This window comes from Haloarcula sediminis (genome assembly GCF_035656455.1).
Taxonomy (GTDB): domain Archaea; phylum Halobacteriota; class Halobacteria; order Halobacteriales; family Haloarculaceae; genus Haloarcula; species Haloarcula sediminis.
Window position 1 is genome coordinate 1 of sequence record NZ_JAYMGA010000003.1, and the last position, 54,905, is coordinate 54,905.

58 protein-coding genes and 1 tRNA gene (1 of these 59 running past the window's edge) are annotated in these 54,905 nt (G+C 67.9%); 26 read left to right on the forward strand and 33 right to left on the reverse strand.

All coding sequences use genetic code 11. The features are described from left to right. Window positions 1-311: 311 nt before the first annotated feature. From VJ162_RS06640 to VJ162_RS06680, 9 genes are all read right to left on the reverse strand, one after another. On the reverse strand, window positions 312-1,148 hold the full coding sequence (locus VJ162_RS06640; RefSeq protein WP_324663225.1) for a bacteriorhodopsin: 837 nt from the start codon (window positions 1,146-1,148) through the stop codon (window positions 312-314). A gap of 177 nt (window positions 1,149-1,325) precedes the next feature. Then, complete coding sequence (locus tag VJ162_RS06645) at window positions 1,326-1,730, reverse strand: DUF7344 domain-containing protein (RefSeq protein WP_324663226.1); 405 nt, start codon at window positions 1,728-1,730, stop codon at window positions 1,326-1,328. Between the two features lie 98 nt (window positions 1,731-1,828). Beyond that, complete coding sequence (locus VJ162_RS06650) at window positions 1,829-5,326, reverse strand: PAS domain S-box protein (RefSeq protein WP_324663227.1); 3,498 nt, start codon at window positions 5,324-5,326, stop codon at window positions 1,829-1,831. A gap of 58 nt (window positions 5,327-5,384) precedes the next feature. After that, window positions 5,385-5,630, reverse strand: coding sequence for a KEOPS complex subunit Pcc1 (locus tag VJ162_RS06655; RefSeq protein ID WP_324663228.1), 246 nt, complete (start codon window positions 5,628-5,630; stop codon window positions 5,385-5,387). A 70-nt stretch (window positions 5,631-5,700) separates the two neighbouring features. Next, window positions 5,701-5,835 (reverse strand): DNA-directed RNA polymerase subunit P, encoded by a 135-nt coding sequence (locus VJ162_RS06660; protein WP_166968497.1) that lies wholly within the window; start codon window positions 5,833-5,835, stop codon window positions 5,701-5,703. 20 nt (window positions 5,836-5,855) lie between these two features. Further along, window positions 5,856-6,167 (reverse strand): 50S ribosomal protein L37ae, encoded by a 312-nt coding sequence (locus VJ162_RS06665; protein ID WP_324663229.1) that lies wholly within the window; start codon window positions 6,165-6,167, stop codon window positions 5,856-5,858. Window positions 6,168-6,320: 153 nt separating this feature from the next. Beyond that, window positions 6,321-7,052: a DUF2103 domain-containing protein gene (locus VJ162_RS06670; RefSeq protein WP_324663230.1), complete on the reverse strand. Its 732-nt coding sequence runs from the start codon at window positions 7,050-7,052 to the stop codon at window positions 6,321-6,323. Window positions 7,053-7,341: 289 nt separating this feature from the next. Beyond that, window positions 7,342-8,709, reverse strand: a complete 1,368-nt coding sequence (gene truD, locus VJ162_RS06675; protein ID WP_324663231.1) for a tRNA pseudouridine(13) synthase TruD — start codon at window positions 8,707-8,709, stop codon at window positions 7,342-7,344. A gap of 333 nt (window positions 8,710-9,042) precedes the next feature. Further along, entirely contained in the window at window positions 9,043-10,389 is a 1,347-nt protein-coding gene (locus VJ162_RS06680) for an MFS transporter (protein ID WP_324663232.1), read from the reverse strand. Window positions 10,390-10,546: 157 nt separating this feature from the next. On the opposite strand from VJ162_RS06680, the gene VJ162_RS06685 reads away from it, so the two are divergent. Next, complete coding sequence (locus VJ162_RS06685; protein ID WP_324663233.1) at window positions 10,547-10,705, forward strand: hypothetical protein; 159 nt, start codon at window positions 10,547-10,549, stop codon at window positions 10,703-10,705. Window positions 10,706-10,727: 22 nt separating this feature from the next. Here VJ162_RS06685 and psmB read toward each other — a convergent pair whose 3' ends face one another. From psmB to pth2, 3 genes are all read right to left on the reverse strand, one after another. Continuing rightward, the gene (gene psmB, locus VJ162_RS06690; RefSeq protein ID WP_324663235.1) at window positions 10,728-11,420 is read right to left on the reverse strand and encodes an archaeal proteasome endopeptidase complex subunit beta; all 693 of its coding nucleotides are present in this window, start codon (window positions 11,418-11,420) and stop codon (window positions 10,728-10,730) included. Beyond that, window positions 11,420-12,154, reverse strand: a complete 735-nt coding sequence (psmA, locus tag VJ162_RS06695) for an archaeal proteasome endopeptidase complex subunit alpha (RefSeq protein ID WP_324663237.1) — start codon at window positions 12,152-12,154, stop codon at window positions 11,420-11,422. Before psmA ends, psmB begins: the two co-directional genes overlap by 1 nt. Window positions 12,155-12,223: 69 nt before the next feature. Further along, the gene (gene pth2, locus VJ162_RS06700) at window positions 12,224-12,562 is read right to left on the reverse strand and encodes a peptidyl-tRNA hydrolase Pth2 (RefSeq protein ID WP_324663238.1); all 339 of its coding nucleotides are present in this window, start codon (window positions 12,560-12,562) and stop codon (window positions 12,224-12,226) included. A gap of 152 nt (window positions 12,563-12,714) precedes the next feature. Between pth2 and dcd the strand changes: the two genes are divergently transcribed. Genes dcd through VJ162_RS06720 form a run of 4 tightly spaced genes read left to right on the forward strand, consistent with a single transcriptional unit; the run spans window position 12,715 to window position 16,096 of the window. Then, window positions 12,715-13,302: a dCTP deaminase gene (dcd, locus tag VJ162_RS06705; RefSeq protein WP_324663239.1), complete on the forward strand. Its 588-nt coding sequence runs from the start codon at window positions 12,715-12,717 to the stop codon at window positions 13,300-13,302. 15 nt (window positions 13,303-13,317) lie between these two features. After that, window positions 13,318-14,214: a thiamine-phosphate synthase family protein gene (locus VJ162_RS06710; protein WP_324663240.1), complete on the forward strand. Its 897-nt coding sequence runs from the start codon at window positions 13,318-13,320 to the stop codon at window positions 14,212-14,214. Beyond that, entirely contained in the window at window positions 14,211-14,858 is a 648-nt protein-coding gene (locus VJ162_RS06715; RefSeq protein WP_324663241.1) for a class I SAM-dependent methyltransferase, read from the forward strand. Before VJ162_RS06710 ends, VJ162_RS06715 begins: the two co-directional genes overlap by 4 nt. A 32-nt stretch (window positions 14,859-14,890) precedes the next feature. Continuing rightward, on the forward strand, window positions 14,891-16,096 hold the full coding sequence (locus VJ162_RS06720) for a hypothetical protein (protein ID WP_324663242.1): 1,206 nt from the start codon (window positions 14,891-14,893) through the stop codon (window positions 16,094-16,096). Between the two features lie 11 nt (window positions 16,097-16,107). Here the strand turns inward: VJ162_RS06720 and VJ162_RS06725 are convergent, their stop codons facing one another. Together VJ162_RS06725 and VJ162_RS06730 are read right to left on the reverse strand one after the other, a co-directional pair. Beyond that, complete coding sequence (locus VJ162_RS06725; protein WP_324663243.1) at window positions 16,108-16,623, reverse strand: HTH domain-containing protein; 516 nt, start codon at window positions 16,621-16,623, stop codon at window positions 16,108-16,110. A gap of 195 nt (window positions 16,624-16,818) precedes the next feature. Beyond that, window positions 16,819-17,742 (reverse strand): sulfide-dependent adenosine diphosphate thiazole synthase, encoded by a 924-nt coding sequence (locus tag VJ162_RS06730; protein WP_324663245.1) that lies wholly within the window; start codon window positions 17,740-17,742, stop codon window positions 16,819-16,821. A 141-nt stretch (window positions 17,743-17,883) separates the two neighbouring features. On the opposite strand from VJ162_RS06730, the gene VJ162_RS06735 reads away from it, so the two are divergent. Then, the gene (locus VJ162_RS06735) at window positions 17,884-21,786 is read left to right on the forward strand and encodes a PAS domain-containing protein (protein ID WP_324663246.1); all 3,903 of its coding nucleotides are present in this window, start codon (window positions 17,884-17,886) and stop codon (window positions 21,784-21,786) included. A 117-nt stretch (window positions 21,787-21,903) separates the two neighbouring features. Here the strand turns inward: VJ162_RS06735 and VJ162_RS06740 are convergent, their stop codons facing one another. After that, on the reverse strand, window positions 21,904-22,698 hold the full coding sequence (locus VJ162_RS06740; protein ID WP_324663247.1) for a hypothetical protein: 795 nt from the start codon (window positions 22,696-22,698) through the stop codon (window positions 21,904-21,906). A gap of 84 nt (window positions 22,699-22,782) precedes the next feature. On the opposite strand from VJ162_RS06740, the gene VJ162_RS06745 reads away from it, so the two are divergent. From VJ162_RS06745 to VJ162_RS06760, 4 genes are read left to right on the forward strand one after another with little or no spacing between them, the layout of a single operon-like run. Continuing rightward, entirely contained in the window at window positions 22,783-23,094 is a 312-nt protein-coding gene (locus VJ162_RS06745; RefSeq protein WP_324663248.1) for a hypothetical protein, read from the forward strand. A 42-nt stretch (window positions 23,095-23,136) separates the two neighbouring features. Then, a complete protein-coding gene (locus VJ162_RS06750; protein WP_324663249.1) occupies window positions 23,137-23,313 on the forward strand; it encodes a hypothetical protein in 177 nt (58 codons plus the stop codon). Between the two features lie 49 nt (window positions 23,314-23,362). Further along, window positions 23,363-24,385, forward strand: a complete 1,023-nt coding sequence (locus VJ162_RS06755; protein ID WP_324663250.1) for an ABC transporter ATP-binding protein — start codon at window positions 23,363-23,365, stop codon at window positions 24,383-24,385. Next, a complete protein-coding gene (locus tag VJ162_RS06760; RefSeq protein WP_324663251.1) occupies window positions 24,382-25,233 on the forward strand; it encodes an ABC transporter permease in 852 nt (283 codons plus the stop codon). Before VJ162_RS06755 ends, VJ162_RS06760 begins: the two co-directional genes overlap by 4 nt. Here VJ162_RS06760 and VJ162_RS06765 read toward each other — a convergent pair. The 3 genes from VJ162_RS06765 to VJ162_RS06775 form a co-directional block, all read right to left on the reverse strand. Further along, a complete protein-coding gene (locus tag VJ162_RS06765; protein WP_324663252.1) occupies window positions 25,227-27,791 on the reverse strand; it encodes an AAA family ATPase in 2,565 nt (854 codons plus the stop codon). The two genes, VJ162_RS06760 and VJ162_RS06765, sit on opposite strands and share 7 nt — an antisense overlap. Window positions 27,792-27,793: 2 nt before the next feature. Continuing rightward, window positions 27,794-28,537 (reverse strand): 4-phosphopantoate--beta-alanine ligase, encoded by a 744-nt coding sequence (locus VJ162_RS06770; protein WP_324663254.1) that lies wholly within the window; start codon window positions 28,535-28,537, stop codon window positions 27,794-27,796. 192 nt (window positions 28,538-28,729) lie between these two features. Next, the gene (locus tag VJ162_RS06775; RefSeq protein WP_324663256.1) at window positions 28,730-29,560 is read right to left on the reverse strand and encodes a pantoate kinase; all 831 of its coding nucleotides are present in this window, start codon (window positions 29,558-29,560) and stop codon (window positions 28,730-28,732) included. A gap of 418 nt (window positions 29,561-29,978) precedes the next feature. On the opposite strand from VJ162_RS06775, the gene VJ162_RS06780 reads away from it, so the two are divergent. The 4 genes from VJ162_RS06780 to VJ162_RS06795 all read left to right on the forward strand — a co-directional run bounded on the left by VJ162_RS06780 (window position 29,979) and on the right by VJ162_RS06795 (window position 31,691). Further along, window positions 29,979-30,281, forward strand: coding sequence for a UPF0175 family protein (locus VJ162_RS06780; RefSeq protein WP_324663257.1), 303 nt, complete (start codon window positions 29,979-29,981; stop codon window positions 30,279-30,281). Further along, on the forward strand, window positions 30,278-30,790 hold the full coding sequence (locus VJ162_RS06785; protein ID WP_324663258.1) for a hypothetical protein: 513 nt from the start codon (window positions 30,278-30,280) through the stop codon (window positions 30,788-30,790). Before VJ162_RS06780 ends, VJ162_RS06785 begins: the two co-directional genes overlap by 4 nt. A gap of 288 nt (window positions 30,791-31,078) precedes the next feature. Next, a complete protein-coding gene (locus VJ162_RS06790) occupies window positions 31,079-31,453 on the forward strand; it encodes a prefoldin subunit beta (RefSeq protein ID WP_324663259.1) in 375 nt (124 codons plus the stop codon). Between the two features lie 4 nt (window positions 31,454-31,457). Then, complete coding sequence (locus tag VJ162_RS06795) at window positions 31,458-31,691, forward strand: DUF3194 domain-containing protein (protein WP_324663260.1); 234 nt, start codon at window positions 31,458-31,460, stop codon at window positions 31,689-31,691. A 67-nt stretch (window positions 31,692-31,758) separates the two neighbouring features. Here the strand turns inward: VJ162_RS06795 and VJ162_RS06800 are convergent, their stop codons facing one another. Continuing rightward, complete coding sequence (locus VJ162_RS06800; RefSeq protein ID WP_324663261.1) at window positions 31,759-32,037, reverse strand: hypothetical protein; 279 nt, start codon at window positions 32,035-32,037, stop codon at window positions 31,759-31,761. Window positions 32,038-32,088: 51 nt separating this feature from the next. After that, a complete protein-coding gene (locus VJ162_RS06805; protein WP_324663262.1) occupies window positions 32,089-32,376 on the reverse strand; it encodes a hypothetical protein in 288 nt (95 codons plus the stop codon). Window positions 32,377-32,450: 74 nt separating this feature from the next. Here VJ162_RS06805 and VJ162_RS06810 point away from each other — a divergent pair, with 74 nt between their 5' ends. The 3 genes from VJ162_RS06810 to VJ162_RS06820 all read left to right on the forward strand — a co-directional run bounded on the left by VJ162_RS06810 (window position 32,451) and on the right by VJ162_RS06820 (window position 35,454). Next, window positions 32,451-32,894, forward strand: coding sequence for a bifunctional nuclease family protein (locus VJ162_RS06810; RefSeq protein WP_324663263.1), 444 nt, complete (start codon window positions 32,451-32,453; stop codon window positions 32,892-32,894). A 115-nt stretch (window positions 32,895-33,009) separates the two neighbouring features. Next, window positions 33,010-35,037, forward strand: a complete 2,028-nt coding sequence (locus VJ162_RS06815) for a bacterio-opsin activator domain-containing protein (RefSeq protein ID WP_324663265.1) — start codon at window positions 33,010-33,012, stop codon at window positions 35,035-35,037. A 126-nt stretch (window positions 35,038-35,163) separates the two neighbouring features. Then, complete coding sequence (locus VJ162_RS06820; protein WP_324663266.1) at window positions 35,164-35,454, forward strand: HalOD1 output domain-containing protein; 291 nt, start codon at window positions 35,164-35,166, stop codon at window positions 35,452-35,454. Between the two features lie 98 nt (window positions 35,455-35,552). Here the strand turns inward: VJ162_RS06820 and VJ162_RS06825 are convergent, their stop codons facing one another. From VJ162_RS06825 to VJ162_RS06835, 3 genes are all read right to left on the reverse strand, one after another. After that, a complete protein-coding gene (locus tag VJ162_RS06825; protein ID WP_407066838.1) occupies window positions 35,553-37,097 on the reverse strand; it encodes a (R)-citramalate synthase in 1,545 nt (514 codons plus the stop codon). Between the two features lie 166 nt (window positions 37,098-37,263). Beyond that, window positions 37,264-37,629 carry a DUF192 domain-containing protein gene (locus tag VJ162_RS06830; protein WP_324663267.1) on the reverse strand — a complete coding sequence of 122 codons (366 nt, stop codon included), beginning with the start codon at window positions 37,627-37,629 and terminating at the stop codon, window positions 37,264-37,266. Between the two features lie 76 nt (window positions 37,630-37,705). Continuing rightward, a complete protein-coding gene (locus VJ162_RS06835; RefSeq protein WP_324663268.1) occupies window positions 37,706-38,104 on the reverse strand; it encodes a hypothetical protein in 399 nt (132 codons plus the stop codon). A 341-nt stretch (window positions 38,105-38,445) separates the two neighbouring features. Here VJ162_RS06835 and VJ162_RS06840 point away from each other — a divergent pair, with 341 nt between their 5' ends. The 4 genes from VJ162_RS06840 to VJ162_RS06855 all read left to right on the forward strand — a co-directional run bounded on the left by VJ162_RS06840 (window position 38,446) and on the right by VJ162_RS06855 (window position 42,515). Continuing rightward, window positions 38,446-38,994, forward strand: coding sequence for a DUF7097 family protein (locus VJ162_RS06840; protein ID WP_324663269.1), 549 nt, complete (start codon window positions 38,446-38,448; stop codon window positions 38,992-38,994). Window positions 38,995-39,142: 148 nt separating this feature from the next. Next, entirely contained in the window at window positions 39,143-39,946 is an 804-nt protein-coding gene (locus VJ162_RS06845; protein WP_407066840.1) for a CBS domain-containing protein, read from the forward strand. A gap of 64 nt (window positions 39,947-40,010) precedes the next feature. Continuing rightward, entirely contained in the window at window positions 40,011-40,580 is a 570-nt protein-coding gene (locus VJ162_RS06850; RefSeq protein WP_324663272.1) for a GMP synthase subunit A, read from the forward strand. Between the two features lie 72 nt (window positions 40,581-40,652). Then, the gene (locus VJ162_RS06855; RefSeq protein WP_324663273.1) at window positions 40,653-42,515 is read left to right on the forward strand and encodes a DUF2070 family protein; all 1,863 of its coding nucleotides are present in this window, start codon (window positions 40,653-40,655) and stop codon (window positions 42,513-42,515) included. Window positions 42,516-42,555: 40 nt separating this feature from the next. On the opposite strand, the gene VJ162_RS06860 is transcribed toward VJ162_RS06855, so the two are convergent. The 6 genes from VJ162_RS06860 to VJ162_RS06885 form a co-directional block, all read right to left on the reverse strand. Beyond that, window positions 42,556-42,640 (reverse strand) — tRNA-Ser (locus VJ162_RS06860). Window positions 42,641-42,817: 177 nt separating this feature from the next. Then, window positions 42,818-43,228 carry a GtrA family protein gene (locus VJ162_RS06865; RefSeq protein WP_324663274.1) on the reverse strand — a complete coding sequence of 137 codons (411 nt, stop codon included), beginning with the start codon at window positions 43,226-43,228 and terminating at the stop codon, window positions 42,818-42,820. Between the two features lie 6 nt (window positions 43,229-43,234). Continuing rightward, a complete protein-coding gene (locus VJ162_RS06870) occupies window positions 43,235-44,650 on the reverse strand; it encodes a sulfatase-like hydrolase/transferase (RefSeq protein WP_324663276.1) in 1,416 nt (471 codons plus the stop codon). 215 nt (window positions 44,651-44,865) lie between these two features. Continuing rightward, window positions 44,866-45,768, reverse strand: coding sequence for a diacylglycerol/lipid kinase family protein (locus tag VJ162_RS06875; protein ID WP_324663277.1), 903 nt, complete (start codon window positions 45,766-45,768; stop codon window positions 44,866-44,868). Window positions 45,769-45,807: 39 nt separating this feature from the next. After that, the gene (locus VJ162_RS06880; RefSeq protein ID WP_324663279.1) at window positions 45,808-46,275 is read right to left on the reverse strand and encodes a ribonuclease H family protein; all 468 of its coding nucleotides are present in this window, start codon (window positions 46,273-46,275) and stop codon (window positions 45,808-45,810) included. A 36-nt stretch (window positions 46,276-46,311) separates the two neighbouring features. Then, window positions 46,312-46,857 carry a PAS domain-containing protein gene (locus VJ162_RS06885; protein ID WP_324663280.1) on the reverse strand — a complete coding sequence of 182 codons (546 nt, stop codon included), beginning with the start codon at window positions 46,855-46,857 and terminating at the stop codon, window positions 46,312-46,314. A 176-nt stretch (window positions 46,858-47,033) separates the two neighbouring features. On the opposite strand from VJ162_RS06885, the gene VJ162_RS06890 reads away from it, so the two are divergent. The 5 genes from VJ162_RS06890 (at window position 47,034) to VJ162_RS06910 (ending at window position 51,649) form a co-directional block, all read left to right on the forward strand. Continuing rightward, on the forward strand, window positions 47,034-48,269 hold the full coding sequence (locus VJ162_RS06890) for an outer membrane protein assembly factor BamB family protein (protein ID WP_324663281.1): 1,236 nt from the start codon (window positions 47,034-47,036) through the stop codon (window positions 48,267-48,269). A gap of 70 nt (window positions 48,270-48,339) precedes the next feature. Beyond that, entirely contained in the window at window positions 48,340-49,365 is a 1,026-nt protein-coding gene (locus VJ162_RS06895; RefSeq protein WP_324663282.1) for an NADP-dependent oxidoreductase, read from the forward strand. A gap of 163 nt (window positions 49,366-49,528) precedes the next feature. Continuing rightward, window positions 49,529-50,404: a sulfurtransferase gene (locus tag VJ162_RS06900; protein ID WP_324663283.1), complete on the forward strand. Its 876-nt coding sequence runs from the start codon at window positions 49,529-49,531 to the stop codon at window positions 50,402-50,404. Then, the gene (locus VJ162_RS06905) at window positions 50,404-50,925 is read left to right on the forward strand and encodes a hypothetical protein (RefSeq protein ID WP_324663284.1); all 522 of its coding nucleotides are present in this window, start codon (window positions 50,404-50,406) and stop codon (window positions 50,923-50,925) included. The genes VJ162_RS06900 and VJ162_RS06905 overlap by 1 nt, the downstream gene beginning before the upstream one ends. 118 nt (window positions 50,926-51,043) lie before the next feature. After that, window positions 51,044-51,649, forward strand: coding sequence for a hypothetical protein (locus VJ162_RS06910; protein WP_324663285.1), 606 nt, complete (start codon window positions 51,044-51,046; stop codon window positions 51,647-51,649). A gap of 1 nt (window position 51,650) precedes the next feature. Here the strand turns inward: VJ162_RS06910 and trpB are convergent, their stop codons facing one another. The 4 genes from trpB to VJ162_RS06930 form a co-directional block, all read right to left on the reverse strand. After that, window positions 51,651-52,820, reverse strand: coding sequence for a tryptophan synthase subunit beta (gene trpB, locus VJ162_RS06915; protein ID WP_324663286.1), 1,170 nt, complete (start codon window positions 52,818-52,820; stop codon window positions 51,651-51,653). Between the two features lie 93 nt (window positions 52,821-52,913). Beyond that, window positions 52,914-53,675: a GTP cyclohydrolase III gene (locus VJ162_RS06920; protein ID WP_324663287.1), complete on the reverse strand. Its 762-nt coding sequence runs from the start codon at window positions 53,673-53,675 to the stop codon at window positions 52,914-52,916. A 60-nt stretch (window positions 53,676-53,735) separates the two neighbouring features. Next, a complete protein-coding gene (locus VJ162_RS06925) occupies window positions 53,736-54,659 on the reverse strand; it encodes a hypothetical protein (RefSeq protein WP_324663288.1) in 924 nt (307 codons plus the stop codon). Continuing rightward, window positions 54,656-54,905 carry the end of a glycosyltransferase family 4 protein gene (locus VJ162_RS06930; RefSeq protein ID WP_324663289.1) on the reverse strand. Its footprint extends 821 nt past the window's final position, so only the last 250 of its 1,071 coding nucleotides appear in the window; its start codon lies off the right edge, out of view; it ends in the stop codon at window positions 54,656-54,658. Before VJ162_RS06930 ends, VJ162_RS06925 begins: the two co-directional genes overlap by 4 nt.

Below are 54,905 nucleotides of genomic sequence, written 5' to 3' on the forward strand. Positions count from 1 at the left end.
CTCCCTGAGACGGCGCTGCCCGACGAGCGGCGCGAGTCGGCCGGCGTTCCCGCGGGCTCCCAACGGCTGAGCCACAGGGTGCGAGGTTCTGACCGAAGAGAAGAACCTCGATGAGGTAAGCGGGGCGGGACGGCCCGCGAGCCCCGAAGGCGTTGGGCCAGCGGCGGGAGCGAAGCGAGTCTTGCACGCCCCTGCGAGACCGTCGGCGTCTGAGCCTGAGGCCCCTTCGGGGCGCGCTGTTTTGGTATCCATCACCAGCAGAATCGTCTCCTCGCCGCGGTAGGCCGGCCCGGCGAAAACAGGGACGACGGTCAGTCGTCGACAGCGGCGGCGCCCGCCTCCGGGTCCGCAGTTACGCCCGACTCGGCGACGACCGCTTCGTTGGCCGCGACCCAGCGCAGGAGCAGGAACGCGAAGACGTACTTCGCGCCGATGTCCAGCGCCGAGTAGCCCCACGAGGTGATACCCACGCTCTGGACAAGTGCGAGTCCCTCGACGCCCAGCGCCCAGATGACCGGGTAGCCGAGCCACAGCACGACGGTCAGGGCCCTGAGAGTGCCGAATATCTCGTCGGTCCCGGCCGCGGCGGCGGAGTCGGGCCACTCGACGAGGACGGCGTACAGCACCACGACGAAAAAGGCACAGCTGATGAGGTAGAACACCCACCGGAGGGCGTACGACGAGGTGACGAGCGCGGCCGCAAGCCCGGTGACACACATCCCGATGTCGGCCGCAATGACGGTAAAGAGATCGGGGGTGTCGACCTTCGCCAGCAGTCCGAGCGCAAGCAGTATCATCGGCGTCGACAGCGTCCAGGTGAGGTAGCGACCCCACTGGCTCATCACTTCCTCGCCGGCCAGCGCGTGACCGGCCGGCATCTCGATGAATCCGACCGTCAGCCCCGAGAGGAGCCCGGTGTAACTGGAGATAGAGACCAGCGGAATCATCAGCGTCGCGGCGAAGATGAACTTCGCCCGGGAGTCGGTCACGTTCCGGCCCATATACACGAACAGGAGCGCGGCGAAGCCGGCGAGCGCGATGTTGATCCAGAGGGACGACGACAGCAACACGTCGCTCTGTATCGCGTCTACGGCCGCCGCCTGGGTGGCCTGAAGCAGTGCTGCCGTTGCCGCCGTTGGTACTAGCATGTACTTGAAGATGACAGCGAGCCCTTAAATTCACCCACCCAAACCCTATAGGTACGGCTGTTGGATGTTCGGTTCGAAAACGCCCAATTCGGAACAGTCTCGCGCCATCGGGCACGATATCGTGACGCCCGTCGGTTCGGTCCGTGCGTGGTGGAGGGCCGGCAGGGACCGGGGTTGTCAGAACTCTCCACACCGGCTGACGGCTTCGGCGTGTTCGGCCCACTTCTCGACGGTGGCCTGCCCCCAGTAGTGGACGGCGCGGCTCCGTTCGTCGAAGTCGAGCAGGCCGATGCGGTCCAGTTCGGGCAGGTGCGTTTCGACCAGGGCCTGCTCGATGGCCTCGACGGTGGCGTCCGAGTCAGCGACTCCGCTCTGTTGGGCCCGCCGGGCGACGGCTGCGGCCAGCGTCCCGACATCGACACCGGTGTCCTCGCACGTCACGAGATACCGACAGACCGCTCGCCGCCGCCAGTCCGACAGCGCCTCGAACACGTCGTCTATCATCGGCGTGTCGAGGCCGCGGTCCTGGGGAGTCATCCCACGCCACTGGTCAGCGCGTGGGCCGTTTTGCTGGTCGCTCATTCTCGCATGTCGTGATAACGGCCCTCAGGGATATCAACAGACCACCTAGACATTTAGGCTAGTGTCGACTGTCCGAATAGACTAGGCAGTGTGGTCCCTCAGCTATCAAGTATCCTGTCCAGCAGGTTGCGCTCGGCCCGCCGGAGATGCTGGTGCAGCGTCGACGAAGCGATATCGAGCGTGTCGGCCAGTTGTTCGGCGTTCGTATCCCGGGGCCACTCGTAGTACCCGGCGAGGTAGGCCGAACGGAGCACCTCCAGTTGTCGGTCAGTCAGCTCCCCCCTGAGAGAGGCGCTGTCGCCGGCGGCTGTCGGCTGTCGGTCCCGGGACTGTTTGACCACCAGCTCGAAGCCGGGCGCGTGCTCCGACAGTGTATCGAGTATCGTTCGGGGTTCGGCGTCGGGCGGTGCCTCGACAGTGATAGTGAGGACCTCGCCGTCCGCCACGATGTCGATCGGTCTGACGCCGACGTCGAGAAGCACGGAGTAGTACGAGTCCGCCACCCTGAGTTCGACGACACCGCTGTCCCCGTCGGCGCGGATAACCCGCCCGTCCGGGACCAGTTCGTGGTCGAGGAGGTCGGCCAGCGTGTCCGCCGGGGGCGCTCCCTCGACGGAGAGATAGGCCAGGACCCCCTCACCGAGGTCGACGCTACCCGAACTGCGGAAGACACAGTCGTGTTTCGCGGCCACGCCCAGCGGGTAGGCGTCGGGCGAGGTCGACTGGAACTCCATCTCGACGACGCGGTCGTGAGCCAGCAGCCGCCGGTTCTGGACGGCCGTGTACGCGAACCCGACCATCTCACCCAGCACGGTGAAGGCCTCGACGGCCCGCTCGCTGAACGCTTCGGGCCGGTTCGCGTACACGGCGAGAACGCCGTGGATGGCCTCGTCGTGGCACAGCGGGACCATAAGCGCCGAGCGGAACTCCCGGGCCAGCGCCGCGTCGCGCCACGCGGCGACGCAGTCGTCGGTCTCGATATCGTGGACGACCTGGGTCTCGCCGGTCCGGATCGCCTCCGCCCCGGGGGTCACGTCGTCGGCCGCGGAGCGCTCTGAGACGATGTCGAGATAGCTGTCGTCGTCCCCGGCGACGGTTGCAGCCCCGAGTTGCGTGCTCGACCCCTCGCGCTCGCCGATCCACGCGAACTGGTAGAGGTCGGACTCGACGAGGTGGTCACACACCGTCTCCTCGATGGCGGACCGGGTCGCCGCCGACCCGAGCGCGCCGATAACGTCGTGGATGAGGCCGTGGACCTGTGCGAGCGTCGCCAGCTCGTCGCGCTGTGTCTCGAGTGCGCGCTGGCGCTCCTTTCGTTCGGTGATGTCCCGGTGGATGCCGACGGCACGCAGGGGCCGCCCGTCGTCGCGCTCGACGACGCGGCCGATGTCGCGTATCCAGCGGTAGTCGCCGGCCCGTGTCCGCATCCGGTATTCGCAGTGGTAGGTGTCCGTCTCGCCCGAGAGGTGGGCGTCGATAGTACCCCAGGCCCGGTCGAAGTCCTCGGGGTGGACCAGCTCCTCCCACGTCTCGAGGCGGTGTTCGATGTCCGCGACGTCGTAGCCCAACATTCCGGCCCAGCGCTCGTCGAAGGTGACGTCGCCGCTCTCGACGTCCCAGTCCCAGACGCCGAGTTCGGCCCCCTGAAGGGCGAGTTCGAGCCGCTCGGTCGTCTGTTCGAGCTCGCGCTGGCGCTCCTTTCGTTCGGTGATGTCCCGATAGAGCCAGATGTTCGCCGGCCCGGCCGGGAGGTCGACCGGGAGGTAACTGCGCTGGACGACGCGCCCGTCGGCCAGTTCGAGGTGTTCGTTGAGCCGGCGCTCGCGACGGTCGGCGAACCGGTCAAACGCCGTCAGGAACCCCGTCCGGTCGGCGAACTGGTCGGCGACGGCCTCGGCAGTGTCGAGACTGTGGGTCCCGACGAGGTCGTCGGGCGACTCTTCGACATCGAACAGGTCGACGAACCGCTGGTTCGCGGCGAGGATGCTCCGCTCGCTGTCCTCGACGAGGATACCGACCGGGAGCGCGTCAAACAGCGTCGACAACAGCGTGTTCGACTGTTCGAGTTCCCGTTCCCGCTGGACGCGCTCGGTGACGTTCTGGGCGAGCGCCATCCCGGAGACGACCGCGCCGTCGCTGTCCCGTATCGGGATGGTCTGAACATCGTAGTGCCGGCCGGCGACAGTAGCGTGGAGGGAACTCGTCTCGCCCGCCAGAGCGTCCCGGTGGGCCTGTTCGAGCCGGTCGGCGTTTTCCGGCGGGAACGCCTCGACGGGCCGCTTCCCGAGCACCTCCGAAGGGTCTACACCCACACGCTCCAGCTCGTCGCCACCGGCCATCGTGTACCGTCTTTCGTCGTCGAACAGGAAGACCGCGCCGTTGGGGAAGTGATCGACCAGCCCGTCGAACAGCTCCTTGCGCCGCTCTAGCTCCCGTTCGCGCTCGATGCGGTCGGTGATGTCGCGGGTGACACCCATCAGGCCGCTGTAGTCGCCGTGTCGGTCGTACAGCAGGGTGTAGTGGATCGATATTTCCCGTTCGGTGCCGTCCTTGCGCTGGAAGGTCAGATCGACTGTGGTGCTGTCCGACTCGGAGGCAAGCAGCTCCGCGATGGTCCGCTGGCCTTTCTCCAGTTCGCCCGGTGCCAGCGTCCGCTCGGCGTGTTCGCCCCGCAGTTCCGACGGCTCGTAGCCGAGGTTCCTCGCGAACGACTCGTTACAGAAGTCGATCACGCCCCGTTCGTCGAGAGTGTACAGCCCGTCCTGTGCCTGCTCGGTCAGCAGTTCCAGCATCGAAAGGCGGGCGTCGCGTCCGGCCGTCTCGGTGACGTCCCTGACCAGAACGAGCGTCGTCGCCCCCGCCATCTCCCGGAGCGGATACCGCTGCAGGAGGAGGTGTCGCTCGTTGGCCGCCGCCCCGGTCCGGATGGTCGCCGGCTCCGGCGGGTCCTGACTGAACTGTTCGACGGTGGTGACGCCGCTGTGGTCCGCACAGAGAGTGGCGAGTTGCTCGTAGATATCGTCGGTCGCCGGGAGGTCGCTGGTGCCGACCAGCGCGACCAGCGACATACTGGACCAGACGATATCGCCGTCATCGACGAGAAACACGGCCTGGCCGGTCTCGGCCTGCCGTCTGACGCCGGCCAGGGCCTGCTGGAGCGCGTACTCGCTCCGTTCGGTCGGGGTATCGACCGTGCTGACGACCTTCTCCGCGAGGAAGGCCCCGCGGTCCGTCGCCCCTTTCTCGACGACCGTCCGCATCGCGTCGGCCAGCGCGTCGGCCAGCGCCGTCGGGTCGCGGTCCGTATAGACGATGACCGGCGCGTCGACGGTCTCCAGTAGCGGTCCGACGTCGTCCAGCCCGGCGGGGTCGACGACCAGACAGGCCGGCGGCGTCACCGCCGCGACCTCCATCGCGGCCTCGACGGTGCCGACACTCGCCACCGAGAGGTCCTCGCGCTGGTCCGCCATCGCGGCCCGCGTCCGCTCGCGGACCGCCGCGTCGGCGTCGACGTACAGTACCTCGGCTGCGTCGCTCGGCGAGGGCATGTCCGTGCCGCCGACTATCAGCTCGCGGCTCGTTGAATCGTTCGTCATCCGTCGTCCGGTGATAGCAGTACCGACAGCGCCGACGAACTATAGCGTATCGGTGGCGTCAACGTTGAGAGCCCGCCTCGGCGACCGACGCCAGCGTCAGCCACGTGTTACACCCGGCCCGCAGGGCGACGAGGTCCTCGGCCGCGACGGTCACCCGCAGCGTTGCGCCCTCGCGAGCCAGTTGCGCGGTCGTGCGGTCCCCGTCGATGTCGCCGACCTCCGGCCGGAGGCTGCGCTCGACGCGACGAGCGACCGACTCGTCCGGATAGTCCAGCGTGAAAACAGTCCGGTGGGATGGCGTCATACGGGTTGTTGCAGTGGTTCGCTGATGTGTGCCGACCACACCAGCTGGAGACGGGCTACAACGGTCCGTATCACTTGACGTCGATTTCTTTGACGTCGGGCGAGCGCTCCTTCAGCAGCACGCGGTGGCCACAGTACGGACAGCGGACGCCACCGTACTCATCGAGTGTTACGTCGCGCTTACAGCGTGAACACTTGTAGCTCATATCAGGGGATACCGGACGCGTTACTCCTCGTCGTCCTCGGCGAGTGCGGCGCGGATGGAGCGACGGACCGTCTTGCCACCGGGGGTCTCGGGCTTGTAGCTCCCGCCGGTGTACTTGTAGTCGCAGTAGCCACACTGCCAGATGCCGGTGCCCTGGCGGTCGACCTTGTCCTCGCCGCAGTTCGGACAGGTGTGGTCCTCGTTCATCTCCGCCTCTATCTCTGCGACGCGCCGCCGGGAGACACGACCGTAGCGAGCGCCGAATCGGCCGGAGCTGCCGGTCTTTCCGCTCTTGCTAGCCATAGTACCCGTTTGTCGGCCCAGCGGCCACATAAGCCCTTCGAGATAGCGGCTCGCCGCGTGGCACAGTCACAGCGATTAACGGGCTCGACGGCGAACGCCCGCGGTGCCATGGACGGCGTACTGCCGCCGAATTCGCCCGAACAGCCGGCGGCCCGGCGTGTGTGGAGGACCCGGCCGCTTGACTCACTCGTCCTGTAGCTCGGCCTCGACAAGCGCCTCGTTGAGGTCCGCCCGGACGTGCTCGCCGAGTTCGCGGTCGCCCGCCGTCGTGACGACGCGGTTCTCCTGGACGCTGGAGCCGTCCCGGATGAGCACGCGGACGTTGCCGTTGGCGTCCGCGCGGGTGGCTTTCGCCCGCACGCCCGTCGGCGAGGAGGCCCCGCCGGCGTCGATTGGCCCCGGGATGACCTTCTTGACGTGTGGATGGCCGGCGACGGTGTAGATGACCCGCTGTCCCGCCCGCCCCCCGATGAGCGTCGAGTGGCTCCCGCCCAGTTTCGACTCGGGCGCCGCGTCGACGACTTCGAGGGCGGGCTCGCCCTGCCGGTCGATGACCCGCTGGACGGGGTCGTCGCCTTTCACCCGGAAGAACTCGTGGTGCAGTTGCCCCCGGACGGCGTTGATGACTGCGCGGTCGCCGGTGACATACACCTCCTCGGGCCGTTTCCGCTGTACCTCGTCGGCCACGAGCCCGGCGAAGTTCCGCAGCTCGACGACCGCGTGCTGGTCGCTGCCCTCGCCCTCCGGTGTCGTCGTCACCGTCCGTGCGCCGACGGCCTCGCCGTCCAGCAGACAGGTGACCGTCGCCCGCTCGCGTTCGAGTTCCAGCACGACCGCGTCGGCGTTGGCAGTGCGACAGACCAGGCAGTAATCGCCCGGGCGGTCGAGTTCGCTCGCACACTGCCGGCAGTCCATGTCGATTTGTAGGGACGCTCCGGTGGATAAGCGAGGCGGTTCTCAGTCGTGCGTCCAGTCAGTCACCGGAGCGCCAGTGTAAACAGCCGGAAAGCCCCGCCCATGCCGGCTGGTCAAACAGTGCTGGGTGGGACTGAAAGGGGCGGCGGGCTGAGCGAAGGCGGGCGACGTAAGCACTGGAACGAGCGCAGCGAGTGAAGGGCACAGCGAGCCCCCCGAGTTCAGCCCGCCGGGGCTTTCTGGCTCTGAGAGATGGGTACAGTGAATCAGTAGGTCGATTAGCCCAAAACTACGTCCCAGGGTCGTTCTTGCGGAACTCCCGCAGCAACACGGTGGCGTAGCTGCCCTTGGGCAGCGCGAACTCGAAGGTGAGAGCGTCGCCGTCCCGACGCACACCCAGGTCCGTCCGGACCTGCACCGCCCGCCGCGTTCCACTACTATCGAACTCGCCGGGCAGGTCGAAATCGCCCGGTTCCAGTCCCACGTCGTCGAGTACCTCGCGCTCTATCTCGCCGGGTTCGCCGTCGGCCAGCTCCGTGTCGGTGCCGACCAGCGGCGCGGTGACGAACGCGCGGCCCCGCTCGCAGTGGCGCTCGACGGTCCGCAGGCGCTTTTCCGTGACGCGCTGAATCCTGTCGGTGTCGGGCAGCGGGAGGTCCTCCGGCGCCTCGCTGTCTTTGAAACACACCACGTCGCCCTCGACCGGCCGGTCGAAGGGCAGGCCCCGCGCCAGCCGCTCCGAGAGAATCCGGTTGAACACGTAGGACTGGGCGGCGTTGACAAAGAGCGTCTGGAGGTTGGTGGGAAGGGTCTCGACGGCCTCGCGGAAGTCCGCCGGCGTCTCGCCGCCGTTGTCTACCAGTTTGTGACACATCGACCGCTCGTAACCCAGCGCCCGGGGCAGTCGCTCCAGAGCCCCCTGCCAGTCCTCGGTCTCGTCGACGTACGCGCGGGCCGCCTGCGTGTCTTCGGGTTCGCGCTCGTGGGGATTACCCACGTAGGCGAGTACGGCCTCTTTCCACGCCTCGCGGACGATAGCCAGGCCGACCTCGTGGGTGACTGGCCGGCGCGAGCCAAAGCGCTGCTGGCCGAAGTAGTTCGGGACAGCAACGGTGACGGCGTCGTCGGGGAGCGCCGCGGTGTCGGCATCGGCGTCGCCCCCGCCGGCAAAGGCCCGCAGGTCCGAGCAGACCGCAGCGGCGTTGTCGGGGGCGTCGGTATCCCGGACCACGATCTCGAAGGCGTTGCCGGCGAGGTCACCAAAGAGGATGGGGCGGCCGGCGCGGCCGACGACCTCGACCTCGGCGCCGTCCAGTTCCGGGAGGTCGTCGGGACCGACGCCCTTCACCGAGAACAGCTGTCGGGTGACCGCGCGCTTGTCCTTCGTCCCGGCCCAGGAAACGCGTTCGCGGGAGATACCGAGCTTGTCCGAGAGGGCGCTGGCGAAGTCGTTTGTGTCCCAGTTGTGAAGTTCAGCCCGGAAGACGAGATGCGGGTAGCCGCCGGTATCGGCGTCGACCGGGGCGGTGTCGAACGACTCCAGTTCCGTGACGCGGAAGTCCTCGGGGCTCGCCCGCAGGTGGCCGCCCACGCCGTCGGCGTCGCTGACGTAGTATGCCATGCCGACGGTCCGCTCTATGGGATGGGCCTCGCGCATTGCCCGAGTGTTCGTCGGACAGCGCTTAGGGTTGGCGTTCTGTGCGTGACACGACTGTCAAAAACGGGCCACGCTGATTCCGCACCGTCGGTGATCTCGACCTGACCGGGAAAGCCCTCGGCCAGTTCCGGTCCCGCGGCTCGCTGCGCGCTTCGGCCCCGCCGCGGCCTGCAGTGCTTACGTCGCCGGGGGTCCCGGAACTGGCCTCGCCCTTTCAGTCCACCAGGTAGTCCACGGGAAGCCTGCCCTCCCCCGGGTCGCTCGTGCGTGGCGGCGCCACGCAGCTCGCTCCCGGCCGATGGCGACTCGTACGGGTCGACCTCCCTGCTGAAATCACTCGTAGGGTTCGAACTCCCGCCCGAAGACGACGAAGTACGCGACCCCGAGGGCGCCGACAGCGGTCGCTACGGCAAACGCCAGCTGCGGGCCGGCCTGCAGGACGAAGCCGCCGAGGTCGACCGCCCAGTCGGCGCCGTAGAGCCACCCGCCCAGGGCGGCGCTGGGGATGACGAGCGTGTTCCGGACGAGGTAGTAGCTCCCGGTGACGCGGCCGCCGGCGTCGGCCTGTGCGGGGCCGACGATGAGCGCCTTGTGGGCCGGGAGGCCGGCGAATCGCAGGCCGGAGTAGGCAAACAGGAGGAGCAGCACCCACTGGTTCGCGGGGGCGAAGATGAGCAAGAGCGGGAACAGGGCATAGACGGAAAAGCCCAGCGCGACGGCTGGCTTGAGCCCGGCGTACTCTGCGAGCTTCGAGACCGGCGCCATCGAGAGGATGGCGACGACCATCTCCACGCCGAGCAACACGCCGAAGAAGGCGTCGGGCCGCAGGTCGAAGCCGAAGCCGGTGAACCCAACCGAGAGGAAGTCGGTGACGACGATGACGAAGAAGACATACACCATCCCGTTGGCGAAGCGGACGAGCGTGTCGGCGACCAGCAGCGGGCGCAGCGTCGCGGGCATCTCCCGGAGGTCCGTGAGGACCTGGGAGACCCCCTCGAAGGACTTCCCGAGCGTGTCCTCGCTGGCGTCATAGAGGAGATGCTGGGCGACGGTGGCGACGGCGCCGAAGCCGATGGCCACGAGCAAGACCAGCTGGAAGCCATCGAGGAAGCCGACTGTCGCGGCGAGCAGGCCCGCGGCAAGCAAGGGGCCGACGAGAAAGCCCAGCCGGCGGAACACCTCCGTGCTGGCAAAGCCCATCGCCAGCCGGTCGGGCGGAACGGACTGCTTGACGATAGCGAACGTCGCACCCAGCCCGAAGGACTTCCAGGCCTGGGCGAGAAAGAGCCCGACGAAGACGAACAGCCAGGCGGGCAGCGAGAGGGGGCCGACGGTGACGCTGCCGACGACGGCGGCGAGATACCAGACGCCAAAGCCCAGCGTCGCAAGCACGCCGAAGGCCGTCAGCGCGAACCGGGAGCCAAGCCGGTCCGAGACCGCGCCGCCGGGGTAGGGGTAGACGGCGCTGATGAGGTTGCCGACGCTGCCATAGAGCCCGATGACGCTCGCGCTCGCACCGAGGACGCGCATGTATTCGGGCAGGTAGCGGCTCGTCATCTGGAAGGCAAGCGAGAAGGCAAGCATCGACAGCGAGAGGACCAGCACGTCCCGCTCCAGGGCGAAGAACTGCCGGAAGGAGTCGAGGGGGTCGACCTCCCCCTCGGTTCGGTCGGTGGCCATTGTCGAACCCAAGTGCCGGCACGTACTTATACCCACCAACGACGGCGCGAGCGGAGCTATCGAGGGCTATAGAGAGCTATGAACCGCTGGACCGGGCCGGTTTAGGTGGGGTATAACGAGGGCGGTCCCGCGGCGACTGTCGGACAGGTGTCGCCACGTGGCCGAACGCGATAGCGCACAACACGGCGAGCGGGAATCGACCGACTGGTGGGAAACGAGCGCCGTCGAGATAGCGGAGTTCGGCGGTGTTACGGTCGCGTATCTCCCGGAGGCCGACGACGCGTGGATCTCCGGCTGGGTCGACGTGCCGCGATAGCGCGAAAACGAACTGCGAGGGCTTACTCCGCCGACGCGTAGTCGTCGAAGCGGTCGATGTCGACGCCCTCGTCAGTGACCTCGGCCAGCACGATACCGTTGCCGGAGCCGGTGTCGCGCTCGGCCGCAGCCTCGACGGCGCGGATGGCCAGCGCGCGGGCCTCCTCGACGCTCATCTCGGGGTCGTAGTTGCCCTCGATGGTCCCGGTGGCGACCATCGTCCCGGAGCCGGTGACGGTGTAGTCGTCCTGCAGGACGCCGCCGGCCGGGTCGACGCTGTAGACGTGGCTGCCCTCCTCGTCGACCCCGCCGATGATGGGGTTGATGGCGAAGAAGGGGCCGCCGCGGGCGAAGTTACCCGCGAGCGTCGCCAGCGCGTGAATCGACAGGGGCTCGTCGCGGCGGACCTCATAGAGGTTCGCCTCCGAGCGCAGCGAGCGGATAAAGGACTGGGCGCCGCCGACGCTGCCGACCAGCGTCATGGCCGCAGTCGGGTGAATCTGCTCGACCTTCTGGACGTTCTTGTTGGAGACGAAGCGGCCACCCAGCGAGGCCCGCCGGTCCGTCGCGATGACGACGCCGTCCTCGGTGGAGATACCGACAGTGGTCGTCCCGGTCTTGGTCACGTTCTCCTCGTCGCGGCCCTCGTCGTCCGAGGGGATGGTGCCCACGTCGGGCTCGTAGGCGTCGGTGAGTCGGTTCTCGGGGTCGTACATTATTCGTCACCTCCGAGTTCGAACTCGGCGAGCCGGTCGGCGATGTCGTCCTCGGCGAGCTTGCTGAACTGCTGGTCCTCGACGTCGATGGTGGCGATGTCGACGCCCGTCGCGTCGAGCCCGTCCTCGTTGACCGAGGCCAGGGCTCGCAGGGCCAGCTCGACGCCGGCCTCGAGGTCCATCTCCTCGGCGTACTCGTCTTCGAGGTACGTCTGGATGTCCTCGCGGGAGCCGCCGATAGCGACGGCCTGCCACTCGTAGGGGGTCCCCGAGGGGTCCGTCTCGAAGAGGCGCGGTTCGCCGTCCTCGATACCGCCGACGAGCAGCGCGACGCCGAAGGGACGCGCGCCGCCGGTCTGGGTGTACTGCTGGATGTAGTCGGTGACCTCCTTGGTCAGCGACTCGACGCTGGCGGGCTCGTCGTAGCGCAGGCGGTTGACCTGGGCCTGACGACGCGCCACGTCGATGAGCTGGCGGGCGTCGGCGACGTGACCGGCGCTTGCGACGCCGACGTGGTCGTCGATCTCGTGGATCTTCTCGATGCTGTCCCGTTCGATGAGCGGCGACCGGGCATGGCGGTCCGCGGCCAGCACCACGCCATCGGCGGTGCGGACGCCGACGCTCGCGGTGCCGCGTTTGACTGCCTCTCGTGCGTACTCGACCTGATAGAGGCGTCCGTCCGGGGAGAAGATGGTTATCCCGCGGTCGTAGGCCTGCTGTTCGTTTCCTTGCATTGTGGTGTACTCTGTTGTTCACCTGAGGTTAGTGTTTCCGGTATATAACCACATCGGCCCTCGCCGCCCTCAGTACAGCGAGAGGTCGCCAGTGATTCGGTCCACCGCGTCTTCCTCGCCTGGCCCCACCGCGAGTGCGGTGACGGTGCCGGGCTCCAGTTGCGTGTGGCCGGCGTCCCTGACGACAGCATGTGGCAGGCCAGCGCGCTCGGCCGCGTCGGCGAGCTCGAACAGCTCGGACTCGCCCGAGGCCTTGAGGACGACTTTCTTCTGACCCGAGCCCTTCCAGGACTTGCGGGCCTGTCGACCAGTGTCCTCGTAGGCCGACAGCGATGCGTGGGCGACCTGGGCGGCGAGTTTCCCCTCACCCATACCGATGTCGGCCCGCGCCACGATGGCCTGCTTCATACCCATACATAGCGACCGGTACATAAACCCCCGTCGGAGTCCCGCCGCGGTTGCACGTACCACAGGGCACTTACCGGTCGGGTGAGCAACGGGGTCGGACAGCCACGACCGAGACGGGGTACTTTAGGTCCCCCACGTCGCTAACACGGACAATGATACTCTCCGATGCGGACATCTTGCGCCGGCTGGAGGCGGGCGACCTCGTCGTCGAACCGCTCGACGACCCCGACATCCAGATTCAGCCCGCCAGCGTCGACCTGCGGCTGGGCCGGGAGTTCCTGGAGTTCCAGCACGCCAACATCCCCTGTATCCACCCCAACGCCGAACAGGAGGTCGACGAGTACGTCGAGCTGACCGAAATAGAGGAGGGCGGCGAGTACATCCTGCATCCCGGCGACTTCGTGCTCGGGACGACCCACGAGCGCGTCGAGATTCCCGACGACCTCATCGCCCACGTCGAGGGGCGGTCGTCGCTTGGCCGACTCGCCATCGTGGTCCACGCGACGGCGGGGCTCTGTGACCCCGGGTACAAGGGCCAGATAACGCTCGAACTGTCGAATCTCGGCACCGCGCCGGTCGCGCTCACGCCCGGAATGCGCATCTCACAGCTCACCTTCACCGAACTGAAGACGCCCGCGGACCGCCCCTACGGCGCCGAACGCGGCTCGAAGTACCAGGACCAGTCCGGGCCACAGGCGAGCAAGATACAGGGTGACAGAGAGTTTGGAGGCGACCAATGAGGGGCGACCGGTAACATGCGTTTCATCGAGGAGGTAGTCGTCGACGAGTTCCTCCCGACGTTTCGCTCGCTGCTCGCCGAGGCGTTGCGCGAGCGCGGCCTCACCCAGTCGGAGGTCGCCGACCTGCTGGGCATCAGCCAGAGCGCCGTCTCGAAGTACGTCCACGGCGAGGTCGAGCGCAACGAGCAGCTGCTCGACCACCGGGGCCTGACCGAACTCGTCGAGCGCATCGCTGAGGGACTGGCAAGCGGGGAAATGAGCTCCGTGCAGGCCCTGGTCGAGGCGGAGGTGTTCGTCCGCGAACTCGAACAGGGCGGCGTGCTCGCCCGGCTCCACGAGGCGGCTGTGCCCGAGCTGGCGGACTACGACGGCGAGTTCGCGGTCCACGACCCCGACTCCCGGCTCCGGGCCGCCGAACGGACGCTGTCGTCGGTCCGGCGGGGGCTCGGCGTCCTGGAGAACACCAGCGGCTTCGCGACGCTCATCCCGGCGGTCGGCTCGAACCTCGTCCAGGCCCTGCCCGACGGGGATGGCATCGACGACGTGGCCGCCGTGCCGGGCCGGATTCTGGACGTGAAGGGGCGGGCGACCATCCCCGCCGAGCCCGAGTTCGGCGTGAGCGAACACGTCGCGTCGGTGGTGCTTGCCGCCCGGGCGGCCGGCAGCCCGGCGCGGGCGGCCCTGAACGTCCGCTACGACGAGTCGGTCGTCGAGTCACTCGTTGCGGCGGGCCACACCGCCGCCGAGTTCGACGCCGAAGCAGCCATCGAGCCGGCCATCGCCGACGCACTCGCGGACGACCCCGAGGTCGACGTGGTCTACCAGACCGGCGGGATGGGCGTCGAGCCCGTGGTCTACCTGCTCGGCCCGGACGCGGTGACGGTGGCCGAGTGGACGCGGGACGTTCTGTGAGCGAGTTCTACAAACGGTGGGCGACCGTCTACGACCGTCTCGCCAGGCTCCCCGGCCTGCGGTCGTGGCGGGCCAGCGCGGTCGACGCGCTGGGCCTGTCGCCGGGCGACACCGTCGCGGAGATGGGCTGTGGCACCGGCGCGAACGTCCCCGAGCTACGCGAGCGGGTCGGCCCCACGGGGCAGGTCGTGGGACTCGACATCACCCGCGAGATGCTCCGGGCGGCGCGGCGACACCCCGACCGCACCGGCCCCAGTGTCGACTACCTGCGCGCCGACGCCACCCGCCCGCCGGTGCGGAACGTCGACGCCGTACTCGGGACTTTCGTGGCCGGGCTCTTTCCGGACCCCGCGGCTGTCGTGGACGCGTGGTGTGACTGTGTCGTCCCGGGCGGGCGGGTCGCGCTGTTGAACTTCCAGCGCAGCGACGCCGTCCCCCTGAACCTCGCCTTCGAGGGGTTTGTCCGACTCTCGGCGCCGGGCGCGCGGCTCTCGACTGACTCGCACGCCGACGCCTTCGAGCGGCGGGTGGCGGCCGCACGCCGACGGCTCACCGAGCGGACGGTCGACCGGCGCTACGAGACCTTCGGCGGCGGCTTCCTCGGGCTGGTCTCGGGGACCGTGCCCGGCGGCGACCGACAGTAACCACTTTATTTCAGGTATCAGTCCACTGTTGTATGGCAGCCGACAACGTCTTGACGACCCTGGCGGTCGCCGCCCTCCTCGTCCTCGCGGGGTGTCCCGGCGGTCCGACCAGCGGACCGGACGGGACAACTGCGAGTCGTCCACAGGCGACCGACACCGGCGAGTCGGTCGGGTCCGGAGTCACCGTCGAGAACGGGACGCTGCCGGTCAACGCGACACGGACGTTCACCCGCGTCCAGGCGCTGACCGACACCGACGCCGACCCCTGGCCCGTGCGCGTGTGGAACCTGAGCGAGCGACACGTCGGGCAGGTGGGCGCGTCGCCGCTGAACCGGGCGCTTGGCTTCCGGAACGTCTCGACGGACCGGAGCGAGCCGACCGGGGTGACCAACGCCGGTGCGGTGTACATCCATCCCGGTGACGGCGCGCCGGCACAGACCGAGCGGGTCCTCGCCCACGAGTACGCCCACCTCGTGCAGTACCGGACGGCGATGCTGCCGTGGCGGGGGCAACTGCGCGAGCCGCGGCTGACTACCGACCGGCTAAAGGCCCGCCGGTCGTTGGTCGAGGGCGGCGCCGTCTTCGTCGCCGACGCCTACACCGAGCGCTATCTCGATATCCGGAGCAACTCCGCGTACGCCCACGCTCTCTACCGCAACGGCTCGGCGACGCACCGCTCCGCGCTGGCGCCGTACGTCTTCGGGAGCCAGTACGTCGACCACCGCATCGACGACCCGGCGAACCTCTCGGCCGCCTACGAGCGCTATCCGCGAACGACCGAGCAGGTCATCCACAACTACTCCCGGGCCGATGAGCCGCCGGCGAGTCTCGACGTGACCGCCGGAGCAGGGAGCGGCGACTGGGCGTATCTCGGGAACAACACGCTCGGCGAGATGACCACCCGGAGCGCCCTCGACACCGAACTCGACCGCGATCGGGCGGCCTCGGCGGCGGCCGGCTGGGGCAACGACCGGCTGACGATCTACCGGCACGCCACCGACGAGGAGCGCGACGGCTGGGCGTGGGTGCTGCGCTGGGACAGCGCGAGCGAGGCCGCCGAACTCGACGCCGCGCTCTCAACCTATGCCGACGCCCGCGACAGTGACAGTCCCCGGACGTTCCGCGTCGAGCCGATCGACGAGGAAACCGTGGCGCTCGTCTTCGGTGACCCCGCGTTCGTCGAGCGGGCCACAGTGAGCGGGACCGACGGGAACGTCAGGGTCGGCGTCGGGGCGTAGTTCCGGCCCACTCAGGTCGTCGTCCCTTCCGTCTGTGCCGAGCCGTCGTCCGTCCCCGGTGACGGGCGCTCCGCGTCGGCCTCCAGCGCATCAAGGAACTCCGGAATCGTCCACGTCTTCGTTCCGTCGGTACAGGGGTAGATACCGACCAGATCACCGTCCTCGCGGGCGGCCGCGAGCAGCATCGGCGTCGTCAGCACGTCCTCGCCCTCGCCGACCAGCAGCGAGGCCGTCCGCGTCTCGAAGGGCGGCCGCAGGCTCAGCCCGCGGTCGGCAGCCCACGCTTCGTAGGACTCGATTATCTCCAGCAACTCCGCCTGCCGGTTGTCCCCGGTCAGGGGGATCTCCTCCGGCCAGGTCGTCACGTCGAAGTCGTCGAGCACACCGGCCCCCCGCAACGTACTCAGCCGGTCGATGACCGTCGTCCGGGGCCCACACACCGGTCGCCTGACCCAGAGGTCGACGACGAGGCCGCCGGTGTCATCGCGCACGTCGTGTTCGTCCGCCTGTTCTCTTTTGTTCGACATAGTGTACTAAACATTCATGTATTGCCGCTATAACCTCAAAAGTGTGCGTATTATCGTGGTATAAGTACTTCAATACGAATAATGTCATCCACGGCGAGCGGGCGAAAGCCGGGGTAGTAGCTGGGAGTTGGTCTCGCGGGTCGTTGCGCTCCCCGCTCGACTTCGCCGAGGCACCTCGCGTTGCTCGGTTCCGCGCTAGTCGTCAGCCGGGGCGGGGCCGCTCGTCGACAGCGACACGTCGGGCGCGTCGACCTGGAGCTCGTCCAGGGCAGCCTGGGCGGCCTTCTTGCCCGAGACGAGCATGGCGCCGAAGGTCGGGCCCATGCGCGGGAGGCCGTGGGTCGTCGCCGTCGCCATGCCGGTCGCGATGAGGCCGTCGTGGACCTTGCCGGTGTGTTCGACGACGGCGTCCTCGCTCTCGCCGACCCACATCGAGTCGTGACCGGGCGAGTCGTGACCCGGGGCGCCGTAGGTGTCACCGCCGGTCTGGTCCATCCCGGTGTCGCCGGCCTCGGGCCCTTCGCCCTCCAGGACGCCCCGCTCGTCGAGTTTCTTGACCGCCATCGCGTCGTGGCCCGTCGCGTCGATGACGATGTCGGACTCGACGGCGATGGGGTCGACGCAGGTTATCTCGCGGGGCAGCGCGTGGACCGGCGTCCAGTTCATCACGATACCGCCGACGCGGTGGTCCTCGCGGATGACGATATCGGTGAACTCGGTCATGTTCTGCATCTTCGCGCCCGCGTCGCAGGCGGCCTTGATGAGCCCCGAGCAGGCCTCGGGTCCGTTAGCGACGTAGAGGCCGTCGCTCTCGTCGGACTGGAGGTAGTCCACGTCGAGGTCCTCCAGAATCTCCTGTGCCGGGTCGCGCACGGTGACCTTGTTCATCAGGAAGCCGCCGAGCCAGAACCCGCCGCCGAGGTAGTTGTTCTTCTCGACGACCATCACTTCGACGCCGCGCTCGGAGAGTTCCTTCGCGGCCATCAGCCCCGAGGGCCCGCCGCCGATGATGATGACCTCCGTGTCGGAGTAGTCCATGAACTCCTCGGTCCACTCCTGACCGATAGCGCGTGTGACTTCCGCCTCGCCGACGTCGCTGAACTGGTCGAAGTCCTTCATACCACCTAGTGGTATTCAGGAGTGGTAAATAGTTGTTGCGGTGTCCGAACTGTCCCGCCCCGTCGGAGCGGACAGAGCAGCGGTATCAAACGTAATATTTGCTGCAGATGATTGATTACCATACGACACGAACCGGGTGTAATGACCAGCAAGGGTATCGACGAGCCCGCGTCGATGCATATCCTCTATGTAAACGACGACGCCGAGTTTGCCGAGTTGGTACGGACGAAGCTAGCGAACAGTCGCCCCGACTTCGAGATCACGACAGTCAGCGATACCGGGGAAGCCCTCGGGCAGCTTTCGAGTTCATCTATCGACTGTGTCGTCACCTGTTACTCGCTGCCGGACGGAACCGGTATCGAACTCGTCAGGACCGTCCGAGCCGAGGGGTATGACACCCCCGCGATACTGTTTACCGGCCGCGACAGCGAGCGGGTAGTGAGGGAGGCAACGGAGTCGAACGAGCTCGACTATATCGCGATTCACGCGACTGAAGACAGCTTCTCGATTCTCGGCAGCCGAATTCGGACACTCGTCGAGGCGGCTCGTGACCAAGAGGTCGCCGAGCGGATGTCCAACCGGTTCCGGCGGACGCTCGAACGGGCAACTGACGCGATCTACGCGGTCGACGACGAGTGGCGCATAGAGTACATGAACGAGAAGATGGCACAGCGCGTCGACCGTAGCCCGGAACAGGCCGTCGGCAACACACTGTGGGAGGAGTTTCCGTCGGTTGTCGGAACCGAGCTCGAAACGCGGTACCGGACGGCGATGGAGACGGGTGACTCGGTGTCGTTCGAGCAGCGTCTCGGGGAGCCGTTCAACTACTGGGTCGAGGTTCGCGTCTTCCCCGACGAGGACGGGCTGACCGTCTTCTCACGTGAGATCACGACCGAGCGGGAGCGCGAACTGGAGCTCGAGCGCAGTGAGACGATTCTCCAGAACATCCACGACATCGTCTGTACCGTCAACCCGGAAGGCGTGGTTCAGTTCTCGAACTCGGCCGCGGACCGGCTGCTTCTGCGGGACAACGACGAGGAGCTGGAGGGGCGCCTGCTGACCGACGTTGTCAGCGACCGGGTGTCTGCAGCCGGCACGGAGCGGCTCTCGAAGGCCATCGGCTCGTCGCTCCAGCAACTCGAAAGCGACGGCGGTGTCGCCGAGCTGTACGATTCGGACCTGCAACTCGAGTTCGAAACCGGACACGGGAAGCGAACACTCGACGTGCGCACGACGCCAGTCAAGCGTCCCGGTGGCGATCATATCCTCGTCGTTGCTCGGGACGTGACAGACCAGAGTGAAGCCACCAGACAGCTAGAGCGCGAGCGGGATGCACTGCAGGAACTCCAGGCCGTCATGGCTGACAGCGATCTCTCAGCGGAGACGCGTCTCGAAGAACTCCTGAAAGTCGGTTGTCAAACGCTGGGTCTCGAAATCGGCATCATCTCCCACATCCAGGACAGCGACTACACTATCAAGGCGGTCCACGCGCCAGAGGCCGACATGAACGCCGGCGACCGGTTCGACATCGAATCGACGTACTGTGCGGAAGTGGTCGCCGAGGAAGAGCTCTGTGCGTTCGCCGATGCGGTCGCCGATGGGAAGAAAACGCATCCGGCATACCGGGAGTTCAAGCTGGAGTCGTATATCGGTGTGCCGCTGGTAGTAGACGGGACCCACTACGGGACGGTCAATTTCTCGAGCCCAACGACGCGGGTCGCCCCGTTCGGGGCGCTCGAACGGACGTTCGTCGAGTTGGTATCCCAGCTCGCGGCCACAGAGATATCCAGAGACCGAGACCGACAGGAGCTAGAGCGCCAGGAGTTCCTGTTTAAGCGCGTCCAGAGGACGGCGAACATCGGGATCTGGGAGTTCGCCCCGCAGTCGGGCGAACTCCACTGGTCCGACGGGGTTCGGCAGCTTCACGGCGTCGACGACGACTACGAACCGTCGCTCGCGGACGGCGTCGAGTTCTACCACCCGGACGATAGAGCGACGATACAGTCGGCCGTCCAGCGGGCTATCGAAGACGGCGACCCGTACGACCTCGAGTTGCGAATCGTCCGGCGCGACGGTGCCGTTCGCGACGTACGGACGCAGGGAGAGCGGGTCGACGGCCCCCAGCGGGACAGCAGCATATTACGGGGGGTTATACAGGATATCACGGCGCAGAAGGAAAACGAGCGCGAACGCAGAGAGCTCGCAGAAGAGTACGAGTCCCTGCTCGAAACTTCCGGAGACGCCATATTCCTGCTCGACGTCGAGCCGGACGGCGAGTCGCCGACCTTCGAGTTCAGCAGACTCAGCCCGGGATACGAAGCACAGACCGGGCTCACAACTGAAGCGGTCCGCGGGAAGACACCGCGAGCGGTCTTCGGGGACGAGGTGGGGGCGTCGATCGAGTCAAACTATCGCCGGTGTGTCGAGCAGCGCGAGCCGATCTCGTACCGTGAAGAGTTGGAGATCGACGACGACGCGCGGTTCTGGGACACGAGTCTCGCCCCAGTCATCATCGACGGGGAGATAGTCCGACTGGTCGGTATCGCGCGGAACGTGACCGAACAGGTCGAGCGCGAGCGTGACCTCGAGGCGACGAACCAGCGCCTGGAGTCGCTCATCGAAACCACCCCCCTTACCGTCATGGAAATCGACCCCGACGGGAACATCACCCGCTGGAACGACGAGGCAGAGCGGATGTTCGGCTGGTCACGCGAGGAGATACTCGGGGAGTTCAATCCGATGGTCCCGGAGGAGAAAACGGCCGAGTTCGCATCCTACCGTCAGCGCGCGTTGAGCGGCGAGCAAATCCGCAGCGAGGAGATACAGCGGGAGACAAAGCAGGGCCAAGAGCTTGACCTGCTCCTGTCGGTCGCCCCGGTCAGCGGGCCCGACGGTGACGTTACGAGCATCCTGGCGGTGTTAGAAGACATTACTGAACAGAAACAGCTGGAACGGAAACTCCGCTCGCTGCAGGAGACCGCACAGCGACTCAGCAGAGCGCAATCAAGCGAAGAGGTCGGGTCGATTGCCGTGACGGCGGCGGAGGAGATACTCGGCTTCGATCTCACGGCCCTCTGGCAGTATAACGAACAGACCGACACGCTGGACCCGCTCGCTGCGGGTACCATCACGACGGAACTGTTCGGTGAGCTGCCACAGCTGCGCACCAGCGACAGCCTGGGCTGGGAGTCGTTCGAAGAGTCTGAGCTCCGAGTGTACGACGATATCCTGTCGGAGACATCGCTGGAGTTGTCCGAGGCGGAACTCGATAGCGGCCTCTTTGTCCCGCTGGCCGAGTTCGGCCTCCTCGGTGTCGGGACACAATCCGAACAGCAGTTCTCGGACACGGATATCGACCTGTCTCGGATGCTCGGCTCGACGGTCACGGCGGCGTTTAGCCGTGCAAACCGGGAGACACAGCTCCAGCGACAGAACGAGCGGCTCGACCAGTTCGCGAGCGTCGTGGCCCACGACCTTCGGAATCCGCTGGGTGTCGCCATCGGCTTTACCGACATCGTACAGGAGACCCATGACCCGGACCACTTCGAGAAGATCGAGAACGCCCACGACCGTATCGAACGGCTCATCGACGACCTGCTCGCGCTGGCGCGGGGTGAAACGACGATTACGGAGCCAACCGACATAGAGATCAGCGCTGTTGCGACCGAGGCGTGGGGATACGTCGATACGCACGAGGCTACCCTCACAGTTCTCGACGATGTCCCAGCGGTCGCGGGCGACGATGGCCGTCTGATTCAGCTGTTCGAGAACCTCTTTCGAAACGCGATAGAACACGGCGGCTACGACGTGGACGTTACCGTCGGCCAGCTAGGCAACGGCGAGGGGTTCTACGTCGAGGATAACGGGGCGGGGATCCCGCTTGACCGGCAGGACGCGGTGTTCGACCACGGCGTCACATCCAGCGATAACGGAACCGGCTTCGGCCTCTCCATCGTGAGCGACATCGCGAAGGCACACGACTGGACGGTTGCGGTGACGGACGGCACTGACGGTGGCGCGCGGTTCGAGTTCGGAGTGGCATAGCCAGTCGCCCGTACTGTCACCGAGCCTCGCGTTCACCTGGGACCGGTCGCTCGCTGTGAACGCCCCGACGCTGCATACCGGGCGACGTGACCGGGGAAGATGGCGCGCCGGCGATGGCTAGGCCCAGGCGTGCAGGCCGGCCTCGGTCAGAATGTCCGCGCCGCCGTCGGGCTGGCAGACCGCCCACCGGGAGCGGGCCGCGCCCTCGGGCAGGAGGTGTTCCGGGACGAGCGGCATCGGGACCGGCGCGAACCCGCCCCGGCGCATCGCCGTCGGGCCGGGGAACCGTTCGACGACCTCGCCGTTCTCGGTCACCTCGAAGCGACCGTCGTCGGCCCGGCGGTAGGCATGCCGGAAAGCGTGGCGTTCCGGGGCCGCGAGCGCGTCGACGTGTTCGAAGACGGCCACGACCTCGGTGCCGACGCTCAGTTCGAGACGGGGCCGGCCCTCGTCGACCCGGACCTCGCGCCACTGGAGGTCCGACGCCGGCGCGCGGGCACAGGCGTAGCTGCCGTCCGACAGCGGGACCCGGTCGGGGCCCGTGTAGAACTGCCGTCCGTCGGGCCCGTCGGCGGCGACACAGGCCGGCTCGCCCAGGACGGTCGCGACGACCTGTGTGAGCGTCGTCCCGGTGTCCTCGGTCGAGGGGACGACGAAGAGGCAGTCGCGGTCCTCGCGCAAGGCGTCGGCAAACCGGGGGACGAGCCCCGCGGGGCCGATGTCGGCCTCGGTCAGCGGTTCGATGGCGACGGGCCGGGGCTGTTCGGGCTCCACGAGACCGACGGCGTCGCCGGTCGGGTCGGCCAGCGCCGGCGGGCCGTCGAGGCTCCGCTCTGGCCGGACCGTCACCTCGTAGCCGGCCCGCTCACACAGGGAGACGGCGTGGTCGCGGACCGAGGGATAGACGGGCATTACACCGACGGAGGGGACACGAGGACAAGAAGGGTTCGCCCGGTGAGCACAACGGTTTAGCCCGGCGAGCGCCGAGTCCGGAGTATGACCGCGACAGCCGACGAGGACCTCCGCGCCGGACTCGAAACGGCGGTGGCGGACCGCCTCAGTGAGGGTGCCGACTGGAGCGTCACCGGCGACGCCGGGGACTGTGTGACCGTCTCGCTGCCCGACCGACGGCTCCTCGCCCGGCGCCGCGACGGCCCGGACGGCGCAGACCACTGGACGCTGGAACTCGCGGCCGACGGGGCAACGGTGAGCAAGTTCGGCCCCTTCGAGACCGTCGGGGAAGTGACCGAGCAGGTCCGGACGCTGCTGGACAGCGACGTTCGGTATACGGTCTGCTGTGACGGGTAGCCGGCGGAACCATCAAAACAGTTCGGCGTGTACAATCCAGGCATGGGCCAGTGGAAAGAACATCTCGTGAACGGAATCGTCTCGCTCGTACTCAGCGTCGCTATCACGGTCTGGATGGCCGACGACGACGACGGCCCGTGGGACCTCTCGGACATGGCGCTTGCCGCCGGCATCTCGGGCTTCTTCTCGGGGCTGTTCACCAGCTACTTCGCGAAGTGATCCAGCCCCGCGGCGGTAGCTTATCTTGCTTGCCGCCCTAGGCCGGCCGATGACAGCGAGTGAGCCGGGAGCCCAGGCGTCAGCGACGCGGACGGCCAGGTCCCGTTCCGCCGCGACGAGCGAGGAACCGGCCGTCGCCGTCGACGGCCTCAGGAAGACCTTCGGGACCGGCGAGACCGCGGTGACGGCGGTCGACGGCGTCACCTTCGAGATTGAGCGGGGCTCGGTGGTCGGGCTGCTGGGGCCAAACGGGACCGGGAAGACGACGCTCATCAAGTCGATTCTGGGGATGGTCCTCCCCGACGAGGGCACCGTACACATCGGCGGTGTCGACGCCCGGGCGTCACCGCGGGCCGCCTACGCGGACGTCGACGCGATGCTTGAGGGCGCGCGCAACGACTACTGGCGTCTCACCGTGCGGGAGAACCTGCGCTACTTCGCCACCGTCAGCGGCGTCGACCCGGACTCGGTCGCGGCCCGCCACGACCGCCTGCTCGACCGGCTGGGGCTCACGGCGAAAGCCGACGTGCCGGTCCGTGACCTCTCGCGGGGGATGAAACAGAAGGTCTCGCTCGCGAGCGTGCTCGCCGGCGGGGCCGGCGTCGTCTTCCTCGACGAGCCGACGCTGGGACTCGACGTGGAGAGCTCCAGAACGCTCCAGCGGGAACTGCGCCGGCTCGTCGCCGAGGAGGGACTCACCGTAATTTTGAGCAGCCACGACATGGACGTCGTCGAGCGGGTCTGTGACCGGGTCGTCATCATGGCTGACGGCCGGGTCGTCGCCGACGACAGCGTCGACGCGCTACTGGGGACCGACGACAGCCACCGCCTCGAACTCACGAGCGCCGACTTCGACGACGCCCTGCTCGGCGAACTCGGCGAGCGGGCCGCCGTAGTCGGAACCGAGCGACTCGACCGCGGCGGGCGCGTCGAGGTCCGGGCCGACAGCGACGGGCTCTACGCGCTGATGGCCGCCCTCGACGACCGCGGCGTCGCGCTCGACGACGTGCGGAGCGTCGAGCGGGACCTCGAAAGCGCGTTCGTCGCCCTCACCGGGACAGACGAGCCATGACCGCCGAGGGTCGCGGGGCCGAGGCGACCGACGGGGCGGGCGAATCGGCGACCGGCGCCGCCGAGACTCCACGGCGGGCCGGGTACCGACACCTGATGCGGGCGGTCCTCTACCGGGAGTATCTCGTCTTCGTCCGCTATCCGGCCAACGCCGTCGGGGGTATCGTCGTCGCGCTGTTTTTCTTCGGCGTGCTGTTCTACGGCGGCCGAATGGTCGCGGGGCAGGCGCTGACAGACTCCATCGAGGGCATCGTCGTCGGCTACTTCCTCTGGACGCTGTCAGTCGGGGCGTACTCCGCCATCTCCAACGACATCGGGAGCGAGGTCCAGTGGGGGACGCTGGAACGACACGTCATGACGCCGTTTGGCTTCGCGCCCGTCGCGCTGTTGAAAGGCGTCGCGAAACTGGTCCGAACCTTCCTCACGTCGGCGCTCATCCTCGCCGTGATGCTCGTGATGACGGGAACCACGCTCAGCCTGCACGTCCTCACCGTCGCCACCGTGGCCGCGCTCACGGTGGTCTCGGTACTCGGACTGGGCTTTGCCGCCGGGGGCATCACCGTCCTCTACAAGCGGGTTGGCAACTGGTTGAACCTGCTCCAGTTCGGGTTCATCGTGCTCATCTCCGCGCCCGCGTTCGACCTCGGCTGGACCCGGCTGTTGCCGCTGGCCCACGGCAGCGCGCTCCTCCAGCGGGCGATGGTCGAGGGGACCCGTCTCTGGGAGTTCTCAGTCCCGGACCTCGCGCTGCTTGTCGGGGTCGCCGCCGGCTATCTCGTCGGTGGCTATCTGGTCTTTCAGGTCGCGACGCGGCGGGCGCGTCGACTGGGCGTGCTCGGGGACTACTGACCCCCGAGCTGAGAGGTCAGGTCGTTCTCGGCGTAGCGCTCCCGCTCGCCCCAGTCCTCGATGCTTGAGTGGGTCTCCCACAACGCCGTCTCCAGATGTTGCTGGCGGATCTCCGACCCGTCACGCAGCGCGTGGCGGGCGGCGTCCTCGGCCAGCAGTTCGATGTCGCTTGCGGCGTAGCCCTCGGTCGGCCCGACGACGGTGTCCCAGTCGATGGCGTCGGCGATGGGCCGGTCCGAGAGGTGTATCTCCAGAATCTCCCGGCGAGCGCTGGCGTCGGGCGGGGGCACCTCCACACGCTCGTCGAAGCGACCGGAGCGACGCAGGGCGCCGTCGACGTCCTCGACGAAGTTGGTCGCGCCCACCGTCACCACGTCGTGTTCGGCGGCCCCCTCGACCTCGGTCAGGAGCTGGTTGACCAGCTGTTGCTGGTTGTCGCTGGTGGTCCCGCGCCGCGAGCCGGCGACGCCGTCTATCTCGTCGATGAAGAGGATACACGGCGCGTTCGCCCGCGCGATCTCGAACAGGTCGGCGACGTTGCTGGCCGGCTCGCCCATCCACTTACTGGAGAGGTCCGCCGGCGTCACCTCGATGAAGCTGTGGCCCAGTTCGCCGGCCAGCGCGCCCGCGAGGTGGGTCTTCCCACAGCCCGGCGGGCCATACAGCAGCAGGCCCGACAGTACGTCGATGCCGTACTCGTCGTAGGTCTCGCTGTTGCGAACCGGCTCGATGACCGTATTTTGAAGCCGCTCTTTCAGCTCGCTCATCCCGCCGACGGAGGTGAAGTCCCGGCCAGGCTCGGGCTCGACGAGGTTGGTCGCCTGCAGGTCGACGCCGTCGGGCTGGACCACCCCGCCCTCGGCGGCGTCTTCGGGGTCTATCCAGTCCGGGATGCTCGTCGCGGAGTCGTCGGCGGCCGCCTGCAGGTGGCCGGTCCCGATGGGGGCGTCCTCGCGCAGGGCCTGCCGGGCGGCGTTCTCGGCAAGCAGTTCGAGGTCGCTGGCGGCGTAGCCCGCCGTCGCCTCGACGACGGGTTCGAGGTCCAACTCCTCGGCGGTGGGCCGGCCGGCCAGGTGGAGTTTCAGTATCGCCCGGCGGGCCTCGGCGTCGGGCGGGGGCACCTCCACGCGCTCGTCGAAGCGGCCCGACCGGCGGATGGCGCCGTCGACGTCCTCGACGAGGTTCGTCGCGCCGACGACGACCACGTCCTCCTCGGCGATGCCCTCGAGCTCGGTCAGCAGCTGGTTGACCAGCTGTTGCTCGCTTGAGTTCATGTTCGCGTCGCCGTCGCGGTCGCCGGCGATGCCGTCTATCTCGTCGATGAACAGCACACAGGGGGCGTTCGCCCGCGCGATGGCGAACAGCTCCTCGACCTTCTGGGCGGGCTCGCCCATGTACTTGCTCGTCACGTCGGCGGGACCCACCTCGATGAAGGCGTGGTCGACCTCGCCGGCCAGCGCGCCGGCAACGTGGGTCTTCCCACAGCCCGGCGGCCCGTGGAGCAACACACCGTTGACGACGCCGATACCGTACTCCTCGAAGGCCTCGGGGTCGGCCAGCGGGCGGACGACCTTGTGGTTGAGCGTATCGAGTAGGTCGCTCATCCCGCCCACGTCTGCGAAGCTCCGGTCGGGGTCCGGGTCGACGACGCTCTCGGCGTCCATCTCGACGCCGTCGGGCTGGACGACCTCGGGCTGGCCGCCGCTGGCGCTCTGACGGTCGACGGTCGGAGCGCCCGAGGACTCCCCGCGCGTGGGCTCGCCACCGCCGCCACCGGGAGCGCTCTCTCCGCTCCCGCCGGCGCCGCCCTCGCCGGACTGCCCGACCCGCTCCCGAATCGCGCGCTCGACGCGGTCGGGGTCGGCCTCGTAACCGAACGTCGCCAGCCGGCGGGGCTGCTCGCTGACGAACGCGGAGAGCCAGCCGTGCCGGCGCAGCTCGTCGGCCGGCGCCCCGGGGTCCCGGAGGGCGACCAGCGCGACATCGTCGGAACGGGGGCCGTGAAACTCCGCCAGCCAGAACGGGAGGTAACAGCGCTCGATGTCGGTGACCGCGTCGAACCCCTCGGGGTCGAAATCGCCCGGCAGGCCGTACGAGTCCCGGAGCTTCCGCAGGAAGACGTTCGCCGTTGTGCCCCGCTGCTCGCGGTACTCCGCGATGCGTCGCGGAAGCAGGGACTCGGCCTCCTCGGTCGGTACCTGAAACTGCATGAGCACCGAGCGGCCAAGCGTCGGCGCGTCGGCGCCGAAGTCGTAGTCGCTGGTCGCTCGACGCACGAGGTCGTCGGTACCGTCGGCGTACTGGGCCAGGGACTCGTCGTTGTCCTCCCAAAGCCCGTCGAGGAGGGCGGTAGCCGTCTTCTCCTCGGTTCCGAAGAGCTTCCCCTCGCCGGTCTCGTAGCGGTACTCGACGCGAAAGACCGGGTAAAAGACGCGGTGGAGCCGCTCCAGTCGCTCGTCGTCGCCGAACTTCGTCAGCGCTCGGTCGGCCAGCGCCTCACGGACCGCCGACTCGTCGGGCAGGCGCCGGTCGGCGTAGATGTACGGAGCCAGTCCCATCCTCAGACCCCTCCCCGAATCGCCGCTTCGGCGTCGGTCAGCGCCGCGTCGGCGTCGAAATCCTCGATGGCCGCCCGCTGTGCGTCCGCGTCGCCCCGCAGGTCTCGCGCGTGGTCGGTGATGCCCGGGATGGCGCGGATGATGTTGTCGATGATGGGCACCGTCGCGACCTGGGCCGACCGGGAGAGGGGGTTGAGGTCGACGACGAGTTCGGTCTTGCCCATCTCGCCCAGGGCCTCGGCGCGGTCGCCGTCCTCCAGGGGGACGAGCACCACGTCGGCGTCGCCGATGCCGTCGGCGTCGACCTTCGCGCGCTCGTGGTCCAGCCCCGGAATCCGGCCGTCGGCGGTCAGACCCTTGACGTTCTCGGCGCCGTGTTCGCGGAGGTGGTCGGCGATGCGCTTGATGCGCTCCTCGGTCCGGTTGAACAGGTTCACTTCGAGGTCGGCCCCGGTCGCCTCGCTCAGCGCGACCAGTTCGCCGGGGACGAGCGCCGCGGCGTTGCCGTTGACCGAGATGACCGCGTGGTCCGCCGAAAGGAGATAGGCGGCGGCGGCTCGCTCGGCCCGGTCGGCGCTGTCGATGGTCTCCTCGCCCAGCAGGTAGTCGTACGCTTCGCCCCGCCCCTGTGCGATGAGCCCCTGTCGGGAGGTGATACCCCTGTCGACCCCCGCTTCGATGCGGTGGCGAGTCAGCAGCGACTCGTACCGCGGGTGGCTCTCCGGCACGTCGACGTCGTCGCTCATACGCTTTCCTGTCTGTTGGGCCGTAGAAAAGTCCTCCGTACCCGCGCCAGCGGTTGTCACGGTCCCGACTTCCCGGGTCGCCGTACGTACCGGCTCCCGACCCTCCAGCTGTTCCACGGGTCGATTTCGAGCCCCGTAGCGCCTCGCACTCCCCGTTCCACCACGAGGGACCTCCCTGCGGTCGGTCCCTCGCTACTCGTCCAGCGTCGCGCCGGCGGGGTACACCGCACACGAGCGGGCGTCGTAGCCGGCGTCGGTCAGCCCGGTCCCGAGCGCGAACACCGTCTCGCCCAGCATCGCCATCGCCGCGTCGCCGCCGGCCTTGATGACGTCCGCGACGACCGCCTCCACGTCCTCGGTCAGCAGCTCCGCCTCCCGGGAGAACTGCCGGGCGGCGCGCATGACGGTCGGCAGCGTCGGCTCCTTGACCACCATCGACAGCGCGCGTTCGCCGGCGGTCGTCAGCGCCTCGGTGTCCCCACCGACCACGTCCGGCGTCGATAGCTCCCCGAGCGTGTAGTACTCCACGCGGGCCCGCTCGGGGACGGCGTCGACGTAGTTGTACTGCGGGCCGCCGGGCTCCAGCCGCAGCGGGACGCCGCCCCGCGCCTGTGCGACCACGTCACCGAGCCCGGTGCCGGCCTGGACCTCGGCGCCGTGGGCGATTGTCACGAGTTCGTTGTACGAGAGTCCCAGCTCCAGCGCGGCGTTGGCCGCAAGCGCCGTCCCCAGGGCCACGCCGCCGGAGACGCCGAAACCGGCACCCAGCGGCAGCGGCGTCTCGGCCCGGACCCGCGCCTCCGCACGCAGCGCCGAGAGCACGCGCTCGACAGCGTCCATCTCGACGCTCTCACCGTCGAGCGTTATCGTCGTTTCCTCGGCCCGCTCGACCGTCACCGAGACGCCGTCCGAGAGCGCGATGCCGCCGCCCCGGGAGCCCGCCTTCGTCGGGTCGTCGTCCCGGTCCACGGTGAAAAACCCGGTCACGTGGCCCGGCACGAACGCCCGTGCGTCGTCGCTCATTGGGACCGCTGGGGGGCGCCGACGCTAAGGGCTGGCGGTTCGGAAGAGCCCTTTGGGACCGGCGCTACCTGACCGGTCGGGCGCTGGCAGTTCGCCCACAGCCGGTACAGACGTACGTGCCACTCGGGGTCTTTCGGACGGGCTCGTTGCACTCGGTGCAGTTCAGCGGTAGGTTGCCAGTCGTGTGGTTCGTGCTGGACATACCTGATAGATATTCCAATATAACATAAATATAGCGACTGTTCAGACGGTATAACGAGATATTACCACATGAATGTTTTTCTTTACCCTCAAAAACCTCCTTTCTGTAAATCGGAGAGGTTACTCTCATAGCCCCGACGGCGTGGCCGGTGTGGTCCTCGCTCGGCTGGTGGGCCCGTACATTGATGTGCGTTTACGGTAAGTGACTGTGTATACGATGCCCACTATCAGCGCGCGACTCGGGGACGAGGAGAAAGCGGAGCTGGACGAGGTGGCGGCTCTGCTCTCGGAGGACCGGTCGACGACCATCCGGAAGGCGCTCGGCGAGGGGCTGGAGACCCTTCGCGTGCGGGTCGCCGTCGAGCGGTACCAGTCCGGCGACGTCTCCGCGGCAGAGGCCGCACAGATAGCTGACTGCTCTATCGCCGAGTGGCTGGACGTGGCCCGCGAGCGCAACCTGACGACACAGCTCCAGCTGTCGGACCTGGAGCTCGACGCCGACACCGCCGCGGAGCTGTGACGCGAATCTACGTCGGTCCGACGGCCGTGTACAGCCTGGGTCAGGTGGGCGAACTCGCCCTGCTCGACGCGTTCGACGGCGACATCGTCGTCCCCGCCCCAGTGGCCGACGCGGTGGATATCGAACCGGCGGCCACGAACCTCGCCGAGTTCCTCGACAGCGGGGTCGAGACGAGCGTCGACGGGGGCCACGTCGAACGGGCGCGGTCAGTACTCGGCGAGAAGGACATCGGCGCGGCCGAGACGGTCGTCGCGGGCGTGCTGGCTCACCGGGACCAGCGGGACCGCTCGGCGGTCGCCGTCGTCTCCGAGGACCGCACCGTTCGCCGCACTGCCCAGGGCCTCGGTGCCGAAGTGACCAGCAGCTTCGGCGTCGTCGTCCGCGCGGCCATCGAGGACAAGTACCTGAGTTCGACACAGGCAAAGCGCATCGTCCGGCGCATCGACCAGCACGGGACACACCTGACCGGGGAGCTGCGCGAACGAGCGGTCGGGGAAGTGGCCGAATGAGCGCGACAGCCGTGAGCGAGCGCGAGCGAGCGAACGGCTGCGTTTTAGCGTAGATTTTTCGAGGAGCGGTACCCGCAGCGAACGCAGTGAGCGAGGATGCCCGACGAGGAAAAAGGTACGCCGGCACGGAACGCACCTGACCGGGGAGCTTCGTGAGCGGGCAGTCGGGGAAGTGACGGAATGAACCGTTCTAGCGGCGATTTCAGACGGATATCACATCCCGACCCCGCGGAGTGCCGACAGTGATGAAAGCGTGGGTTTAACACTCCGGGTCCCGACCGAGCGAGTATGCAGGGTAACCTTCCGCCGGAAGCACAGGAGAAACTCGAGGAGCTACAGGACCTTCAGGAGACCGCACAGCAGGTCGCGACACAGAAACAGCAGGCCGAGTCGACGCTGCAGGAGTCCAAGACGGCGCTGGACGAGCTCGACGACGTCGACGCCGACACCACGATGTACCGAGAGGTCGGCGAGCTGCTCGTCAAGACCGAGCTCGGCGAGGCCCGCGAGGACCTCGAAGAGAAGGTCAGCAACCTCGAAGTCCGCGTCGAGACCCTCGAAAAGCAGGAAGAGCGCGTCCAAGAGCAGTTCGAAGAGCTCCAGAGCGAGCTCCAGCAGATGCTCGGTGGCGGCCCCGCAGGCGGCCCCGGCGCAGGCGCGTAAGGCGATGGCGACCGACGACGAGGTCGTGCAGACGGCCGCCGACGCGGCCGAAGACGTTATTTTTGCTCGGCTCAGCGTGAGCGATATCGACGATTACGACGTGACGGTGAGCTTCGAAGACGGGATGCTCGATGTCGACATTTACGTCAAGGCGCCCGACGCGAGCGCCGACGAGAAGCGAATCGCCGACGACGCGGCGCTGGCCGCGCGGGGCGCCGTCGACGAGCTACTGAGTTGACGTAGCCATCGAAATTCGCCCGCGTCGGTGCGGACGATATCGTTCGCATCGCGTGGTTTCGATTGTGTCAGGTCCGGTCGCTCGCGAACCCGGTTCTGAAGGCGATCCAGCCCAGCACGCTGATGAACAGAATCGGGGGGAGAATCATAAAGCCCCACAACGGGTCCAGTCCCCAGCCGAGCAACAGCACGAGGTCGAACAGGCCAATAGCGACGAAGGGGGCGATGTACTTCGTGGCCCGCCACCGGTCCATCCCCTCGACGAGGCTGTCGTCGTCGTCTTCGAGGAGGTCCGCCGTCGTCCGCTCGTGGGACTGGTCGAGGCCGGACTCAACGGTGTCGTCCATACCGGGGGTGAGGGCGCCACGGGCAAAAGTATCGCGCTACGCGGGGACAGATCAACTGTCCGTGTCGGCGATGGTCATCTGGCGGCCCAGCCGGTCGGCGCCCGCGTCGCGAAAGCGGCGACCGACGAGATAACCGTCGGCGTCGCTGTCGGCCCACGCGGGTGCGTCCTGGACCCACACCGTCGCAGTGCCAGTACTGCAGGCCCGCGCCCACTCGCGGGCCAGCGGTTTCGAGTCGAACCGTCGCGTGGTCCCCTCCCGGTTGACCCACCGGCCGGCCCGTGAGCTCACCCGGCGGGCGGACGGTTTCACCGCGACGAGATAGCCGTCGTCGGTCACAGCGATACCGACGCGCCCGTCCGGGAAAACGACAGCGGGCTAGTTTTTCATACCCGCGCGCCGAACCGTTTTATATGGAACACGAGGCCACGGTCGAAGGGGTCGGCGTCGGCGTCAGCGAGGAAGGGTCGGGGACGCCGGTGGTCCTCCTGCGTGCGCGCGAAGAGATCGTCCCGATATTCGTCAGTACCGACCAGGCCCAGTCGATGCAGCTGGCCATCGACGGCGAGCCCTTCGAGCGGCCCCTGACTCACGATCTGCTCGTCGAGATGGTCGCGGAGTTCGGCGGCGCCATCGACCGTGTCCGCATCGACGATCTCACCGACGGCACCTTCTACGCGAAGATAGACACAGAGCAGTACCTCGAAGACCGGCGCAAGGAGATGGTGTTCGACGCCCGCCCGTCCGACGGTATCGCCATCGCCCTGCGGGTGGACTGCCCGCTTGTCGTCTCCGACGAGGTTGTCGACGCGGCCGGCCGGTCGCCGGAGGAGTTCGACGGCGACGAGGAGCTGTAACAGACACCGACTGGCGACGGACCATCGTGGTCGGATACGCACCCGCAGTCGACTGGTACGCAGCTGGGGCCGACACCGAGACTACGCTTTCGACGCTTCAGGTCCGACTGTCTCCATGGAAAACTCCGGTGGGGAGCGACGAGTCGACCACGCTACAGACGGACAGGAGTCGCCGCGACGGCTCCTCGACCTCCTGATAACGCGGCTGGCCGAGCCGGCGGCCGTGCTGGACGAGTCGCTGACTATCGTGGCGACAAACACCGCGTTCGAGGCGCTGGTCGGGGCCGACGACGCGGTCGTGGGCGAACGGCTCACGGCTGTTGTCCCCTCCCTAACTCGGGATGCCGTCGAAGGAAACGCGGACGAGCCCAGCGAGTACGTGACGGTCCGGACCGGCCAGACGCCCGAGCGGTGGACGGAGTTTGGCTTCGACCGCCACGGGACACACCTGCTCTGTATCGGCCGGGACGTGGACAGAGACCGGGGGGTCGGCGCCGCCGGGGACCGGGTATCGCTGACGGCCCTGCAGGCGACGACACAGGACCTGCTCGCCGCCGAGACCGAGGAGGCCGTCGCCACCCGCATCGTCGAGACGGCGACCGACGTGCTTGGGCTGGCGGGTGCGACAGTCTATCTGTTCGACTCCTGTCAGAACACCTTCTGTCCGGCCGGTCTGGCCGGGGAGTCCGGCGACGACGCGCGGACGGCGGTCGATGGCGGCGCCGACAGTATCATCCGGGAGGTGTTTCTGACTGGGATGCCCGCGACACTCGATAGCGGGGACCGGTATCACCCTCTCGGCGAGTACGGCGTCCTCCACACTGTGGCGGGCGAGGAGCCCGCGTCCGGACGCGAGGCCGGCGGAGCGAGCGAGTACCTGGCCGGGGCCGCCCGCACCGCGCTGGAACGGGTCGACCGGGAGGCGACGCTCCGGGAGCGGGCGGCGAGCTACGGCGAACAGGCCGAGCGCCTCGCCGAACTGGAGCAGACGCTGTCGATGGTCCGCCGGGTGCAGCGGGTCCTCGTCGACGCCGACACCGTCTCCGATATCGAGCAGGGAGTCTGTGCGGCACTGACGGAGTCGCCATGGCTGTCGTTCGCGTGGGTCGGCCGTGCCGGGGACGGCGGCGTCGAGCCGCGGGCCTGGTCGGGCCCCGAGGCCGGCTATCTGGAGGCTATCTCGCTCTCGGCCGGCGACAGCCACGTCCCGCCGGCCGTCGAGACGGCGGCCTTGGACCAGGTGACGACCGTCGACGCCGTGGCCGAAACCATCAGGGACCAACACTGGTCAAGAGCGGCCATCTCCCGGGAGTTCCAGGCGGCGATCAGCGTCCCGCTGCGTGCCGACGGCGTCAGCTACGGCGTCCTGACGGCCTACGCCGACCGGCCGGTCGAGTGGGACGACTCACTCAGGTCGGTGATCACCGAGCTCGGCGACAGCGTCGCGATGGCCATCCGCGACCGGGAACGACGCAGTCTCCTGGCCGCCGACGCGGGCGTCGAACTGGACCTGACCGTCACCGCGCCGGACGCGCCGCTGGGGCAGCTGGCGGCCGCGCTCGGCGTGACTGTGGGCTGTACGGAGGTGATTCCGGTCGACGGAACGACGACCCGGCTCTTCGTCTCGGCGCCCGGGGCCGACGGTGACGCCGTCGCCGACGCCGTCGAGGGGGTCGGGCAGGTCGACTCACTCGTCGCCGTCGCGGACGGGGACCGGTACGAGCTGCTCGTCGAGGAGCCCACTGTCGTCGGCCAGGTAGTGCGCCACGGCGGGCGGCTCGATACGGCGTCTGTCACGGCCGAGGAGCTGACGGTGACAGTCGCCCTCGCCGCTGACGCTGACGTGCGCACCTTCGTCGACCGGTTACGGGACAGCGGTGTGGCCGTCCAGCTGACGGCGCGGCGCAACCAGACCGCGACGACCCGGCGCGCGGACGGGATACGCGGCTCCCTGGAGACGGCGCTGACCGACCGCCAGCTCGAAGCGCTCCGGACGGCCTACGGCAGCGGCTTCTTCGAGTGGCCCCGCGAGACGACCGGCGAGGGCGTCGCCGAGATGCTCGGGGTCGCCCAGCCGACGGTGAACCGCCACCTCAGAGTCGCACAGCGGAAGCTCCTGGCGCTGGTCTTCGACGACGAGTAGCGGGCGGCAGGCGTGGTAATAAGTCGCAGTCCTATACACGTAGCGGGGCCGCGCGGACGTGGCTACCAGGGTAGCCACAACCGGCTTTATCGTCCCGTCGGTAGGGAGAGACAGCGAGTTCAAATAATGACAAGTGAATTACATAGCAGACACGTCCCCGAATCGGAAGCGCTGAGTCACGCCGTCGTCGTCGCCGTCGCGGAACGGAACGGTGTCGACCCGCTCGATCTGGACGAACGGCTCTACGACTGTATCGACCCGGACGCGCTGGACGCGCTGTTTACCTCCAGCGGGCAGAACGCCTGTGGGACGGTCCAGTTCGTCATGGCCGGCTGTCACGTCGAAGTGACTGCCGAGCGGCAGTTACGCGTCGAGCGGGTCCACAAGGAGCCCTCGACCGCCGAAGCGCGCGTATAGCCGAAAACGGTCCGATTTCTGTAGTAGTGTGGCGGGACAGTACCAGAGAGCCCGACACCCCGGGCTGGGCAATCCCCACGTATAGCAAGCGGTGGACCCTAGTCGTCGGCGACGAGCCGGTCGCTGTCGTCGGAGACGAGCCGGTCCATCGCGTCGACCATCGCCCGCACCGAGGCCCGCGTGATGTCCGAGTCGCTCGCCGAGACGGCGACGCTGTCGTCCCCGCGGGACATCTCGATTTCCACGGTGACGATGGCGTCCGTGCCGCCGGTGATGGCGTCGACGTGGTAGTCGTCGAGGCTGGCGTTAGCCGTGTGAGAGAGGGCGTCCTCGGTGGCGTTCATCGCGGCGTCGACCGGGCCGGAGCCGACGGCCGCGGCCTTGCGCTCCTCGTCGTCGACCGAGAGGCGCACGCTCGCAGTCGGCGTGTCCGACCCCGACACCGCCGTCAGGCCCAGCAGCTCGACGCGGCGGTCCCCCGCCTGGCCCGTGACCTCGTCGGCGATAGTCAGCAGGTCGGCATCGGTCACGCGTTTCCCGCGGTCGCCCAGCTCCTTGACGCGGCCGACGATCTCGTCGATCTGGTCGTCGGTCGCGTCGACGGCGTGTTCCTCCAGCGCGGCCTCGACGCCGGCGCGGCCGGCGTGTTTCCCGAGTGCGAGGCGGCGCTCGCGGCCGACCTTCTCCGGGGCGTAGGGCTCGTACATCGCGTCGTCTTTCAGGGTGCCGTCGGTGTGGATGCCCGACTCGTGGGTGAAGGCGTTCTGCCCGACGACGGCCTTGTTCGGCGCCAGCTGGATTCCGGTTCGGTTGGCGATGAGCTTCGCGAGGTCGTACACCTCGGTCAGGTCCATCGACTCGACGCCGTAGCCGTGGTCCAGGGCGATGGCGACCTCTTCGAGGGCGACGTTCCCGGCCCGCTCGCCGATGCCGTTGATGGTGCCATGTACCAGGTCCGCGCCCGCAGCCACGGAGACGAGGGCGTTCATGACGGCCAGCCCCAGGTCGTCGTGGGTGTGGGTGCTGACCGGCCCCAGCTCCGAGAGCCGGGAGACACATTCGAGCGCGCGGTCGGGCGTGGCGTGGCCGACGGTGTCGGCCCAGCAGATGCGGTCCGCGCCGGCGGAAAGCGACGCTTCGAGCAGTTCTTCGAGGTAGTCGAGGTCCGCCCGGGAGCCGTCCTCGCCGATGACCTCGACCCACAGGCCGTGGTCCTTGGCGTACTCGACGAGCTCGACCGTCGAAGCGACGTTGTCCGCGCGGGAGGTGCCAACCTTGTCCTCGACGTGGCGGTCACTCGCCGGGACGACGAGGTTGATGCCGTCGACGTCACACTCCAGGGCGAGGTCGATGTCGTTCCGGATGCCGCGACAGAAGCTCGTCACCGTCGCATCGAGGTCCAGCTCGGCGACCCGCGAGATGGTCTCTCGCTCGCCGGGGCCCGTACAGGCGCTTCCGGCCTCGATGACATCGATGGCGGCCGCGTCGAGCGAGCGGGCGATAGCGGCCTTGTCGTCGGGCGTCAGCGAGACGCCGGGGGCCTGCTCGCCGTCGCGCAGCGTGGTGTCCAGGAACTGTACGCCGTCTACCTCGTCGAGGGGACGCGTCGCTGGGTGGTCCCCGAACAGTGTGTGGTGGCTCACAGAAGATTCACTTCCATCACTCGGGGCGAATTTCACACCCAGTCGCCTCGCGGCGACTTCCTCTATCCTCCGTCGGGTGTTCCGACATAGTACAGGGTACTGGGACGTTCATGGTCTTTAGTCTGTTGGATGCGAACCGACGGTGACACACGCGACTGCGGCGAGATCAGGACTCTACAACCACGGTATCGCCGACCGCGACGCCGTCAGCGCCCCCCTCGGGCAGTTCGATGACGGTGTCCGCCTTCGCGTAGTCGATCGAGCGCCACGGGCGCATCGTCCTGACCTTGCGGACCTCGCCGTCGGCCAGCCAGACCACATCGGTGGGGAATCTGACAAACAGCATGTGGATGACCCGACGCCGGACTGCGCCGAAAGGCCACGACGGCTCGAACCGGAAGACGAGCGCGTAGTCGTCAGGAATCGACCGGCGGAACATCAGTCCCTTGGACTTTGACAGCATCGAGTCGGCCGTGTGGACGTTGGTGGCGAGGACGCGGCTTGCCCCCTCAGGGTCGTGGACGACGCGCATACGCTCGCGTGGGCATGTCACTACGTAAGCGTTCCGTCGGTCGGCCCTACGTAAGCGTTCCGTCGGTCGGCCGACCCTACAAGATCAGAATCATGGCCACTTCGTAGACTACGTACAGCAGTACCAGCAGTATCAGCACCCGAATGAGGTTCCCTGCCAGGTTATCCGGGAGTTCCTCATACATTTCTGCGAGCCCCGGTCCGTCAGCAGGCTGTCCAGCGTCAAGTCCCGTTGCCCCGCTAGCCTGCGCAGATCCGCCGAAGATGCCATCACCGAACATTTGTTCCATCTGTTCATTCTGTCGGTCCATCATATACTCCATCTCACTGTAGTCGTCGAAGCGATTCTTGATTTGACTCACATATGACGAGGAACAGTCACAGGCATCGGCAATTTCTTTATTCGTAGCGTTTGGGTTCTCGTACCACGTCAGAACGATATCACGCTGCAAGTCTGTTTTCTCTCCGCTAGGCATTGTTGCATGACATATCATATAACATCAAAAAAAGTTCTGTCCAAGACCCACCGACGGGCCACATCAGTTCTATTTCAGAGTGAATAACAGCATGAGCGTGGCCGCTATGACGAGACTGCCAGCGAAGTAGCGGGCTCCCAGAGGAGTGGGTTCCGGAGTCGCGCATCCGCCGAGCGAAGCGAGGCGGTTCACCGACGGCGAGGCCGAAGGCCGAGCCGTCGGCCTTTTTCGCCCACGTTTTTCAAGGAGGGTGTCCACAGCGCCGCGAAGCGGCGCGAGGACACCCGACGCAGAAAAAGGTGGACGGACAGATTCAGGTGAACGGAGGAGCGAACACAGGTATGGAGAAGGCGCCCGGCGGGACCTCGGTCGGTGTCTCCGACCCCTACGACCACGTCGACCGGTGTGACTTCGTGACCGACGAGGGGAAGTGCCGGTGGGCGCGCGAACACGGTCACCACGACCCCGACTTCGCGGACCGCCGCAGCGCCGATGGCTTTCGGTGTCCGGCCGCGGTCGGACCCGACGGCGACCCGGACGAGTCCGAGTGGGACTGGGCCGACTGTCCCCACTTCCGCTGTCGGAACCGCGACCGCGAGTGTGGCCGCTGTGGGCTCGAAGAGCGCCGCAACGCACACGACGACTCGCGGCCGCTGCTGGAGGAACATCACCTCTCCTACAGCGGGGCGGCCGACGGCGAGGAACTCGGCCACGAAATCACGGTGTATCTCTGTCGGTGGTGTCACGCGAAGGTCCACAATGCCTGGGCGCGCATCGACGACGACGCGGGACCGGACCCGGAGGCCATCGCCGCCAAGGAGGGGCGAAAGAGCCGGGAACAGTCGGAGCTTGGCTTTACCTCCGCAGCCGACCGGTACGACGACGCATAGACTGGCCGTCCCCGCGTCTCACAATCGAACGAGCCAATTCGGGCAGAGAGGCGACGCGGCTGTCGGCCGCCGGTGACCGCGACGCGCCGAAACAATCGTGGCAAAAAGGGGTTAAGACGGTCCCGGGGCTATAGAGCCCATGACGCAGATGGCGGTCGACGAGATACGCGTCGAGTCGTACATGACCGACGTAGAGCCCGTCAGCCCGGACGCGTGGGTGACGGACGTGGTCGACCGACTCAAGGCGGCGGGGCAGTACGGCGACCTCCCGGTGGCCGACGGCGAGGGGCAGTTGCTGGGCTGTGTCGGGGCGATAGACCTCGTGGAGGTCCCCGGCGACGAGCGCGTCGAGCGGCACATGCGGCAGGACCCGGTCGTCCTCCGCCCGGCGATGTCGGTCAAGAACGCGTCCCGGGTCATCTTCCGGGCGGGCCAGCAGTCGCTCCCGGTCGTCGGCGAGGACGGCGAGTTGCTCGGTGTCTTCTCGAACGGTGACGCCGTCAGGAGCCAGATAGAGCGTACGACCCCCTCGAAAGTCCGGAGTACCCGCGAGATGCTCGAACGGTCCTACGACACCGCCATCGACGTGGCCGAGCGGGAGATCGAGGTCGCCGGGCTGATACCGACACAGCGGGAGGTACACGCGGACGAGCTGGAGGGGCGTGAGTACGAGCTCCGGAACGGGCTCGCGGAGCCGCCCATCGTCGTCGCCTACGGGTCCAAGACGCTGATTGTCGACGGGCACCACCGCGCGCTCGCCGCGAAACGCCTGGGTATCGACCGGCTGGTCGCACACGTCCTCACGGTCTCGCCCGACGCGGTCGAGGAGCTGGGGTTTCTCCGAACGGCCCGGCTCGCCGGCCTTGCGGGGCTCGACGACATCGAGGTCGCCGACGCTCGACACCCGCTCATCGAGAAAACGGGCTCGGAGCAGTCGGCGACTCACCGGTGACGCGCCGGGCCACACCGGGAAGCTATCAGGAGATATATAGGCCCAGCTAGCCTCTCGGCTACTAATGACCCACATCGCCGTCATCGACAACCACGGCCAGTTCACCCATCTGGAGCAGCGGGCGCTCCGGGACATGGGCGTCGACGTGGAACTGCTCGACAACGACACGCCGCCCGAAGACATCGACGCCGACGGCGTCGTCCTCTCGGGCGGCCCGGACATGGACGACATCGGGAACTGCCCTGACTACCTCGACCTTGACGTGCCCGTGCTGGGCATCTGTCTGGGGATGCAACTCATCGCCGACCAGCTCGGCGGCACCGTCGGCGGCGGCGAGTACGGTGGCTACGCCGACGTGACCGTCGAGATTCTGGACGACGAGGACCCCCTTATCGGCTCGCTCGCCCCGGAGACGCGCGTCTGGGCGAGCCACGCCGACGAGGTCAAGGAAGTGCCCGACGGCTTTACCCGCACTGCGACCTCCGACGTCTGTGGCGTCGAGGCGATGAGCGACACCGACCGGGACCTCTACGGCGTCCAGTGGCACCCGGAGGTCGCCCACACCGAAGAGGGCGAGGCCGTCTTCGAGAACTTCCTCGCGGTCTGTGACCAGCAGTCGGCGCCCCGACAGTAGGGCAGACGCGGGTCCCGGCGCTGTCGGTCGGAGCGGCTGGATTTATATGGCGCGACGGGATGTGATAACTAAATGACTGCGACACAGGGAAACCTGGCGAGCCTCTCCCGGTTTATCTTCCGGGCGCCGAACTGGTACGCCAGTCTCGCGTTTGCCCTGTTTATCGCCGCGCTGACCGGCATCGCGGCCTTCGACTCGCGGTTCGTGCTTGACGACGCCTGGCAGGGGATATTCTTCATCGGGCTGCCGACGGCCATCGCGGGAGCGGTGACCCCCTGGGTCGACCGCCGGATGGGCGGCCAGCTCACCCCGAACCGGGCCTCGCTGCTCGCGCTGGTCTGTGAGTGTATCACCATCGCCTTCCTGACAGTGGCGGGCATCATCGCGGTCGTCAGCGCGCGGCTCGGGGCGAACTTCGTCTTCGACGTGTTGCTGGTCGCCCTGGCGTCGATATTCGCCTTCCGGCTGCTCATCCTGCTTGCCGTCTCCCGGTACAGCTTTCTGAAGGCGGCCGTCCCGGCCAGCGTCCAGACCGTCGCCGCGGCGGGCATGCTCGCGGTGTACGGTGGAGCGACGACGTACATCCTTGACGACCCCCAGCTCAAACAGATGCTTGCCCGCTCCGAGCAGGCGCCGCCGGCGCTGCAGGGGTTCATCCCCGAGGACTTCCTCCTGCTTGCGGTCATCTGTCTGCTCTATGCGGGGGCCGTCTGGGTGTTCCTCGTCGCCATCGACCGGCCGTGGCGCTCCTCGCTTGGCGTCTCCGCGCTTGATTTCCTCCGCGGGTTCGTCGGCTACCTCGCGGAGGGGTCGGACGAACTGGAGACGTTCTTCGAGGACATCGGCGAGGAGGCCATCGTCCCCGTCACGGTGCTTGCGGTCCGGCGGCCCGACGGCGAGGAGAAAGCGCGGTTCGTCCTGCCGATGATACACCCCGGACCGATGGGTGAGATAGGCGGCGGCAACCTCCCCAAGCGGGTCGCCGAGGTCGCCGACGGGGTCGCCTTCCCGCCCCATGCCACCGCCGGCCACGACTTCAACCTCGTCACCGAGAGCGAGGTCGAGACGCTCCTCGAAGCGGCCGAGACCGCCTTCGAGAACATCGAGTACACCGCCGAGGCGACGGCCGGCCACCGCCACGAGGAGGGGGAGGCCTCCCTGCTGGGGCAGGCCTTCGGCGGGGACGCCCTGGTCGTCGCCACGTACGCGCCGGGGTATGCCGACGACGTGGACTACGCGGTCGGCCTGTCGGCGATGGCCGAGGCCCGCAGCGGCGGGCTAGAGGACGTGTTGCTGGTCGACGCCCACAACTGCAATGACGGGCTGGCGGGCGAGGACCTGGGCCACGTCGTCCCCGGGAGCCAGCGTTCGTTCGACATGATACACGGGGCGGGCACGCTCGGCGAAACCCTCGCGGGCGCCAAACGGGGCCAGCTTCGCTGTGGCGTCGCCTGGGCGGAGACACCCTGGACCCCGGAGGAGGGTATCGGCCCGCTCGGTATCCGGGTCGCCGTCTTCGAGGTCGGCGACGAGCGGACGGCCTACGTCCTCATCGACGGGAACAACATGGAGCCGGGGCTCCGCGAGACGATTCTCGACGCTATCGACGGCGTGGACGCGGTGGAGGTGATGACCAGCGACACCCACATCGTCAACACGATGGAGGCGGAAAACCAGGTCGGTCAGGCCATCCCCGAGGCCGAGGTCGTCGAGCGGATTTCGGGGCTGGTCGAGTCGGCCATCGCGGACCTCGAACCGGTCGAGGCCGGCATGGCGAGCGAGCGGGCCGAGGTGACCGTCTTCGGCAACGACCGCACCGAGACGCTGGCCTCGACGGCCAACGCGATGGTGTCGCTGGGCGGCGCGCTGGCGGCGACGTTCGTGCTGGCGGTGATGGCCGTCAGCGTCCTCATCTTCCTCGTCGCCGGCGTCTGAGAGCAGCGGCTACGCAATACGGTTGCTCTGTGGGGAGAAACGCCGAGGAGGAGATTTGAACTCCTGAGTCCGTGAGGACAGTTGCTTTCGAGGCAACCGCCTTGGCCAGGCTAGGCTACCTCGGCTCGTTTCCCAGTTCCGCCGTCTTGTGTTTAGGCGTTTCGATTGGGCAAGTGACTCGGTACCACCCGACAGTTCCCGGCTATGGGAGCGTGGGAAACGGCGCCCACAGCTGTCCGGTATGTCTCGTCACGACGGCCCCCGATGCCGACAGAGCGTCCCCCAACACAGGGTGAAAACGCCTAGTTCCAGGTCCAGGCCGAGTCGAGCGCGTACCGGTACAGCCCGGTCACACAGATGGCGACGGCGTTGCCGACCAGATACTCCGCGGTCCCAAGCGTCACCAGCACGTAGAGGATGCCAAGCTGGAGCGGGATGGCTGTCCCACGGACGAGGTTCGTCTTGCCCAGCCCGACGGCGTACTCCCGCATCGTGGAGTGGCGCGACCGATGGAACGTCCAGGCGTTGTTGAGGACGTACTGGAACAGGATGGTTATCTCGATGGCGACGAACGCGCCGATGAGGTAGTTCACGCCGGCGAGATCGACGAACAGCCACAGGAGCGCAAGCTGGACGGCCGCGGCCGTACAGCCCACGAGGAAGAACCGAACAAGTCGCTCCCGTCGCGGCGACGTGGCGACGCCAAACGACATGAGACGCTATTTATAACCGAGAGCCTTTAAACGTGCCGTTATCTCGTCAGATTCGCCGCCCGACTGGTCGCGCTGTCCGCCCTCCGAGGCCGAATCGAGGCGCTCGACGTGGTCGGCGACCGCCGCCGAGAGCCGGTCGAGGACGGGCGGCGGGGCCGCGTCGTCGGTGTCGTCGGCACAGAGGTCGCGGTGTTCGTCGGGGTCGCTCCGCCGGTCGTACAGCTCGCGGTGGCCCGACTCGGTGTGTTCGATGTACGTCCAGCGGGCGTCGCGGGCGCTGACGAGCAGTTCGCCGTCCTCGCGGTGGCGGGGAATCGGCTGGGTGGTCACGCTCTCGTCCCGCACCGCGACGGAGATAACGGGTCCACAGTCCTCGATGTCCTCGCCGTCGAGGGCCGGGGCGACGCTCCCGCCCTCCCAGGCGTCGGCCGCCTCGACGCCCAGCATGTCACACACCGTCGGCGGAATCACGTCGAGACCGACGGGCTGGTGGACCGTCCCGGACTCGCCGTCCGGGTGGGTGACAAAGAGCGGGACGTCGATGAGTTCGCGGTAGAGCTTGGGGTAGTGAGAGAGGTGGCCGTGGTCCAGGAACTCCTCGCCGTGGTCCCCGGCGACGACGACGGCGGTGTCGTCGGCCAGTCCCTCGGTTTCGAGGGTCGAGAGCAGTCGGCCGACGCTCGCGTCGACCTGCCTGACGGTCCCGTCGTACAGCGTCCGGAGCGTCCCCAGCGTGCGCTCGTCGACATCCCACCCCATCCCCGTCCGGAAGTGCGAGCCAAGCATCCGGAACAGGCCGAAGTGGGTGTCAGACACTTCCCGGAGATGCCGGGGCGCCGGGACGTAGGGGGTGTGGGTGTCCATGTAGTGGACCCACAGGAAGAAGCCGTCGCCGGCCGTCTCCAGGAACTCCGTCGCGTGGTCCTCCAGTTCCCCCATCCGCGAGGCGTCGGCAACGGGGCGGTCGTCGTCGCCACCGCCGAGAACGCTCGCGGCCCGGCGGAACGGGGATGTCCCGAGCTGGACCCACCCCTGGATGGTCGGGTGCCTGGCGAGAAAACCGCTGCCGTCGACGAACGGCTCGAACTCGTCGAACCCCCGGTCGTACCCCCAGTGGTCGGTCAGGAACCCGTTGGCGGCGTTGAACCCGCCCGTCGCCAGCCCGGCCTCGGAGAGTTGCTCGGCCAGCGTCGGCGTCGAAGCCACGCCGATGTCCGGCCCCTCGTCGAACACCGGGCGGGAGCCGTGGACGGACGGAAAGGAGAAGGGCGTCCAGTTGCCCTGTGCCTTGGCGTTCTCGAAGTCGACCCCGCGGTCTGCGAGGTCGTCGAGCACCGGCGAGGCGCTGTCCTCGCCCCCCAAAGCGTCCTGGCGGAGGGAGTCGATAGTGACGAGGACGACGTTGTCCACCGCGGCCGGCATCTAGCGCACCTCCGGCCGCTCGCAGGGAGCGTCAGTGAGACGACGAAACGCCGGGTCCCGCCGCCCGGCGCTGCACGAATCGTTCATACGGGCCTTCACTGGATATGCGATACTGAATCTTCTGGTTGTACCGGACCCCCGGCAGTGAAACAAACTGTCTCGCAGTCCAGAGAGTGCGGTAATCGGTGTCTAGGCCGGTCGCCTCGTGAGGCGAATCATCGCGGGTCGGGGTCGTAGCTCGACCCGACTCTGAGATCGAGTGTGCGTTCCCGCGCGTGGATGTCGAGGCACTCGTGGTCGGTGACTTCCCCGTCCCGGCTGAACGTCACCGGCTCGCCGTGGCCGTCGACGGACAGCTCCGTCGCTCGGACGTGGGTGACGCCCTCGGTGTCGGTCGCCAGCAGCCGGTGACCGATGGCCTCGGCGACGAGGTTGCCGGTCGGCATCTGCTCGACGATGGCGACGTCCAGCAGGCCGTCTTCCATGTCGGCCTGCCCGCCCCGCTCCACGAACTTCCGGGCGTTGCCGACGAGCAGACAGGTCGCCGACCCGGACCAGGTGACGGGGCCGTCCTCGCCGACGGCCTCGATCGTGATATCCAGCCCGTCGAACTCGATGGCCTCCTGGGCCCCCGTGACCAGGAACGCAAGCGTCCCGAAGCGGGCTTTCAGGTCGCTTGCGGCCGCCAGACTGGCTTCGGCGGGCAAACCTGCGATACAGGAGACGAGGAACGGCTCCTCGCCCGCGACGCCGACGTCGACGGTCCGGACGTCGCCAGTGTCTGCGATCTCGATGCCGTGCTGTCGGTCGGTGACGCCGATGGTTCCTGCCAGCAGGTTCGCGGTCCCAACGGGCACCACCGACAGGGTCACCGCGTCGAGGTGGTCCGCCCGGGCCAGCCCCCGGAGGACCTCGTTTATCGTCCCGTCGCCGCCCGCGACGGCGACCTCGGCGGCGCCCGCCTCGCCGGCCGCCCGGCCGAGTTCGAGCGCGTCGCCCGGTCCCTCGGTGCGGGAGACGGCAAACCCCCGGGCCGAAAGCAGTCGCTCGACGGACTCGGCATGGTCGCCGTCGCCGCTGGCGGGATTGAGGATTGCCCGGCGGGAGCCGATCTGCATACCGACACGGAGTGGTCTCGTGTACTTATCACCACGGGCTCACCGATGCCCGGCACGCGCGAGCCGGTGGGCCCGCTCGTTCTCGTCGCGGCCGACGACGCGGTAGGTGACGACCGGAACCGCCGCGACGGCCTCGCGGATGGCGCCGACCCGCCGCCGACAGACCCGGTCGCCCGGGGTCGCCGGGCGGTCGGGGTCGACCGCGCGTATCACGGCGTCCGCGTCGCCGTGGACGTGCAGCGAGGCGACCCGGTCGTCGGTCGCCGCCACCGCCCGCACCGCTTCCAGCAGCGCCCGGTACTCCAAGTGCGTACTGGAAACGAAGGCGTCGACCGCCATCGAGCGCTCGATGTGGGTCGTCGTCCCGCTCTCGACGAGAAAGCCCACGGCCGCCGAGGTCGGCGTCGCGTTGTCGGGCCCGTAGTGGACGCTCGCGTCGAAGTACAGCGACAGCGAGGGGCCGAAGCCGGCTCGCCGCGAGTCGGTCCCGTCGTCGGGCGACACCATAGCGGGACGTGGCGGGACCGGACCAAAACCCCGTCGCTACCGCTCGACGCGTTCCTGTAGCCCCGCCCAGTTCGCGAGCATCCCGTCGTCGTCCGGGAGCGGGACCAGCGAGACACGGTTGCGAAAGCGGTGCCCGTCAGCGCGGTAGTTCCACAGCTCGACGGTCACCGGCTCCCAGATTTCGACGGCTTCGGACAGTGCGTCGACGGCCTCGGGCTCGGTGTCGGGCCCCTGGAGCAGGCGGAGGTTCTCGCCGCGGACCGCCGACAGCGAGTAGCCCGTCAGCTCGCGGAAGGTTTGGTTGACGTAGATGACGGGGTTGTCCTGGTACACCGGGCCCGCGAGCGTGATACCGAGAGGGGCCTCGTCGAGAACCCACACCCGCCGGCAGCACTCGCGCTCGTGGGCCGACAGCGACGCCACCCCGGCCGGCGGCAGGTCGAGGAGAGTCGAGAGGTCGCCGTCGGCCCGGTCGACCCGCTCCGGGTCGCCGTCGTGGTCGGCGAGAAAGGACCGGGCGACCGACGGGAACGCCGACTCGTCACACGTCAGTAGTTCCCGGAGCGTCTCTCTGGGTGCCATCGGCCTGGTTTCGGGCGAATCGCTCAAACGTCTGTCGGACGGCCACGGGCGACCCGGCGGACGGTCGGCCAGGGCGTAGCCGACCCGTACCGATGCCGTAGGACGGCCCTACCGCAGCGACTGTCGGAGTGTGAACAGGACGAAGTGTTTTTACCTGTCGACGTAGCTGTCGGAACATGGACAGTCGACGGCGCTCCGTTCTCGCAGCGGCGGGTAGCGTCGTGGCTGGGGCAATCGCCGGCTGCCCGGGATTTCTCGACTCCGACACCGGAGCGAACGACGACAACACGACCGGAACGGCAGTCGAAGGCGCGGGCATTCAGATACCGGAGTCCGTCGAGAGCGCGTACCCCCAATACCAGTACGACGCGGCAAACACCGGGACCGTCCCGAACGTGTCGGGGCCGACGGGCGCCATCACGTCGCTGTTCGAGTTCGGACAGTCGGGGTTCGCGCCCGGACGCAAAATGGGGTCGCCGTCGCTGCGTGACGGACGGCTCTACCTGACCGAGGGCCGCATCGACGGCACCGGCGACCGGGAGACGTTCGTCTACGCGCTGGACGCCGTCGACGGGACCAGACAGTGGGCGACGGCATACCGGGGAACGAACGGCGCCGGCCCCACCGCCGTGACCGACGGGCTGGTGCTGGCGACCGTCGGCGACACGCTGGTCGGGCTGGACGCCGACACGGGCGTCGAGCAGTGGTCGTTCGACCGGTCGGTCCGGTCGGGTGTCACCGTCGACGGCGGGACGGTATACGTCGTCGGCGCCGGGGCCGAGGGGGCCACCCTGTACGCGCTCTCGACCACCGACGGCTCGCTCGACTGGGAGACACCGGTCGACGCCGGAAGGGCCCCGGTTACCCCTGCCGTCGCCGGTGACACCGTCTACACGGGCGGGGACTCGCTGGAGGCGTTCGACGCGGGCACCGGTGAGGCGGTCTGGAGCGCCGACTACGGCGTGACGGCCCCGGCCACGGCTACCGGGGACCGGGTGGTTATCGGCTCCGGAGCCGCCGTCCGCGTGTTCGACCACGCCGACGGGACCGAGCTGTGGAGCAACGACATCGAGACGTACGGCAACCTGGAATCGCCGGCGGTGACCAACCCACCCGCAGTGACCGACGACACCGTCTACGCCGTCGCCGACAGGGGGCTGACTGCCCTGAGCCTCACGGGGAGTCAGCACCGCTACACCGTCGAGACGGGTATCGACGGGACGCCCGTCATCGCCGACGGCTACATCTACCTGTTCGGGGCCGGGCAACTGAGCTGTCGGGCGGCCGACGACGGGAGCACCGAGTGGACCTACGGGACACGCCAGCGGACCAGTCCGAACGGCGTCGCACCGGTAATCGGCGACAATGTGGCGTTTTTCCCCGCCGAACGGCTCTACGCCATCGCCGGCTGAGCCGGTCGCCGACACGGGCGACGGGTGCCGGGAAGCCAACCTTGACCCCTCGCGAGCACGACGTGCAACTGTGACTGACGACCAGACCAGACAGTGGCGACTCGCGAGCCGACCGACGGGCGAACCGACCGACGAGAACTTCGAGCTCACGACGGTCGACCGGCCCGAACCCGGCCCCGGCGAGGTGCTGGTCCGGACGCTGTATCTCTCTGTCGACCCGTACATGCGCGGGCGCATGCGCGACGCCGAGTCCTACGCCGAGCCCTGGGGCGTGGGCGAGCCCATGGAGGCGGGGGTCGTCGGCGAGGTCGCCGAATCGAACCACGACGGGTTCGAGCCGGGCCACGTCGTCACCGGGAATCTGCTGTGGGCCGACCACGCCGTCGCCGGCGGCGACGAACTGCGGCGCGTCGACCCCGACCTGGCGCCCGTCTCGACCGCGCTCGGCGTGCTGGGGATGCCCGGCATCACCGGCTACTTCGGGACGACCGACGTGATCGACCCCGACCCCGGAGACACCGTCGTGATCTCCGCGGCCGCCGGCGCCGTCGGCTCCGTCGCGGGCCAGGTCGCATCCCTCGCCGGTGCCCGCGTCGTCGGCGTCGCCGGCAGCGACAGGAAGTGCGACTGGCTCACCGACGAGCTGGGCTTTGACGCCGCGGTGAACTACAAGACGGCCGACGACCTCGGGGCGGCCTTCGACGAGACCAGCCCCGAGGGCATCGACGGCTACTTCGACAACGTCGGCGGCCCCATCACCGACGCCGTCTGGGAGCGGTTGAACCGCAACGCCCGGGTCGCCGTCTGTGGGCAGATATCGCTGTACAACGCGACCGAGCAGCCGACCGGGCCACGGAAGCTGAGCCAGCTCATCCAGACCCGTGCCAGCGTTGAGGGCTTTCTCGTCGGCGACTACCAGGACCGGTGGGGCCACGCACTGGAGCGACTGGGCGGGTTCATCCAGCGCGGCGACCTCCAGTACGAGGAAACCGTCACCGAGGGGCTGGAAGCGGCGCCCGACGCCTTCCTCGGGCTGTTCGAGGGCGAGAACATCGGCAAACAGCTCGTGAAAGTCGGCGAGCGCAAGCAGGGGTAGCACGTCTCGGCCGCCGGACCTGTCGGTGGCGTCGTCGCTGGCCGATGTCTGCCGTTCGCGTGGGTTGCGGTACCCCCGGAAAACATACGTAGATAATGTGATACTGGATATGATTCACTGGAATTGACAAACGATTAAAGTCCGTATGCTACCTTATTAGAATGTGTCACTCTACAAAGATAACGACGCGGTACGTTCAGCCGAATGGGTCAGAGAGAACCTCGACCGGTTCGACAGCGACGACCCGTCGTACCGTCTCGTCGAGGTCGACATGGACCCCGAACAGTACGACGACTGGCACATTCCGGGTGCGGTACAGATCGACTGGGAATCCGACATCATCGACGGCCTCGGCGGCAACGTCGTGCCCGTCGAGGAAGCCGAGTCGCTGTTCGGTAGCCTCGGAATCACGCCCGAGACGACGGTCGTGGTCTACGGGGACCAGGCGAACTGGTTTGCGGGCCACGCGTACTGGGTGTTGAAATACTACGGCCACGAGAACGTCGCGCTGCTCGATGGCGGCCGCCGCTACTGGAACCTGGAGGGGTACGAGACGTCACAGGAGGCAGTGTCGTACCCGACCCAGGAGTACTCGATAGACGGGACGAACGACGAGGTCCGAGCGTACAAGGACGAAGTCATGGCAGCCAGTGAAGACGACGGCCCGATAGTCGACGTTCGGAACCCCCAGGAGTACCGGGGCGACAAACCCCCGGCCGAGATTCCGAACACGACCGACCGGGAGGGACACATCCCGTCGGCGTCGAACATCCCGTGGGGACAGGCGGTCAACGCCGACGGGACGTTCAAGCACATCGAGGAACTGCGGGAGATATACGGCGACTTCATCGACCGCAACGAGCGGGCGATAGCCTACTGCCGCATCGGCGAACGCTCCTCTGTCACGTGGTTCGTCCTCTCGGAGCTTCTGGGCCTCGACGCGGCTAACTACGACGGCTCGTGGACCGAGTGGGCCGCCGACCCGGACGCACCCGTCGCATCGGTCGACAAACCGACCCCACAGGGAGGCGATAACTGATGACGATATCAACGACGGAACCCGACGGCGACGTTCGCGGCGAGATGGTACAGGTGTGTATCGACGGCGTGATGTCCGTCTTCCAGAGCCGCATGCGGGAGATGCTCGACGAGGAGGGCATCGAGCGGCCCGACCCACAGCCCGAGGAGTGGTATCCGCTCTCGAAGTTCCGCCACGTCCTCGTCGCGGTCGAGGAGAACGCGGGGGAGAACGCCTTAGAAAAAGTCGGGGAGTCGACGCCGCGGTTCGTCGACTGGCCGTCGCCGGCCGCCTCGGGGTCGCCAAGTGACGGGCTGTCCCAGCTTGCCGACCTGTACGACACCGAACACCGGAGCGCACCGGGCGACTACACGTTCGAATCGACCGGCGAGACGACGGCCCGTATCGTCTCGACGACCCCGTACCCGGCGACCTGGGAGAGCGGGCTGATCAAGGGCACGGCACAGCACTTCGGCGCGGACTACGCGCGTGTCACGACCACGGAAGCCGGCGACGAGACGGCGTTCGAAGTCAGCTGGTGAGACAGCCGGCCCGGCGGTCTGACCGGGAACCTCCCGTCAGACTGACCCGGGCTCGGACAGGCGGACCGGCGCGACGGCGAACCGAAATGCACTCAGTCGCTCCGTCGGCCCTGTCGATATGCTCGCCGACACAGCGCAGCTCTATTCGGACGTGTTCACACCGGAGCTTTTCGTCCTGCTCTGTGGGATATGTCTCATCGGCTACGAGTGGTACGGCCTTGCCGACCGCTCGCCCGTCGGCCTCGGCGCCCGGCTCGGCGTCCTGGCGCTGGGGTGGACCGTCGGGCTGGCCATCTACGAGGGCGTGCCGCTGCTCTTCGAAAGCACCCCCACGTGGGCGTCCGACGCGACCGGAAGCGCCGGACTCGGCGTCGGCATCCTGGGTATCTGGCTCAGCTGGCGACGCTTCGGGTGGGGCGAACACGTCCCCGGCTTCTCGGCGCTGCTCGTCGGCGTGACCGTCCCACACCTCCTCATCACGCCGTTCTGGGACATCTCCACGCACGTCCTCTACGCGGTGGTCCCCGCGGGGTATCTGGTCCTCGTCGACAGGCGATTTGCCCCGCTGGCCCTCGTCGCCCTCGGGATGGTGGTCGCGCGTCCCCTCGCCGGCGCACACACGTGGCCCCAGTCGGTCGCCGGCCTGCTGCTCGGCATCGCTTTCGTCGCCGCGTCTCGCCGATACGACAGTGAGCGCCGCCAGCGTAGTTCGGTCCCTCGATAGGTTACGGAGACAGGTCGAACTTCTCCGCCGCGGTCTCCATGTCCTTGTCGCCCCGGCCACAGAGGTTCACCAGGATGGTGTCGTGGCGGTCCTCCTCGGCGAGTTTGATGGCGAGCGCGATGGCGTGGCTCGGCTCCAGCGCCGGGATGATACCCTCCGTCTCGCTCAGTTCCCGGAACGCCGCCAGCGCCTCCTCGTCGGTGACGCCGTGGTACTCGGCACGGCCCAGCGACTGGAGGGCGGCGTGTTCCGGGCCGACCGCCGGATAGTCGAGCCCGGCACTGACGGAGTGGTTCTCTGTCTCCTCGTCTATCGCCTTCGTCTTCATCCCCTGGAATATCTGCGGGTCGTCGCCCTCGGTCGCCGTGAGCGCCGCCGAGTGCTGGCCCGAGTCCAGCCCTTTGCCGGCGGGCTCGGCCCCATAGAGAGCCACGTCGTCGTCTCTGAACGCGTGGAAGAGTCCAATAGAGTTCGACCCCCCGCCGACGGCGGCGACACAGGCGTCGGGCAGGTCGCCGTGCATCTCCTGTATCTGCTCGCGGGCCTCGCGGCCGATGACCGACTGGAACTCCCGGACCATCCGCGGGAACGGGTCAGGCCCGACGGCGCTTCCGACGAGATAGTGAGTCTCCTCGGTGTTTTCGACGAGGTCCTCCATCGCGGCGTCGACGGCCTCTGCCAGCCCCTCGTTGCCCCGGCTGACCGGCTCGACATCGGCACCCATCAGCCGCATCCTGAAGACGTTCATCCGCTGTCGACCGATGTCTTTCCGACCCATGTACACCGTCGTGTCCATGTCCAGCAGGGCCCCGACCATCGCCGTCGCGGTGCCGTGCTGGCCGGCGCCGGTCTCGGCGATGAGGCGCTCCTTGCCGGCGCGCTTGGCGAGCAGGGCCTGTCCGAGCGTGTTGTTGAGCTTGTGGGCGCCGCCGTGCAGCAGGTCCTCGTGTTTGAAGTAGATGTCCGCGTCGTAGCGCTCGCTGAGCGTCTCGGCGTAGAACACCGGTGTCGGCCGACCCGCGAAGTGTTCGAGCAGGTACTCGAACTCCTCGCGAAAGTCCGGGTCGTCCTTGAGGTCGTCGAACGCGGCCGCCAGTTCGGCAAGCGGTTCTTCGAGCGGTTCCGGGACGTGTCGACCACCGAACTCCTCGAATTCGCCGGGTGAAGACATACGTCTTCCAGTGACACACCGGGGAGCTAAAAACTACTGCCGGTCAGGCGGCGAAACTGGACAGTGGCGACTCACGAGCCGGCCAACGGACCCCTACCAGCCGAGTTCGACGGCCGTCCCGTCTTCCCGACAGCGTTCGAGCTCGTGTTTGGCGGTCATACCCGCGTCCTGTGGCGTTCGTGATCGACCGACGCCGACCTTTAGCTCGACGCCGGCAGCGTCGCGAACGTGGTCGATTGCGTCTCGATAGGCGGCCGAGTCCATGGCCGAGCAGACGGCGATGACGTTGTCGCCGCCGACGAAGAAGGAGAGCGAATCGTGGGCCTTGCGCATGTGTTTCATCAGCTCCGCGTACCCCTGCTCTATCCGGATGAACGCGTCGAACTCGTTGAGCTGGTCGGTGTATTTCCCGGTCGCGTCGTCGACGTCGAAGTGGGCAATCTGAACGTCGGAGTCGGTCCGGGCGGCGTCCGCGAGTGTCTCACCGCGAAGGACTTCGCGCCGGCTGCTGTCCTGGGCGCTGCCGGAGTCCTGCAGGCGACGCGAGGCGGTCGCGAGCGCGTCGGCCGGCGTCGCCCCGGGGGCGACGCTCACGCTGGCGGTCACCGGATACCGGTTCCCGAGCGACGTCTGGATTCGCTCGTGTTCCGTGCGGTCCAGCCCGTTCGTGACAGCCACCATGTTGTCGAATCGGCCGAAGAAGGCGTACCCCTCGTGGGCGCCGACCAGCTGGGCGACGTCGGCGAAGAGACGCGACTGCAGCGTCTGGAGGTCGACCTCGCGGCGGGGTTCGGGCGTAGTCGTCCAGGGCCCGTAGTTGTCTATCTGAATCAGGGCGACCTGCGTGTTCGTCACGTCGGGTTTCAGGAGTCGGCTCGTATCGGTGTTTGGGAAACGGCCAGAGCCACCGCTGACTCACGGCTCGACCCTGCCAAGAAAGTCGAGCTGGTGGGTCACGTACAACAGTTCGCCGGCCGCGACCTGCTCGCGGCGGGTCGCCAGCCAGTCGTCGAGCCCGTCGACACCGCCCAGTTCACCGACTGCTCCCTCGACGGTGTCGAGGATGTGCCGGAGGAAGTAGGCCTCGTCGTCTGGGTAGGCGCCGTCGACTGGTCTAACGACCCAGTCCGAGCCGGCCACCCCGAGCAGCGTCGTCCCGTCGAGCCGCTGGAGTCGGTCGAGAACCGCCCCGCCTGCCCGGCTGTCCCCGCCCGGTTTCGCGTCCATGTGGTCGTGGTAGCGCTCCTCGACCGCGCGGTCGGCCGGATGGGGCGGCCGGAACCGCGTCGCCCCGTCGAAGGTGATGGGGAAGTAGTACAGCCCGCCGGGGGCAACAGTACCGAGAAGCGTCCCCAGCGCCTCGCGGTCGAGGATGTCGAGCAGCGCCGCCCCGACGAGGAGATCAGAGTCAGCCTCGGCTCGGCGGCCGCTAGAGCCCACCGCGCCGTGGTCGTCGGCGTAGTCGAGTGCGTCGGCGACGACGGGGTCGACCGTTATTCGGCGAGTCCCGTCATCGAGCCTGAACGGCTCGTCGCCGGCGACGGTAACGTCGTTACCGGCGGCCCACTCGGTCAGATAGTCACGCATCGCCGCCACGTTCTCCGCCTGTACGTCCAGTGCGACGTACTCGATGTCACCCTCCGGGAGGACGTCCCAGTCGAGAAACCGAGTCAGCATCGTGCCGATGCCGGCACCGATTTCGAGGACCCGAAGCGGGCCGGCGGACTCTGCGGCGCGGGCCGCCAGTTCCGCCCGGAGCGAGTCGACCAGCCGACGGTTGAGCGCGCGGTCGTCGACGGTGCGTTTCGCGCGGAGATAGCGCTGGAACGAGCCAGTCACGCGACCACCTCCGCGTCGACGTCGCCAACGTCGGCGAGCAGCCCGCGGACCCGTGCGGTCGTCTCGTCCCAGTCGGGCTGGGCCTCGTAGCGGCGTCTGGCCGCGCGCCCCATCGCGGCCAGCCCGTCGCGGTCGGCCGCCAGCGTCTCGATGGCCGCGGCGACGGCGGCCGGGTCGTCGGGGTCGACGAGCACGCCCGTCTCGCCGCCGGTGACGACGTCGCTCGCGCCGCCGGCCCGCGAAGCG

What these genes read in the sequence shown, in the direction of transcription:
- VJ162_RS06910 (WP_324663285.1), top strand. Translation starts at nt 51,044, where the DNA reads ATGCTCGCCGACACAGCGCAGCTCTATTCGGACGTGTTCACACCGGAG.
- VJ162_RS06850 (WP_324663272.1), top strand. Translation starts at nt 40,011, where the DNA reads ATGACCCACATCGCCGTCATCGACAACCACGGCCAGTTCACCCATCTG.
- VJ162_RS06810 (WP_324663263.1), top strand. Translation starts at nt 32,451, where the DNA reads ATGGAACACGAGGCCACGGTCGAAGGGGTCGGCGTCGGCGTCAGCGAG.
- VJ162_RS06885 (WP_324663280.1), bottom strand. Translation starts at nt 46,857, where the DNA reads ATGGCACCCAGAGAGACGCTCCGGGAACTACTGACGTGTGACGAGTCG.
- VJ162_RS06880 (WP_324663279.1), bottom strand. Translation starts at nt 46,275, where the DNA reads ATGGTGTCGCCCGACGACGGGACCGACTCGCGGCGAGCCGGCTTCGGC.
- VJ162_RS06790 (WP_324663259.1), top strand. Translation starts at nt 31,079, where the DNA reads ATGCAGGGTAACCTTCCGCCGGAAGCACAGGAGAAACTCGAGGAGCTA.
- VJ162_RS06640 (WP_324663225.1), bottom strand. Translation starts at nt 1,148, where the DNA reads ATGCTAGTACCAACGGCGGCAACGGCAGCACTGCTTCAGGCCACCCAG.
- VJ162_RS06775 (WP_324663256.1), bottom strand. Translation starts at nt 29,560, where the DNA reads ATGAGCGACGACGCACGGGCGTTCGTGCCGGGCCACGTGACCGGGTTT.
- VJ162_RS06660 (WP_166968497.1), bottom strand. Translation starts at nt 5,835, where the DNA reads ATGAGCTACAAGTGTTCACGCTGTAAGCGCGACGTAACACTCGATGAG.
- VJ162_RS06870 (WP_324663276.1), bottom strand. Translation starts at nt 44,650, where the DNA reads ATGCCGGCCGCGGTGGACAACGTCGTCCTCGTCACTATCGACTCCCTC.
- psmB (WP_324663235.1), bottom strand. Translation starts at nt 11,420, where the DNA reads ATGTACGACCCCGAGAACCGACTCACCGACGCCTACGAGCCCGACGTG.
- VJ162_RS06750 (WP_324663249.1), top strand. Translation starts at nt 23,137, where the DNA reads ATGGGCCAGTGGAAAGAACATCTCGTGAACGGAATCGTCTCGCTCGTA.
- VJ162_RS06655 (WP_324663228.1), bottom strand. Translation starts at nt 5,630, where the DNA reads ATGACGCCATCCCACCGGACTGTTTTCACGCTGGACTATCCGGACGAG.
- dcd (WP_324663239.1), top strand. Translation starts at nt 12,715, where the DNA reads ATGATACTCTCCGATGCGGACATCTTGCGCCGGCTGGAGGCGGGCGAC.
- VJ162_RS06680 (WP_324663232.1), bottom strand. Translation starts at nt 10,389, where the DNA reads ATGGCCACCGACCGAACCGAGGGGGAGGTCGACCCCCTCGACTCCTTC.
- truD (WP_324663231.1), bottom strand. Translation starts at nt 8,709, where the DNA reads ATGCGCGAGGCCCATCCCATAGAGCGGACCGTCGGCATGGCATACTAC.
- VJ162_RS06755 (WP_324663250.1), top strand. Translation starts at nt 23,363, where the DNA reads ATGACAGCGAGTGAGCCGGGAGCCCAGGCGTCAGCGACGCGGACGGCC.
- VJ162_RS06845 (WP_407066840.1), top strand. Translation starts at nt 39,143, where the DNA reads ATGGCGGTCGACGAGATACGCGTCGAGTCGTACATGACCGACGTAGAG.
- VJ162_RS06740 (WP_324663247.1), bottom strand. Translation starts at nt 22,698, where the DNA reads ATGCCCGTCTATCCCTCGGTCCGCGACCACGCCGTCTCCCTGTGTGAG.
- VJ162_RS06665 (WP_324663229.1), bottom strand. Translation starts at nt 6,167, where the DNA reads ATGTGGCCGCTGGGCCGACAAACGGGTACTATGGCTAGCAAGAGCGGA.
- VJ162_RS06650 (WP_324663227.1), bottom strand. Translation starts at nt 5,326, where the DNA reads ATGACGAACGATTCAACGAGCCGCGAGCTGATAGTCGGCGGCACGGAC.
- VJ162_RS06720 (WP_324663242.1), top strand. Translation starts at nt 14,891, where the DNA reads ATGGCAGCCGACAACGTCTTGACGACCCTGGCGGTCGCCGCCCTCCTC.
- VJ162_RS06875 (WP_324663277.1), bottom strand. Translation starts at nt 45,768, where the DNA reads ATGCAGATCGGCTCCCGCCGGGCAATCCTCAATCCCGCCAGCGGCGAC.
- VJ162_RS06760 (WP_324663251.1), top strand. Translation starts at nt 24,382, where the DNA reads ATGACCGCCGAGGGTCGCGGGGCCGAGGCGACCGACGGGGCGGGCGAA.
- VJ162_RS06820 (WP_324663266.1), top strand. Translation starts at nt 35,164, where the DNA reads ATGACAAGTGAATTACATAGCAGACACGTCCCCGAATCGGAAGCGCTG.
- VJ162_RS06765 (WP_324663252.1), bottom strand. Translation starts at nt 27,791, where the DNA reads ATGGGACTGGCTCCGTACATCTACGCCGACCGGCGCCTGCCCGACGAG.
- VJ162_RS06795 (WP_324663260.1), top strand. Translation starts at nt 31,458, where the DNA reads ATGGCGACCGACGACGAGGTCGTGCAGACGGCCGCCGACGCGGCCGAA.
- VJ162_RS06645 (WP_324663226.1), bottom strand. Translation starts at nt 1,730, where the DNA reads ATGAGCGACCAGCAAAACGGCCCACGCGCTGACCAGTGGCGTGGGATG.
- VJ162_RS06780 (WP_324663257.1), top strand. Translation starts at nt 29,979, where the DNA reads ATGCCCACTATCAGCGCGCGACTCGGGGACGAGGAGAAAGCGGAGCTG.
- VJ162_RS06745 (WP_324663248.1), top strand. Translation starts at nt 22,783, where the DNA reads ATGACCGCGACAGCCGACGAGGACCTCCGCGCCGGACTCGAAACGGCG.
- VJ162_RS06855 (WP_324663273.1), top strand. Translation starts at nt 40,653, where the DNA reads ATGACTGCGACACAGGGAAACCTGGCGAGCCTCTCCCGGTTTATCTTC.
- VJ162_RS06710 (WP_324663240.1), top strand. Translation starts at nt 13,318, where the DNA reads ATGCGTTTCATCGAGGAGGTAGTCGTCGACGAGTTCCTCCCGACGTTT.
- VJ162_RS06830 (WP_324663267.1), bottom strand. Translation starts at nt 37,629, where the DNA reads ATGCGCGTCGTCCACGACCCTGAGGGGGCAAGCCGCGTCCTCGCCACC.
- VJ162_RS06815 (WP_324663265.1), top strand. Translation starts at nt 33,010, where the DNA reads ATGGAAAACTCCGGTGGGGAGCGACGAGTCGACCACGCTACAGACGGA.
- trpB (WP_324663286.1), bottom strand. Translation starts at nt 52,820, where the DNA reads ATGTCTTCACCCGGCGAATTCGAGGAGTTCGGTGGTCGACACGTCCCG.
- VJ162_RS06730 (WP_324663245.1), bottom strand. Translation starts at nt 17,742, where the DNA reads ATGAAGGACTTCGACCAGTTCAGCGACGTCGGCGAGGCGGAAGTCACA.
- VJ162_RS06735 (WP_324663246.1), top strand. Translation starts at nt 17,884, where the DNA reads ATGACCAGCAAGGGTATCGACGAGCCCGCGTCGATGCATATCCTCTAT.
- VJ162_RS06725 (WP_324663243.1), bottom strand. Translation starts at nt 16,623, where the DNA reads ATGTCGAACAAAAGAGAACAGGCGGACGAACACGACGTGCGCGATGAC.
- VJ162_RS06890 (WP_324663281.1), top strand. Translation starts at nt 47,034, where the DNA reads ATGGACAGTCGACGGCGCTCCGTTCTCGCAGCGGCGGGTAGCGTCGTG.
- VJ162_RS06800 (WP_324663261.1), bottom strand. Translation starts at nt 32,037, where the DNA reads ATGGACGACACCGTTGAGTCCGGCCTCGACCAGTCCCACGAGCGGACG.
- VJ162_RS06770 (WP_324663254.1), bottom strand. Translation starts at nt 28,537, where the DNA reads ATGAGCGACGACGTCGACGTGCCGGAGAGCCACCCGCGGTACGAGTCG.
- VJ162_RS06840 (WP_324663269.1), top strand. Translation starts at nt 38,446, where the DNA reads ATGGAGAAGGCGCCCGGCGGGACCTCGGTCGGTGTCTCCGACCCCTAC.
- psmA (WP_324663237.1), bottom strand. Translation starts at nt 12,154, where the DNA reads ATGCAAGGAAACGAACAGCAGGCCTACGACCGCGGGATAACCATCTTC.
- VJ162_RS06905 (WP_324663284.1), top strand. Translation starts at nt 50,404, where the DNA reads ATGACGATATCAACGACGGAACCCGACGGCGACGTTCGCGGCGAGATG.
- VJ162_RS06670 (WP_324663230.1), bottom strand. Translation starts at nt 7,052, where the DNA reads ATGGACTGCCGGCAGTGTGCGAGCGAACTCGACCGCCCGGGCGATTAC.
- VJ162_RS06865 (WP_324663274.1), bottom strand. Translation starts at nt 43,228, where the DNA reads ATGTCGTTTGGCGTCGCCACGTCGCCGCGACGGGAGCGACTTGTTCGG.
- pth2 (WP_324663238.1), bottom strand. Translation starts at nt 12,562, where the DNA reads ATGAAGCAGGCCATCGTGGCGCGGGCCGACATCGGTATGGGTGAGGGG.
- VJ162_RS06835 (WP_324663268.1), bottom strand. Translation starts at nt 38,104, where the DNA reads ATGCCTAGCGGAGAGAAAACAGACTTGCAGCGTGATATCGTTCTGACG.